Raw genomic sequence first — 57671 nt, 5'->3', positions numbered from 1 at the left:
TAAGATTAATGTTTCTCTATCAAGTCTATTAATCGCTTGAGCTTGTCCTAAGATTATTTTTGCTTCTTGGGCAATGGTTTCATCTACACTAAAAACAGCTCCATTATTTAATACATATTCTGCTGCTAGCTCATTCCCAAATATGATCGAAGCTTGCAGTTCTTCTAACTTTGTATAATGTTTAATTTTCAGCTTTTCATCTTCACTTAATAATAAAGAATCTTTTTTCAGTAATTCTTGAAAGCCACCTTCATTAAACTCTTCTAATGATTTAGTAAATAAACCTTCATTTTTAGCGTCTTCATCTAAAGTTTTTAGAGCACTCTCTCCCAAATCATCAAGCTTTTGATCAAAGTCCAATAAAACTTGATTCACGTCATCTGCAATAATAGCTTCTTCTCTTAAATTAGATGATTGATCCCAAATAAATTTATAGGGATTAAAATCAATTCTATCCAATGTCCTTTCTACTAATGATTGATTAATTTTTAATGTAAATTCTGACATAGTTTTAAATTTTAATGTTGGTTAATATTATTTATAGTGACTACTTATCTGATCAAACCATATTTGAGACTAACAAACAGGCAGACTTAGAATATGAAAAAAATATTATTAAAGATTTTATATAGAAATTACTATAATTTTAAACCGTATTATGCAGAGGTTTTGTTGAGGCAGAGATCAGTTATTCAGAACAAGTGGTAGCAATTAACATTACTTATAATTATCTATTCTGTACGCATATATTATACAAAACACATAAAACTTAGCAATTTTTATAGCAAGCATCAATATTGACTTAGTCAATATATTTCAAAGCATTGTAAATAGATTTGAATTAGTCCTAATCTACCAGCCTTGCAACTCTATCTAACTTCCCCTATATTTACTCCTATTTGCTATTACAACTTTTACAACACCCACCTTGGAAAATTTTGAACAAGTGGAGCGTAGATTGTGGTCTGCTGCAGATCAGTTGCGCTCTAACTCTAAACTGACTTCTACTGAATACTATATGCCCGTTTTGGGCCTTATCTTTTTACGCCATGCTTACAACCGCTTTCTAAAAGTTAAAGGCGAAGTGGAAGCAACGCTGCCATCGCGTGGTGGTGTACCTAGACAAATTACCAAAGAAGATTTTACCCGTAAGAGTGCGCTGTTTTTGCAGGAGAAAGCACAGTACGAGTACCTGCTGAACCTGCCATCCGAAGTAGATGTGGCCGGGGCTGTAAACCATGCCATGGAGCTGGTTGAGAATGACTATGCTCCATTGAAAGGTATACTACCGAAGGATTACCAGATCTTTGAAACCGGTGTGCTCCGTAACCTGCTGAAGACCTTTAACGACCAGGCTCTGCAGGATGCTTCCGGCGATATGTTCGGGCGCATTTATGAATATTTCCTGATGAAATTTGCCATGCAGGGTGCCCAGGATAACGGCGAATTCTTTACGCCGCCTTCGCTGGTGCAAACGCTGGTAAACGTAATTGAGCCGGACCATGGCATTGTAACCGACCCTGCTTGCGGATCGGGTGGTATGTTTGTGCAGACAAGCCACTTTCTGGAGAAGGTAGGCAAACCGGCCCACGAAGCCGTTACTTTCTTTGGGCAGGAGAAAACAGGCGCAACTATACGCCTAGCTAAAATGAATTTGGCCGTGCATGGCCTGGAAGGAAGTATAGTCGAAGGCAACAGCTTTTATGAAGACCAGCATAACTTATTAGGCCGTGCCGACTTTGTGATGGCTAACCCGCCATTTAACGTAGACGAAGTAGATGCTGAAAAGATAAAGAACGACCCGCGCCTGCCGTTTGGTTTGCCAGGCGTGAACAAGCAAAAGAAAGTTAGCAACGGTAACTACCTGTGGGTTTCGTACTTCCATAGTTACCTGAACGCGACAGGCCGTGCCGGTTTTGTGATGTCGTCGCAAGCGAGTAGTGCGGGCAATGTCGAGAAAGAAGTGCGCCGTAAGCTGGTAGAAAGTGGCGATGTGGATGCCATGATCTCTATCCGCTCTAACTTCTTTTATACCCGTACCGTGCCTTGCGAACTATGGTTCCTGGATAAAGGCAAACCTGCCGAAATGCGCGACAAAGTGCTGATGCTGGATGCCCGTAACATATTCCGGAAAGTAACACGCAAAGTATACGATTTCTCGCCGGAACAACTACAGAACCTGACAGCTATAGTTTGGCTGTACCGTGGCCAGCAGGACCGCTACCTGAAACTGGTAAACGATTACCTGAACCAGGTTTGTGAAGAGGCCGCCAAAGTACCCGAGCAACTACAGCAATTTAACACTAACTTAATTGAGCTGGAAGGTGCTATTACAGCCTTCACTAAGCTACTCCCGGAGGCAGCTGACAGACAGGAACTAACAGCAAGTTATGAAGACTGGATGCTAACCTATGGCACCTACTCGCATGACCGTGCAGGCTTAACACAGGAACTGGAAAGTTACCGCAACAACTGGTGCCCGAATGTGCTGCAAAGCAACGAGTGGCAACACCAGGCGCAACAAGCCTTTGAGCCGCTAACTATAAAAGCGAAAAGTATAGCCAAGCAACTGGATCTGCTTTACAAGGGAATTACCCGCACCCTGGATGCCGCCCTGAAACTAAGCAAAGAGCATAACCTACAGATGCCAAATACTGGCTTTGGTTCTGTTGTACAGGTGCGTAAAGCGCTGGATGCAAAACGCCACGAAGCAGCCGAACAGCTTAAACTGCTGAACTACTTCCATAAGCAGGTGGTGTGGCTGCAAACACGCTTCCCGGAGGCGAAACTGCGCGACGTGGAAGGGCTGGTAAAGCTGACAACTATAGCTGAGATAGAAGCCAACGACTGGAGCCTTACTCCTGGCCGCTATGTAGGCGTAGCCCCACAGGAAGTAGACGAAGACTTTGACTTTGAAGAAGCCCTGCGCGACATACACCTGGAACTGGCCGGCCTGAACGAAGAAGCCACTGAACTGGCACAAACTATACAGCAAAATTTTGAGGAGTTGGGAGTATGAGAAACAGAGGTTGCCTAGCAGATATTGCTTTTGAAGTTCGTGATGGATTTATACCTAATGGGGATTCAGAAGTGTTACCATATATAGGATTAGAACACATTGAGCCTAATAGTTTAAAAATAACTTCAGTTGGAGAATCTTCTGAAGTTGTTAGCAGCAAGTATAAGTTTGCAGCAAGGGATGTACTCTTTGGCAAGATGCGTCCATACTTTAGAAAAGTTGCTAAGCCCAACTTTGACGGGGTGTGTTCTACTGAAATTTCAGTTATTAGAGCGAAGGAAGATGAAGATTCTGAATTTATTTTCTATTTCGTAGCGAACCAAGATTTTATAGACCATGCTACTACAAACTCAAAAGGTGATAGGCCAAGAACGAAATGGGAGCAGTTCTCTAAGTATGAATCTTTTGTTCCAGCGCCGAATGTTAGACGCAAAATTGGCAGTTTACTTTCAGCTTACGACGACCTGATAGATAACAATCTGAAACGTATTGCCCTGCTGGAAAAATCTGCGAGACTGCTGTATGAAGAATGGTTTGTGCGCCTTCGCTTCCCCGGCTACGAACACACAACTTTAGTTGATGGCGTGCCGGAAGGTTGGAGCTTTGGTAGAGTTGGCGATTTAGCAAAAGTGCAATCTGGGTTTGCTTTCAAAAGTAAAGACTGGCAATCAGACGGTAACCCTGTTTTAAAAATAGCTAACATTGATGGTAACACTATTGACACAATTAATTGCCAATGTGTGCATGACAATGTAGCTGAAATGGCTGTAAAGTTTAGACTTAATGCGGGTGACCTTCTTATCGCAATGACAGGAGCAACGGTAGGTAAAATCGGTATAATGCCCCGCACTAGACAGAATTTTTATTTGAATCAACGCGTCGGAATTTTTAAATCTAAGAAGGTTTTAAATCCAACTTCCTTCCTATTTAGTTTTTTCAATACTGAATATGCACAAGTACAGATACTAAATTATGCTGGTGGTGCAGCTCAACCAAACATTAGTGGTGGTCAAATTGAAGGCATTGAAATGCTTATTCCTAATGACACGATACTTAAAGATTATCTAGACATCACTGCAAGCCTTTTTGAACAAAGACTTGTACTAATTGAGCAAAACCAAAAACTAAAACAAGCCCGCGACATTCTGTTACCGAAACTGATAAACGGAGAAATAACCGTATGAGCCAACTAAACGAAGACAAACTGGTACAAGCTGAAGCCGCCAAACTTTTAGAAGAACTTGGCTGGGAGAACGTGTATGCTTATGATAAGGAAGAGATAGGTCCGCAAGGAAAATTGGGCCGAATTTCTACGAAAGAAGTATACCTGGTGCGCTACCTGCGCCAGGCCCTGCTAAAGCTTAACCCCGGTTTGCCCTTCGAGGCTTACGAAGCTGCCATACGCCAGATTACCCAAACCCGTGCCGGCCATAACATTGACATCCGCCTGAACCGCGAAAAGTATAACCTGTTTAAAAACGGCGTAATAGTAGAGTACCGCACCGCATCCGGCGAACTTAAAAAGCCCCGCCTGCAGGTCTTTGATTTTACTAATCCGGAAAACAATCATTTCCTGGCCGTACGCGAACTAAAAGTTAGCGGCACCATCTACAACCGCCGCCCCGATATTATCGGCTTTGTAAACGGCATACCGCTACTCTTTATAGAGCTCAAAAACATCAACGTCCACATAAAAGACGCCTACAGTAAAAACTTTTCCGATTACAAAAACACCATTCCGCACCTTTTTGATGCCAACGCTTTTGTAGTTATCAGCAACGCCGAGCACGCCAAAATAGGCTCTGTCACTGGCAAATACGACCACTTTAATGAGTGGAAGCGCCTGATAGAAGACAAGGAAGAAACCGAAAAAGTACAGTTGAACACGCTGCTGCGCGGTGTCTGCACTAAAGCCAACTTCATGGACCTGTTTGAGAACTTTATTTTGTTTGACGACAGCAAAGGCAAGCTAGTAAAAATTGTGGCTCGTAACCACCAGTTCCTGGGCGTAAACAATGCTATAGAAGCAGTTCGTAAACGTGAGTTTAACAATGGTCAGTTAGGAGTTTTCTGGCACACGCAAGGTTCCGGAAAGTCTTACTCCATGGTGTTCTTTTCCGAAAAAGTACACCGCAAACTAAAAGGCAACTTTACCTTTTTAGTTGTTACCGACCGCACCGAACTGGACGACCAGATCTACCGCACCTACGCCGGTTGTGGCCTGGTAGATAATGACTCAAGCCAATGTATACCAAAGTCCGGCAAAGACCTGCAAGAGCTGTTTAAAGCCGATAAGCCGTACCTGTTCTCGCTCATCCACCTGTTTAATCAGGAAGTAACTAAAGAAAGCGCCTACTCTAACCGCTCCGATATTATCGTTATTTCAGACGAAGCACACCGCAGCCAGTATGGTCGCCTGGCCCTGAACATGCGAACCGCTTTGCCATACGCTAACTACCTTGGTTTTACCGGCACTCCCCTGTTTAAAGACGATGAAATTACCAGCCGCATATTCGGAGATTATGTATCTGTCTATGATTTTCAGCAGGCCATGAACGACGGCGCCACCGTGCCCCTGATCTTTGATATTCGCGGCGAAAAACTACAGATAACTACCACCGAGATAAACGAAAAGATAGCTGAAAAGCTGGAAGAGATAAGTCCAAACCTAAGCACCGATGAAAGTGCACTGTTGGAAAAAGAGCTATCCCGCGAATACCACATTGTTACCGCCGAAAAGCGTTTAGATGCCATTGCCCGCGACTTTGTAGACCACTACACCACCCAGTGGGAAAGCGGCAAAGCCATGTTTGTGTGCCTAGATAAAATTACCACCGTGCGCATGTATAACCTGGTGCAGAAATACTGGCAACTGAAGAAAGACGAACTTCAGGCAAAGCGCGAGGCTAGCAACAACCAGATAGAAATACAGGAACTAAAAGCCCTGCTGGACTGGATGCACGAAACCGATATGGCGGTGGTAGTAAGCGACGAGCAAAACGAAGTAGAGCGCTTCCGGGAGCATGGCTTGGATATTATCCCGCACCGTACCAAAATGAAGCTGGGATTTGAGACACCAGACGGCAAACGCCTAGACCTGGAAACCGCTTTCAAGAAAAATGATCATCCTTTCCGGGTAGCCTTTGTGTGCGCCATGTGGCTGACAGGTTTTGACGTACCAAGCCTATCTACGCTATACTTAGATAAGCCCCTGAAAGCCCATACGCTTATGCAGGCCATTGCCCGTGCCAACCGCGTGTACGAAGGTAAAAACAACGGTTTAATTGTAGACTACTGTGGCATCCTGAAAAGCCTGCGCGAAGCCTTGGCAGTATTTGCAGTGGGTACTTCCGGCAGAACAGCCACTACAGACCCGGTAAAGCCAAAAGAAGAGCTGCTGAAAGAACTTGCTACCAGCATCAGCATGGCGCGTGCCTACCTGATTGAGAAAGGCTTTAACTTGGATAAGATTTACGACAAGAGCGGCACCTTTAAACAGGCTGATTCTATTATTGAAGCCAAGGAAGTTATCAACTATAGCGAGGAAACCCGCAAGCATTTTGAGATCCTGGCTCGCGAAGTGTTCAAAAAATTCAAAGCTTGCTTAACGATAGATGGTGTGCTGGAATATCGCGCAGAGCACGACGCTATCAGCATCATCTACGGCAGTCTGCAAAACGACAAAGAGAAAGCCGACATCACGCAGATACTTAGAGAACTACACCAGATTGTAGACGATGCCATCTCCCCTGTCTGGCAGGTAGGCGAAGATGCTGACCACAAGCTGTACGACTTAAGTAATATAAATTTCACAAAGCTCAAAGAAGAGTTTGAGAAGTCTAAGAAGCGCAACACCACTGTACAGAACCTAAAAAACTACATTGAGCAGAAACTGGCTAAAATGATGCGTCAGAACCCGCTCCGTACAGACTTTTACAAGCGCTACCAGGACATTATAGCAGACTACAATTACGAGAAGGACCGCCATGTGATAGAGGAGACCTTTGAAAAGCTGATGGATTACCTGAAGGACCTGAGCGAAGAAGAAAAACGTGCAGCCCGCGAAGGCCTGAAAGAAGAACACTTGGTACTGTTTGACCAACTGCTGAAACCGAATCTTGAACTAGCTGACCGTGAACGCATCAAGAAAGTAGCCAAAGGCCTGCTAGATGCCCTGAAAGAGAACAAAGAGAAGTATGACAACTGGCGCGAAAAAGAAGCATCACAAGCCGACATAAGCACCTTTATCTATAACTACCTATACGACGAAAACAAAGGCCTACCAGAAGCCTTTACGCCAGAAGAAGTGGAAGAAAAATCGAAGCAGCTCTATGGGTTCATCTTTGATCATTACCCGAGTTTTGGCAGAACGGTGGCTGCATAAAGTAATAAAAAGCCCTTCTACACGAAGGGCTTTTTTGTGGTTAGTTCTGGCTTACAGTAAACTCAAAGTATTTGAAACCATCCCCAAATCCAGGAATTGACTCTTCACCGATTTTATCCAGCTTAATTGTATAGTTTTCACCGTCAACGGCAACAATATGCTGGTTTTTGTCTGTGAAGTTAAACTCCAAGGTTTGCGTGTCAGCCGTAGAAGTAGTAACCATTACTTGTCTTACTTCAATTCCAGGCTGGTCATCCTTAGCTTTGTAATCCTGTATATTCGGAAACAACTGAATAATAACACTTTCAGATGAATATTCTCCACCCACTGTCATCACAAAATTCTCTACCGCTTCAATGTTTGGCGCTGAAGGGTTAAGCGCTAGTTTTACTTTTTTCATATAATAATATTATGTTACACCCTACTAAGATCAACTTGTTTGCCAACCACATGAAAGTATGTTAATAAATACATTTAACGATGTAGAATATTCTAGAATTTAAACTCTAAAAGAGCAATGACTCTTTTCCATAATATACTTGTAGATAACATCTTAACCTTTTAAATATAGTTCTAACATCTATCGATTCACTTAAGCATAAATTATTTTATGAGATTAATAATTTTGAATTAATCTAAATTGTTTTTGTATTTTTCTGCCAAAAATTACTAACAGCTGACATATTGTAAGTAATTTCATAATCTGCCATAAATCAGCATTTCTTAAACCCATATCAATCAGCATTTTATAATTATTAAGCTTCGTTAGTGTTAAAGCCATATTGACAGTATTCACAAAACGCTTGTTAGTTAATATGAAAATATGCTAAGTACAGGTCAAAATGTTATTTAAACATAGAATATTTACTATTATATTTATACTTATCTATTCAAGCTATGTTAAACAACCAGATTTATGAAGAACAACTACCAACCTTTTCAAATAGTAATTGCTTTACTATTACTATCAACACCGGCATTTGCTAATTCTGATGAAGCAATCGAAGGCATTATTGTGATGTTACCTGCTGTTCTCGTTGGAGGTGGGATTTTGTTTGTTGCCTATCTGTTAACGAGAATTGGTTTAGCCGGCTTAGGAAAGATAGTTGGCTTTATCGGAGCGATAATAGGTGGTCTTGCACTTGTTGGTATAGTATGCTGGATAGCTTATATAATACTATCTTTTGTTGCAGCTTTATTAAGTGCTGCATTCACATTAGCATTTTATGTAGGCATCTTCTTATTAGGTTGCTTCATTGTTTACTCAATTTTCAACTGGCTGTTTTCATCTAAAACCAGATAAACTATGGCAACGCTCTTCAAAGAAGTAAACTATAACTTGGCCACACTTATCCAGCAAATTGATTTAGGAGTGATAGGCCTGCCTGATATTCAGCGCCCGTTTGTCTGGCCTGACACAAAGGTTAGGGACCTATTTGATAGTATGTTTAAAGGCTATCCTGTTGGCTATTTCCTGTTCTGGGCAAATGCTAACGTGGAAGGTACTAAAGGCATTGGTACAGCACAGAAACAAAAGCATCCGAACTTACTTATTGTAGATGGTCAGCAGCGCCTTACATCACTCTATGCGGTTGTAAAGGGCCAGGAAGTTATCCGCGAAAATTACAGCACTGCAAACATTGTAATTGCTTTTAACCCACTTGAAGGTAAGTTTGAAGTTCCTGATGCTGCAATCAGAAAGAATCCCAGGTACTACCAGAACATTTCAGAAATATGGAAGCCGGATGCCGATATTTTTGAGATCACAGAAAGTTTTACAGAAAAACTGGAGCAGACAAGAGAACTTACCAGAGAAGATGTAAAACGTATCCGTCAGGCATTTAATGCTCTTAAGAACCTTGAAAACTATCCTTTCTCCGCATTAGAACTCTCCAGCAATATTGATGAAGAACAGGTAGCTGATGTTTTCGTGCGCATTAACTCACAAGGCAAAACCCTTAACCAGGCAGACTTTATCCTAACCTTGATGAGCGTGTTCTGGGAAGAAGGCCGTAAAGATTTGGAAGAGTTCTGCAGGCTTTGCCGTATTCCTACCAAAAGTGCCGCATCTCCTTTTAATTACCTGATCGATCCTAACCCAGACCAGATGCTACGTGTATCCGTTGGTTTGGCCTTTAGAAGAGCACGTTTGCAGTACGTTTACAGCATTTTACGTGGTAAAGACCTAGATACGGGCGAGTTCAGCACTGAACGAAGAGATACACAATTCAGAAGACTGCAAGAAGCACAAGCCAAAGCTTTAGATATACAAAACTGGCATGAGTTCATAAAAGCCATAAAAATTGCAGGCTTCGCTCGTCAGGATTACATCAGTTCTAAAAACAACCTGCTCTATGCATATATCTACTTCCTAATAGGGCGTGAAGACTATGGCATGGACTTGTATGAGCTAAAAAAACTCATCGCGAAGTGGTTCTTTATGTCATCTATTACAGGTCGTTATACCGGCTCTCCTGAAACTGTAATGGAAATGGACCTTGCCCGCCTGAGAACTGTTACAGACGCTGCTGGCTTTCAGGCTGTATTGGAAGAGATCATAGATTCACAACTGACGAATGATTTCTGGGAGATGACTTTACCGCTTGCCATGGCAACATCATCATCTACCAGCCCTTCCCTATATGCTTACTATGCTTCTAAATATGTGCTGGATGCTTATGGTTTATTCTCCAAGTTAAAAGTATCTGACCTACTACAAGAAGGCTTAAGAAGCAAGAAGTCGGCTTTAGAACGCCATCATCTTTTCCCGAAAGCTTGGTTACACCGTAACGGAATTACAGAACAACGAGAAGTAAACCAGATTGCTAACTTTGCCTTAGTTGAATGGAGTGATAATATTGCTATTTCTGACAAGCATCCTTCCGAATACCTCCCTTACTACTTAGAGCGGTTAGATGAGCAGGAACGGTTAGATATGTACCACTGGCACGCATTACCAGACAATTGGGAAATTATGACTTATGCTGATTTCTTAGTTGAAAGAAGAAAGATGATCGCAGCTGTCATCAAACGTGCTTATGAAAAGATAAGCCGTTAAGCTCTAAGTATAAATCATGAAGACCTTTATCTCCGACATAATACCAAAAATCCAGCGCTACTCTCAGAAGTTAGACAACTTAACACTACTTACTAATCAACATTGGGTTATTATAGACGATAGTACAAATAGTAAGCACGTATATATTTTCCGTACAAATAACGAGTTACTTATATCCCAAAATGGACGCATCGAGAAAGCTAAGTGGGAATATTTAAGCCAAGATAGTTTGCTAATAGATAGAAAAGAAGAAAGTTACCTTTTTAGGCACGGTTTCTTTGACGAGAATATCCTTGCATTAAAAGTTGATGGCAGACCAGAGTACGCCTTTATGGTGAATGAGTCAAGGTATGATGGTGAACTAAACACTGCAGACAAAGTAATTGACTTTTTGCGTAATCGCTATTTTCTGAATTTATCACAACCAGCAGTACATAATGCATTAGAAGCCATTGTAGGAGGTGGCGTACAAACTTGGTCAAAGCACATCATTAACACTTTTAGTACTAAAGATGGTAAGATAGAAATACTTAAAGCGAGTTCTAGTAATATAGAAGCCCCTGGTAATCCAGTGCTATTAAATGGACATACTGCACCCGATGGAAAATATAAACTAGAGTTTATGTTCTACATCTATGTAAAAGATGGAGTATTGGTTAAGAGCACTATATTTGGATAATAAGTTAATTTATATTCTACTAAACTATAAAGGTCGAAATTACTTCGAGCTTTATAGTTTAGTAGAATATTTAATGCTTCATAAATCAATGATACCAATTAAGGATTAGAAGCTAATTAACATGTTTGTCATTCCTCTTAGGTTTAGTTTCTTTATTGGTCATAGACTTATAAATGATCCACGTAAGCACTGCTGCAACCACTAAGAATATGATCACATTCCAGCGATTGTTGCTCTTGGCATTTACTACATAAGCCATACCGATGCTGTATGCGGCCAGTTCCGAAAGTTGCCCTACTTCAAAATGCTTTTCCATACCTATTTCCTGCTGATCTTAAGTTTATTGTCTTGTAGTGGTGTCAGTGCGAACTCATACACGCACCAGTAAGACGCTTTTTCATTCTCTGCAATCTGGGTATAAGCTGTTAGGTTGTAGCCCGCTCCCATCAGATAGTCCCGACTAAACATTACGCTTTTCGCTTCACCTAGTAGTCGTTTTAAGATAGTGCGGTTCGTGTCTAGTGCACGATCTAGCGGACGTTTGGCATCCCGCTTTTGCTGGGCCAGCAAGTTGTTGTAGCGCACTTGATTTGCGCGGCTGGCAAAGCGTTGGTTACGGCGCAAAGGAATAAACTCCTCCCCTGTCAATAAATCCTGTCTTGTTTCCATAAATTAAGGTTAAAAGGTTCAAAATGTGATTACTATGCAAAGTTACACTTTCGCCTACGCCGGATCAGTTAGCCGATTAGCTACTTGCGTGCCAATTCGATTTGCATGGATTTGATTTGGTTTGAATAGATACAGAGTACCTGTAGAAGAAAGGCAAATCAATCTAAACAGAAGCGTTTTTAATTTACATCTATTCAGGTTAACCTGTCTTACAATTACATTAAAAGTAAATTTGTCTACATTACCGTGCATTTTAATGGAAAAATCATTTCCTAGCTGCACTTTACAATAGCTTAGAGCGATTGAATAATAAGTTAGTTTAGCACTACACTTGCTGCACTTACTACACTTCACGGCTAATTCCGGGTGCAGCAAATGCAGCTAGTGCAGCCACAAACAAACATTAATTTAAGAAGGACTGTGTTTCCAGGAACACCACCCAGCCACAACTGCGCCGAGTGATAGGCATTCCTGCGCCTTCCAGTCTTTTGCGGAAGTTGGTGCAGTTCAACGGCGTGTTTCCGTAGTCGTAGCAGAAGGCACGGTAGCTTTGGTAGAGCTCTTTTAAGGCACTGAACTTTCCCAGGCTTTTAATGTAATTGTTTTCCTCTAAAAACATCAGCACGCTATCCGTCTCCTTTTTATACTGCTCCACCTTGGCTTTAGAGGCCTCGCAGTCGCTGAAGCGTCCCTGTGCCATCAGCCGTTTAAGGCCCTGCAGTATCCAGTTGAACACACCCGACAGTTCACTTGCAATAACCTTGCTGGCCAGTTGCTTATCCTGCTCTTGTTCGGGGATGGTGCGGTCAAACTCCACGATCAACAGTCTCCTGAAAAAGGCGTCGGTGTGTTCTATGTCCCTGGGCAACTCGTTGCAGTTGAAGAGTAACTTGGCATAGCTGGTTAGCATCGAGGGATCCCTATAGGGCAGCCGCACTTCGATCGGTTCCCCGGACGTCAGCTGCTTGAAGAAGTTGGGGTCCAGTTTTGTAGAGAGTTCGCTGGCGTAGTTGAGCAGCTTGTCGCCGAGCATATACCTGCTGTAACCACTTTTGTCCGTCAGGCTCTGCATGGAGTAGCTGCACACGTTACTGGGTCCCAGCAGCGCATTGATGATGTCGAACAAGACGGACTTTCCGTTGCCGCCAGATCCAAAAAGCAGCAGCGCTTTCTCTAGCTTGAGTACACTCGGGTCCACAAACACATAGCCCAGGTACTCGGAGACGACCGCCTGCTTTTCCACATCCGGTAACACCTGTTCCAGATAGGCATTAAAAAGCAATGCTTGTGCTGCCTCCTCGAAGCTAAAGGGAAGCTGATAGGTGAGAAAGTCTCCACGTTTAAACTCCCGCAATTGCATACCCGCTGGGCTGATCTCAAAGGTGCCGTTCTGCAGGTTGATGAGCACAGTTCCCTTGCGTTTTACTGCCTTTTGGAGCCTTGCGGAGGCCAGGAACTGCCTGTAGAGCTGTTCTTTAAACAGGTGATAGCGGGCATCGAAGCGATCAATGCCCATCTTTTCCGCCGCTCTACCAAGAAAGTCTTTTAGAACAGCCTCCTCTACCTGCTGCCAAAAGCAGCCATTGAACAGGTAGATACAGCCGTTGTTACGGCACATACCCCAATGCATCTTTTCTGCTGTCCGGAGGATGTTCTCTACGGCAATGACGTAATAGTGCTTTTGCTTTAGGTTTTGTCCTTCCTTGAGCTCTGCAAACTCCTTAAAATCCGTTGCAGTGATGTTTGTAAGCAACTGGTCTAGCAATTTATCGTGCGCTATAGAGTTAGTTGGTAAATCAGTTATGTTATTCATAAATTAGTTGATCATTAAGGTTGTGAAAAAATTTATGGCACAGCAATCCCCTCGGCAGGCATTAGAGTGCCTGTCGTAAAGCTGCTACCATACTTGATTTGAAATTAATTTACCGGTGTGGTGGGGGTATTGAGCTTAGATTTAAAGTGCTCGATGTAAAAGCCAAGCATCTCTACGTCGAGCTTTTTGCTCTTAATGAAGTCCTGGATAATGCTCTGATCCAACTTCGCTGCCATAGCCTGGGCAACCAGCTGTAGTTTGAGTGCATTGATATGGTCCAGAAGCCGGTCCACCTCCCGCTGTGACTCGCAGTAAAAGCTGAGGTCCGCGTCTAGCTCCTGGGCAAGCTGGTTGGCATAGGTCTTATTATAGTTCTGTTTGGACTTGTAAGTTTCCAGGCGCTTGTCACGGTTGGCATTTACTTCCAAAAATAAGCTCTGTGCGGTTAGGTATTTTGGGCTTGGCAGCCGGGTGCTATAGTTCTGCATAACTCCTTATCCGTTTACGTTATCAGCCACTATTCCTTTGCCATCGCCGCTTGAAGGCATTGCCTTACGATCAGATTCCAGGTACTCCATCAGATCGGCACGCCTGAAGTACGTCTTGCGACCCTTCTTAATTCCCTTCAGTTTGTTTTTAGAGAAAAGCGTGTTTACTGTCCCATGCTTTAGCTTTAGAAAGGCTGCCGCACCTTGTGCATCCATCAGTTCCTCATGCAACCCTATGGCCTTCAAGACACCTGTTTCAGACAGGACCCGGCGGACCTCATCCCGTATAAGCTGCCGTAACTCGTTGTTCAGCAGCTGTAGTATGATAATGCCGCTCATCGTCCTGCACCCCCTTTCATAAAAGTAGCCACAGGCATTAGCGAGGCTTCCCAATAGGTAGAGAGCAAATGAGGATTATGATGCCTGTTCCAGGGTATGCGCACCGCCGGCCGCTCCAGGAGCCCGGATAGGTCACCGGTCCACCTAACACCTGGAAATTTAAGCAAAAGAGGTGCTAACTTTGATCGAAGATAAAGAAAAGAGTCCTTGCAGTTTTGCCGCATCCGGAAAGTGCAGGAAGGCCAGGCAGCCTTACTGGGCTGCCTGCTGGTTGGGGAGAAGACCAGGTCCTTGCAAGCAATAAGAATAAGAAGAGTACCTACCATGAGCGACCTCCTTTCTTTATTCTCTGTGCAGCCTCCTGGTTGATCTCTTCGATCGTACGTATGGTGTTCTGGCGCACGTAACGGTCGCACTCGGCACGCTGGATGTAGGCCACCTTGCCGTTTGGTTTTGAGTGTTCCAGCTTGCGGGAGGACATCAGTTTGTAAACGGCGTCTTCCGAGAGGTTAAGGTATCCGGCCGTCTCCGGAACGCTGAAGAAGGTTTTGGTGTACATCATCTGTGTCACCAGTAGGCTCTTAATTGCTAAGAGCTCTTGGGTAATTGCATTCATGTTTTGTTTTTTAATATGTTATAAAATGATTTATAACACATAGGTAAGGAGCTTTTTTCGCGCTCTAAAGTCCCCCAAAGCAAGTTGACTCAACACCCTATACTTTGACTCATTACCCCCTACTTTGACTCACATGTTGACTCAGAAGTTAGCTCAGTATTGATAGGGCAGTTGTGTTTCTTGTTTTCATAGTATGCCTGCTTAAAACAAAAAAGACCGCTCAGGGCGGCCTTTTAAGCTATTTACTTTTAATTTGTTTTTCAGGATTAATGGCAACTATTAATCGCTCAACTAAATCCTTGTACCACTCACTTTGCTCCAATTCCTCAAAGGGTATGCGGTTGGCAGCATTTGAAATCTGCTTTGCAGTGAAGGTGGCTCCATTGACATCTTTAAATGTACCTATCATTCTAGGGGTAAGCCAGTGACTAAACCGCCTCAACTCACCCTGAGAGAAGTCTTCTATGGAAGGCCTTTTATGAGCATCACTTAGTATATTACTAGCCAGCCACCTCATGATAATAACCAGTTTACCAATATCACCTGTAATTTGAATAGGCTCCTGTGGACCATCTTTACTAAACAAAGCAGTAATATCTGCCACCTTTACCGCAATGGGTTCGATTATATCCTCATCTAGTAAAATCTGGTATATTAATTTAATGGATTCTAGCTCAGGGGTTATAAACCAAGGGAATCCATGCGGCTTGATCATTAAAACTTGGCGGTTAGACTTTTTGCCTATACCTTCTACCTGCGAATCCGCATCACTTTTTTCATTGTCGTCCTCGTTATTGTCATTCTTGATAGTCAAACTGCTATACCCTGATTTACTACACGCTTGTAGCTCTCGTTTAACTTCCATCAAGTAGATAGCCGTAATCAGCAGGCGCACGCGCTCATTTGATTCGTCAAGGCTAGTAAGCCATTCTAACGCATTTTCAGGTTTAGTTCCAGTTAGATTAGCCAAGGCAAAACGTTCTGCCATATATGCAGGCCTGTAATCCCCATTAAGATTCATAAAGGGGTTTAGCAACTGTTTATTAGCAATTATACCTACATGCTCTTGCAGCACTTTTCCTAACGCTTGTTGAAAGCTGGACTCATCGTAAGAAACCATTTGAAGCTGTTCCTCTATTAGCTCCATAGCAGCGGCAGCACTTCTGCCCGCTTCATCATAGGCCAATGTTACAACCCGTAACAGCGCATTCTTTATTTGTTGACTCCCCTCCTGCCAATGGTTGCGATAATAAGATAGGGCTTCCCAGTCTACATCGTTGTATGTTTCTTCCACGTACTAATATTAATTAAAAAACTATCACTGGAAGGTTATCTACTGCTTTTTCTTTTAGGGACTCTACCAGCCGGACATACTTCTGCGTTTCAACCAAACTAGAGTGTCCCAATAATCCGGATACGGAGCGCACATCCGCTCCCGTAATTAGCAGGTTGGTACCAAACGAGTGGCGTGCGCAATGCCAGGTGACTTTCTTATGGATCTCGGCTTTGTCTGCCCAGTTTTGTAAATGCTTACCACATGTGTTGCTTGACGGAAGGTTAAAGATTTTCTGGTTAACCGGACTAGTTTCTTTCACAGTATCTTTACTAGCTTTTTTACCAGTTGCCTTCGCTGCTAGTTTGGGCCGCTCGCCCAGCAGCTTCATGGCTGTAGTGTTCAGGTTCACCACCACATCTTTGCTTGTCTTCTGCTGCTTTACTCGCATCACATTGCCCGAGATAGACTTCCATTCCAGCTCGTTCACATCGCAAAACCTAAGGCCTGTGACGCAGCTAAACAAAAAGGCTCGCTTTACTTCTGGAAGGTAACAATCTACGCTCGCCATTTTCTGTATTTCCTGTGTGGTAAGCACCGCTTTCTCGATTCCTTCTACATACCGATTTTCCACGTCTTCAGCTGGGTTCTGCCCGATAATGCCGTCTTTCATGGCTTGCTTTAAGACTTTTCGAAATTTTTTAAAGTAGTTGTAGGGAGTAGAGCCTGAGCACGTTTGGTCCAGGTGCATGCGAAAACGCTGACACAAGCCTACGGTCACATCCGAGAAAGGCAACATCTCCGGTTCGCCAACAAACTTCTTGAACTTGGCGGCCATCGCTTTGATTACGCGGGCATCTTTTTTCGGATAGGCGTCTGTGTACTCGTCTAGGTACAAGAGGAAGTTGGCTTTGCGTTGCACTGAGGCTTTGACAATCTGCGTGTTCTTTGAAAGCTGCAGTTCACGTTCGGAGCGGATGCGTTCGGCCAGCAGCTGGCTGTCTTTGTTGGCAGTGCGCTCTTGGGATGTTTTAGGATTGGCTATGAGATGAAGTCCTAAAAAGTCGTATTTTCGCTTGCCGTTATACTTGTAGTCAAGGTAAAACGATTCGCCTCCGGAAGATAAGAGGCGGGCACGCAGTTTTACCAGTTTGCCTTTGACTACCACACGGGTAGCAGATACCTTTTCCAGGGCAGATTTAGTAGAGGGCTTAGCCATAAAGCTGAGGATGTTATAGAGGAATATTTTACGTTCTAATTGCAATGCCTCAAACGTACCAAAAGCAAGCTAAAGTAACAAAAAAGTAACAAAATATATTTTAACATTTACTTATATGAACTACTATCACCTAACATAATATGCATTTAAAGGCTGAAAATTAGGTTTTCAAAGTTAATAGTAGGCAATATTAGTATATACAGTTGCCGTACGGACTACTGAAAGGGGAAAGTGATTATTTTGATCGCTTTTCCCTTTTTCTTTTTGCTCCAAAGTCTGCTAGAGTGCGGAAAACACATTCACCCGTAGGTTCGATAAAACTATGCTCACTATTTAAATTCTGCTTATCTCCAATAGCTCTGCTATTAGCTCCTAACTGAATTTAACGCAGAATTACTTTTCTATAGTGTGAAACCCATAACGTTTCTCGAGTGCATCTGTTACCTTATAAGTTTAGTTAGTGGGCGTTTTATCACTTTTACTACCCTGATTTCTTTTACTGGCTTGTAGCAAATCTTTCCATGATCTAAGTCTACTTTAATAGGTATTTTGAATACACCTTGTGCTGAAAAAAGTCAAGTACCCCCATACAAGATTTGCTCAGCCCTAAACTAAATGTAAGACAAACTATACAACTTCTGCTTCTTCCTTAGCTATGAGCGTGTGGGTAGTTACACTAAATGCCATACCCAGCATAGTTTCCAGCGAAAAGCCGCCGCCCATGCCGGGCGTCGCGTCCAGCAGCAGCTGGGAGTGATCATAGTATTGGTTTTGTTCTTCCGACAGGTAGAATTCACAGCCTTCCACCTCGCCGATCAGCTCGTCGCGGGTGCCCGGTTTATACTCGCCTTTCTCATAGCACATAGGCTGCGAGCCTTCGCAGCAGCCGCCACTCATGTAGAACATCAGTTCGCCATAGCGCTCCTTCAGTTGGCTAATCACTTCTTTTGCTTTTTCTGTTGCTAGTATCTTTTCAATTCTTCTACTTATTAAAAAATCACCTGAGGAAGCCCCAGGTGATTTCAGGTTAATGATAAAATTTAGATTAAAAGAAACCCTGCTTTTTCTTGTCGTAGGAAATAAGCATGTTCTTGGTCTGGCGGTAATGATCCAGCATCATCTTGTGGTTCTCCCGACCGTAACCAGACTGTTTGTAGCCCCCAAACGGAGCGTGGGCCGGATAAGTGTGATACTGGTTCACCCAGACACGGCCGGCCTGTATGGCTCTCGGCACCTGGTACATCTCGTGCGCATCACGGGTCCAGACGCCGGCGCCCAGCCCGTAAATGGTGTCGTTCGCGATCTCAATGGCCTCCTCGGTCGTTTTAAAAGTGGTCAGAGACACAACCGGTCCAAAGATCTCTTCCTGGAACACGCGCATTTTGTTGTGTCCTTTCAGGATAGTAGGCTGGATATAATATCCATCGGCTAGTTCGCCATCTAACTTCTGCGGTTCACCACCTACCAGTACTTCGGCTCCTTCTTCTTTACCAATCTTAATATAGTTCAGGATCTTGTCGTACTGTGGCTTCGATACCTGCGCCCCGATCATCGTTTCACCATCCAGCGGGTTACCGGCTTTAATGTCTTTCACGCGTTCAATCACACGGGCCGTAAAGGCGTCGGCTATACTTTCGTGCACTAGTAGTCGGGTTGGTGCGGAACAAATCTCACCTTGGTTCAGGGCAAAGAACGCTGCGCCTTCCAGGGCTTTGTCGAAGAACTCATCGTCGGCATCCATCACAGACGGGAAGAATATGTTGGGAGATTTACCGCCTAGTTCCATCGTAGACGGAATGATGTTTTCGGAAGCGTATTGCATAATCAGTTTACCTGTTGCCGTGGAGCCGGTAAACGCAAGCTTACTGATTCTTGGGGAAGTACCCAGCGCTTTTCCAACCTCAGTTCCGAAACCGTTCACCACGTTCAGCACGCCTTCTGGTAAAATATCGCCGATCAGCTCCATCAGGGCCAGGATACTTGTCGGGGTTTGCTCTGCCGGTTTTAAGACAATCGTGTTACCGGCAGCAAGGGCCGGGGCAATTTTCCAGGCAGCCATCAGCAGCGGGAAGTTCCAGGGAATAATCTGCCCTACTACCCCAATCGGCTCGTGCAATACGATACTCACCGTATTTTCATCATGCTCTGAAACGCCACCTTCTTCTGAACGGATCACGCCGGCAAAATAACGGAAGTGGTCTACTACAAGCGGAAGGTCTGCCGCGCGTGTCTCACGAATCGGCTTACCGTTGTCGATGGTATCTACTGTAGCCAGGTACTCCAGGTTATCTTCAATGGTCTGGGCTACCCGAAGCAGCGTGTTACTCCGCTCTTGTGCGGATGTCTTACTCCATACCGGAAAGGCCTTATGCGCCGCGTCCAGCGCCAGTTCAACGTCCTCTTTCGTGGACCGTGCCGCCTGCGCAAAAACTTTCCCGTTGATAGGCGAAATGTTATCGAAGTATTCGCCCTTAACCGGTGGGATAAATTGCCCACCAATAAAGTTATCTCGCGGTATTTCTTTGCCTTTCAATTGCGGAAATGCGTATAATTTCTTCGTCGCTTTTCCGTTTTCAATAATTGGTTCTAATACTGTGCTCATAATTTTATATCTTTAAAATGTGTCTGAATATATTTTAATGCAGCATGCTACTGTCTTTGCAACTGTTACAAATTTACAACAATACCAGGCGCAAGGGGTAGTACAGAACATCCATAAGGTAGGACAGAAGGGAAATAGTATGATAACTATAGTTTATAGTTAAGGAAGCTGATAAGGAGGGAAAGCTGTTGGATCCGGCTCTAAAGTTTTAAATCTGTTAACATCTTATATTTTATGAATCCGGAGAAAGACCTGTTTTTTATAAGCCCCCTACATACCGTACCGCAGTCTTTTTTCGAAAGCACTTATCGGGAAGATTATTTTGAAATTGCCTGGCTAAAGAATGAGGAGCCCATTCATTTCATAAAGGATAAGGCACATTATATAAAAGGAGACTGGATGTACCTTATTCCGGCGAACCGCTCTCCCCGCCCCAAAAATTCAGGTAAAAAAGGTATACTCATTGCCTTTCATAAATCAGTACTCGACTATGAGGTAAAAGAATTTACACTGGATGTGATCAGGCTATTTCTTGGCAAAGGCGTAGGTAGTTTCTCCACTATACTGCTGGAAGAGGACATGGTGATTACACTGGGGAGCCTCCTGCGGGTGTTACACAACGAATACGAGCAACAACCAAAGAATTTACTGGTACTCAAGACGCTACTAAAGGCATTTCTGTTGAAGCTGATGCAATATAAAACACAGACATTTACAAGCCAGGGCCTGAATGAGAAACGCGTCTATCATTTCCTTCTACTGCTGGAGAATCATTTCAGAGAAGAAAAGTCGGTGGCATTCTATGCTGATAAACTGAACATCACTCCCAAAAGACTCAACCAAATCCTGAAGCAGAAAACCGGAAAAACCATTACGCAGCTATTACAGGAGCGCACTATAGTAGAAGCTAAACAAGAGCTTATCTTAAGTGCACAAACTATAAAGGAAATTGGGTACAGCCTGGGTTTTGAAGACAGGTCTTACTTCAGTAGGTTCTTCAAAAAGATGATCGGACTAACTCCGGAGCAATTCCAGAAACAGGCAAAAGCGAGAATCTTTCCTGCTTAGCATTTGGCTATTACTGTCGAGTCACTTTTACTTTTTTCGCCGCAATTTTCAGGGACTCTTGGTGCTTTTCCCTTTTTATTTTTTTTGATGCTGCTTCTTTTGTTAGTTTCTCGATTAGGCACTCGTTTTTAACTTAAGTTATCTGAAACGAATTTCCGGACCTTACTCAACTATAGTATCCAAAGCAATCTATTTGTTGGAAGCAGAGACATCATGCTGCTTACTATAACATCTCTTCCTACTTACCGGGAGGTAACGCATCGAAAACCAGTGTGTTCCAATCCTGTATCGGGCGAAGATTTCATGCGGGCGGATGTCCGGTACCCTTTGCAGTAGGAGTCGCTACATAGAAAGGAACCGCCCCGCATCACCTTTTTTGGAACAGAAGCCTCTGTTGGGTCATTGCTGCTGGCTGGCCCCTTTGGATTATATGTTACTCCTTCTCCCAGGCTGCTGTAATAGTCTGTATCATACCAGTCAGCACACCATTCCCATACATTGCCTGCCATATCGTACAAGCCATAAGCGTTCGGGGCATAGGAGCAGACCGAGGCTACGCCGGTATGCTTATCCCAACTACTGTTGTAGTTGGGAAACTGTCCCTGCCAGGTATTAGCTTTTGGCTTACCTTTCTCTATTGGCTCCGTTCCCCAAGGGTATGGCTGATTTTCAGCTCCTCCCCGTGCGGCAAACTCCCATTCAGCCTCAGTGGGCAGCCGCTTACCGGCCCAGGTGGCATAAGCCGCTGCATCGTCCCACGATACATGCACTACCGGGTATTGCTCTTTGTCCTCAAGATTGCTGCCGGGCCCTTGGGGGTGCCGCCAACTGGCCCCTTTTGTCCAGGACCACCATTGTCTTGCATCCTGAAGTGATTCGGTATATACCGTTGGTGTAAATACAAGCGAAGCTGCTACAAGTAAGCTATCGGCAGGCTTTGGTGTGCCGGGTGGCAACTGCTTCCTTAGTTCTTCCCAATCCGGCACACGTTCGGCCGTGGTTATATAGCCGGTAGCTTCCACAAAGCTGGCAAACTGGGCATTGGTAACCTCAGTAGCATCCATCCAAAAGCCATTAACTTTCACCAGATGCAAGGGGTATTCGTCCCGCCTACCTTCATTATCAGCTGCGCCCATATAAAATGTACGTCCTTCGATCCACACCATTCCTTGGTGCGATAATTCACCACTTCTCACTAATTCGGGCTCACCTGTACCTGTAAACCTAGAAGGCAAACTTTCATGGCATGAAGTAGGTGGCCCTTCCCCTAAAACAGTTTTCTCTTCCGGCGCGCTTCCCTGCTTGCAAGAAATAGCCAGGCAGAGCAAACTGTAAAAAATAAGTGAAGTTTGTGTCGCAGATTTCACCATTCAAGATGTTTAATTTTAATCTAATTATTTAACATAGAGCCGTGGCGGAAGCAGATTATACAATTTTATGCAAACAGGAAGTAATGTCTTTGTTGCCTTTCGTCGGCACTGCACTTCTATCTTTGGTCAGTACTATAGAGGACGAGATAACAACACTGAACCTTACTCTCCACCGCGTTGAAGTTCCAGAGAAGCTTTTTCTATGAGGGCCTTGTTCGTGGAATCCAGCTTCGCTTTAAAAAAGTTTTCTGGTCCCAGCACAGTATAGGCTCTGCCACCGTGATAGGGTATATAACCTACTTTCTGTGAATATTCATTCCAGCCACCCAACAACTCCTGGAGCTTTTCCGGTTTTTGCCTGGCAAGGTCTTGCTTCTCCCTGGGGTCCTCTTTCACATTAAACAATTGCCAGTCTCGTCCTTTCCCAAAGGGTGGCATCAGGAACCGAATCTTCCAGTCTCCTTTGTAGTAGGCTTTATTTTCCAGGCTTTCTATTCCGTAGCCGGCGTTCTCATCCCGAACAGTATTCCCTTTATCACTCAACAATCTGTTAAATGAAGTACCAGTCATAGCGGCTAACTTGTTTTTCTTGTATGTATCAGGCCGCTTGGCGCCGGCAATCTCGAGTAGCGTAGGCATAATATCAGTCCCCAGAATTTTATTGGTAGCTTCTACCCCTTTTATAGTTACACCCTGCCCGGAGATGATGAGCGGCACCCGGACGCCTCCCTCTCCTGTGGTGGTTTTGAAATAAGAATAGGGAGTAGCGGTTACTTCAGCCCACGCCCCCTGCAACGATACAAAGGAGTTAGGTTTACCCATATTATCCAGGCTATTGTCGAACGGCTTCATGTCTGTTTTATAGAACGACGGGTCTTTGGGGTTGGCACCGTTGTCACCGATTAGGATGATCATGGTATTTTCCAGTTTGCCTTCCTTTTGAAGGGCCTCCAGCACGCGGCCTATATCTAGGTCCATAATTTCAAGCATAGCAGCGTAGAGTTCCATTCGGCGGGCCTCTACCCTTTTCTCCTGCGCTGATAGCTCATTCCACTTTTTATATTCACCTGAACCTGGATTTATCGGAAGGTCTTTCGGTATGAGGCCAAGCTTTTTCATGTTGTCCATCCGTACCTGCCGGATATGGTCGTAGCCCTTGTCATATGCGCCCTTGTATTTGTCCATCCATTCGTCTGGTACATGCAGCGGGTCGTGGGGTGCCGTAAAAGCCAGGTAACCGAAGAAAGGTCGATCATCCTTTTGCTCGGTGATGTACTGGATCATCTTGTCGGCGTAGTAGTTGGAGGAATAAAAATCATCCGGGAGCTTTTTCACCTGCACGCTATCATCATAGTATACAGTGTGAATTACTTCTTCAGGCCCTAAGGCAAAGCTATTACTAAAATGACTTGCCCCTCCTCCCAGGAAGGAGAAGCTGCGTTCGAAACCTTCTTCGAAAGGGCGCCTGCCTTCTTCGTGCCCCAAATGCCATTTGCCACTCATGTAGGTATGATAGCCGTTTTCCCGTAATACTTCCGGAAGCGTCATGACACGGTCGTTCAGATACCCTTCATAGCCGGGCTGCATGTACTGGTTGGCTGCCTGAAAAGGAGGCATGGCACCAATTCCGCTGATGTGGTTATCCATACCCGACATGAACATAGCCCGGGAAGGAGCGCAGAGCGGTGTGGTATAGCACTGCTGCACAATCAACCCATTGTCGGCCAGCCGCTGGATGTTGGGAGTGCGGATCTCCCCGCCGAAGGGTGACAAGTCCGAGTATCCCAGGTCATCCACCACGATCAGCAGTACGTTTGGTTTTGACTGTTTGGCAGAGGTATCCGTGTTTGTCTTAGCCTCCTTTTTCTCCTGCGTCTTACGGTTTTCGCACGAAGAAATGGTGAAGAGAAATCCTATACTATACAGGCAGAGCAGAAAGGTTACTTTTTTCATACCCTTCGTTAATTTTACTTACAAGTAAATAGTCCGGCATCAGAACACGAAACAAAATGACCATCAGCTATAGTTGACGAGTACTTTGCTTTCCAGGAATAGCAAAAAGGATAATATAACACAGTAACATCGTAAAGCAGATGCTATTGAAGAATAGGGTGTTTCTATCTGCTAAAAGCAGATAATGCGAGGAAGCTCGAGAGTGCGGATCAGGATTCTAAATACGCACCATAACAGGCGTAACTGATTTATTTACGATATTAAATTAACTCCGACTATCAGTATCAAAAAAAAGATACTCCAATTCCTCTGCCACAGCAAAACTCTACTTATATCATTACGAACATTAGAATTTGGGCCATAGTTTTTAAATCCTTGTGGAAATAAATTGCTAATTACTCCCAGCACATTGGGCCTAGTCATAAAAGGAAATGTTAAGAAAAAAGTTAAGCATCATATAAGGGAACATTTTTAAACTTAATTTTGCTTCCTATAAAATATTGTAACTTACTGCATCTTAATCAATCATTAGGGATCACGTAGAGCCCTGAATTTACCCTGAGCCGGCTCATGCAAGAATTCCACCCAATATGCTAGAACTCCAGAAGCTATTAAGCACCGCAAAGGAAAATCGGCGCTTATTTACCGGAATTATATCAGGGTTGTTCATATTCTTTTCTCTCATTTTTGGCATATCCTATAACCTGAAGAGAGAATCCGAAATATCGCGTTGGGTACTTCAATCTCAGGAAGAAATTTATCAGATCGAGAAAACCATCTCGCTGATGAAAGACTATGAAACAAGTTCACGTGGGTATCTTTTAACTGGTAAGGATTCTTATGTAAAACCATTGAAAGATGCTGCCAAGAGCCTGGACGTTGTTATCAGCCGGTTAAAAACGATGGCCAGTAATAATGAAATCCAGAAAAGGAACCTTGATTCTTTAACTTTTTACCTGGAGAAAAAGGCTGATTTCTCGGCAAAGATCATCCGCCTAAAAAGACAGCAGGGGCACGAAGCAGCCATGCAGCTTTTTAGAACCAATATTGGCATGAAGTATATGGATATGATCAGGCAACATGCTGATATCATGCACGCACATGCCAGAGCAGAGTTAGCTCAGCAAAAAAAGGAGAGCAAAGTAGCAGTGCTGATTACTAACCGTTTTTTAACAGTAGGCGTCTTCTTTTTTGGTGTTTTACTGCTATACGCCATCTGGAAAAGCCTGCAGCAGGAAAAAGAAAAGCGAGTTGCTGCTACTCAACGTAAAGCTGCAGAGCTAAGGTTGAAAGAGTCGGAGAAAAATATGCAGGCCATCCTGAGCAGTTCGCAGGAAGCTATCTATTTACTGGATCTGAACTATAGATTGGTACTACTGAATGATCACAACCATACAATTTTAAAAGAAGCCTACGGTACTGACAGCAAACCCGGAGATGACTTCCGCAATTATATAGATGCTAAAGATAGAGACAAAACCCTTGCTCTTTTCGATCAGGTACTTAACGGCCAGAAGATAGAACTGGAAAGAACCTTCCGGTTAGCAGATGGGGACGCCTACTACCTTTCTACCTACTTCCCGGTAAAGGATACCGACGGCACCATTATTGGTATATGTTGCGCATCTAAAAATATTACCCAACGCAAACTGAGCGAAGAAGCAGTAAGAATTGCAAATGCCGAGAAAGAAGAATATCAGTCGCGCTTTAAGGCCATACTTGACTACTCGCCGCAGGCCGTTCTGATAAAGGATACACAGGGCGAGCATATCTTCTCCAATAAAGCTTTCCATCAGCTTTTTGCACTGGAAGATAACCAGCAACCAAACTATAGTTTAAAACCCGTTTTAGATGATGCACCTGTTTTAGCAGAGTTTTTAGCGACCTATGAACCGGATGGTGTAAGCAACCTGAACTCAAAAGAATGGCAGCAGCAGGTAGTGTTACAAAACGGCCAGGTGCTTGAAATGGAGATCATCAAGTTCCCACTCTATGACCGCAAGAAGCAGTTGTTCGGTGTTTGTACCCTGTTTAAAGATATTACCGAGCAGATAAAGCACCAGCAACAGTTGGTGGAAGCACGTGAAAATGCCGAACAGGCAGAGCGGTTACAGGAACAGTTCCTGGCTAACATGAGTCACGAGCTACGCACTCCGATGAACGGCATCATAGGCATGGTAAACCTGCTGTTAACATCTTCATCGTTACAACCCGACCAGAAAGGACGCCTCCAGGTTATCAAGCATTCATCCGACACTTTACTTAATTTGATTAACGACATTCTGGATCTTTCTAAAATAAAAGCAGGCATGCTGACGATAGAAAAACTGACATTTGATTTTAATGACACCATCGCGGCCACCGCTATGTTGTTTCGTGAAAAAGCTAGGGAGAAAGGCATTAAATTGGCTGTATCGGCTGACCCGTTTATTCCAAGATTCCTGACCGGCGATCCGCACCGTTTAAACCAGATCCTGAATAACCTGCTGAGCAACGCGGTAAAATTTACGGAGAAAGGATTTGTGCGCCTGGAAGCCTCACTTCTTAGCGAAACCGAAGATCAGGCAGTAGTTGAATTTATAGTTAGCGACTCGGGGATCGGTATCGATACCGATAAGCTGGACACGATCTTCGACAACTTTACCCAGGAATCGACTGATATTTCGAGCAAATACGGCGGCACGGGACTTGGCTTGGCAATTACCAAAAGGCTTATTGAGTTACAGGGCGGTGAAATAACAGTAGAAAGTGTAAAAGATAAAGGCACAGCCTTTACGTTTACGATAAACTATGACATCGCCCACGACACCAGCAATGTAGTGGTTACGTCCAGCCAGGTTGATACCGAGCCAGTAAAAAAGTACTACAGCGGAAAGCGCGCGCTTATTGTAGAGGACAACGAGATTAACCAGACTGTACTTACTTCGTCCCTGAATCAATACAAAATGGACTCGGTTGTTGCGAATAACGGCCAGGAAGCGGTGGACATGCTGCAAGCCGGCGAGCAGTTCGACATCATTTTCATGGACCTGCGCATGCCGGTCATGAATGGGTTTCAGGCAACGGCTTATATCCGCCAAACGCTGCAAAACCACACACCTATAGTTGTATTGACAGCCAGCGTATTGCGTAACGAGCGCGAGCGCTGCCTGGAAATAGGCGCATCGGACTACATGGCAAAACCGTTCTCGATCAACGACCTGGCCAAGACCCTGGAGCGCTTTATAGCTGTTTCGGCCGATTCTCCAACTATAGCTACGCCTGCAACTCCAACTACAAGTAACCCAGCAGAAAAGCCATACAGTATCAGCAACCTGACGGAACTGAAGAACCCGGATTATATAAAACGTATTCTGGCCCTCTTCACGAATAATGTGCCCCTGTATCTACAGGAGCTCAAAGACCTCGCAAATTCCAACAACCGGATTGAGTTTCTAGAGAAAGCGCATAAAATAAAAGGCAGTCTTTCAGCTATCCAGATAAAGGAACTATACCAGCTCATTCTTTTAATGGAAGAAGAAGCTCCCAACCAGGCTAACCTGAACGTATTCGAACCACAAATCGACAAGAGCCTCGCCCTTTGTGCCGCGCTGATGCCTGCCATCACCTCAGATGTAGAAGCCTATCTTTCACTTTCAGAAGCAAACTAATAGCTACTATGAAAATTTTAATTGCAGAAGATGAGCCGATTACACTGGCCACCATGGAGTTTAGACTGGTAAAAGACGGGCACGAGGTTATCAGTGCAGACAATGGCCAGGATGCGCTCGCCAAACTATCAGAAATTACGCCGGACCTGGTGATTACCGATATTATGATGCCTTTTGCATCGGGGCTGGAAGTGCTGAGCGCTGTAAAAAAGCTAAATGCTACTATACCAGTTATCGTGCTATCGGCGATGGGCCAGGAAAATGTGGTGCTCGAAGCCTTTACCTTAGGCGCAGATGACTACATTACTAAACCCTTCAGTCCGAACGAACTGGCATTGCGTGTCAAGCGCTTCTCGCTGCGAACGTCTTAAACTATAGTTTGTAAAACAAGTGACTTCAACTCTCTCTACAGTACTTTATCAGTTAGCACGCTTTACCAGTATCGAGCTGTTTTTTATCGCTATCGGCACGCTGACAACTATAATAATTGCTTTGATAGGTGCCATACTGTATATCATGCTGGCAAAACGAAATATTGCAAAGCAGCAGGCACAGCTTCAGCAGCAATTTAAATACTGGCTGGTAAGTATCATTTTGCAGGAGCCTGATCAGCAGCTGCAACGTTTTGAAGTACCTGATGACATTAAACCTCTGTTATACCGCCGCTTTGCCCGAAAAGCCTTGCTTGCAGAGCTGATCCGACTGAAAAATGACCTGAGCGGGCAATCGGGCAACAACCTGATAAAGCTGTACAACGAACTGCAGTTAGACAGACTTTCTGCTTACGACATGCGCAACGGCAGGTGGTACGATAAGGCGAAAGGTATACAGGAACTCGCCGTTATGGAACAGAAAGCCTACATCGACGAGATCTATCCATTAGCCAATCATCGTCATCCGATGGTCCGCATGGAAGCACAAATCGCCCTTGTTTGTTTGCAGCAGTATGAAGGTCTCTCCTTCTTCGAGAACCTAAAGTACCCGCTTACGGAATGGCATCACATAAAACTGCTTCAGTTGCTGGCAAACCATCCTATTCCATCTGAAACTATAGTTAACAGCTGGCTCAACTCCTCCAACCCAAGTGTGGTGCAATTCGCACTTAAGCTGATTGCTGAACAACATGCCACGCAGTTCCAGAATGAAGTAATTGCCCGTTTAAGCCATCCCAGTGATGCGGTGCGCAACCAGGCCATCGCATGTTTAGGAGAAATTCCTTCAGCTCCAGCCGCTACTGCCTTGCGCACGCACTATTCCAGCGAAAGCAGCAAAGTATTACAGCTAACGATACTTTCTGGCTTGGTGAAAACAGGCACCGCAGGCGAGTTGCCTTTTTTGCAGGAACTACAGTTAGCACCCGATGAGAGCGTACGACTGGCTGCCCTGAAAACCATACAGCACCTGCAACAACAGGCCTAATACAAACTATAGTTCAGACATTTAGCTAACCCAAATACCAACTTACTACATGGCGTTTTTATACAATCTATTTCACTATGGACTGCTGGTGTATGCCGTTTCTATGTTGAGCTGTTATATTTTTCTGGGTACGCTTGCCATCGTTGAAGCAGTTAAATATCTCCGCCGCAGTCGCCTCACCAACTATAATCTGCTGGCATCCTCCCCTTTTGCCCCTTCAGTCAGCATCCTGGCTCCTGCCTACAACGAAGGTGCTAATATTATCGAAAACGTGCGCTCGCTGCTCAGCATTTACTACAACAACCTGGAGCTGATCGTTATAAATGATGGCAGTAAAGACGACTCGATGGCGAAACTGATTCATGCCTATCAACTGGAGCCGGTTCAGCTAAATTACCATCAACAGCTGGCTACCAAAAAAGTAAAGAGCGTTTATAAAAGTACCAACCCGGTTTACAGTAAACTTTTAGTTATTGATAAGGAAAATGGCGGCAAGGCCGATGCGCTTAACTCGGGCATTAACCTAGCCAGTAATCAGTATTTAGTTTGCATTGATGTGGATTGTATCCTGGAGCAGGATGCCTTGCTGAAGCTTTTGAAGCCGTTTATGGATCAAACGGATAATAAGGTTATTGCGACTGGTGGTGTAGTCCGTATCGCTAATTCCTGCGTGTTTAAAAACGGGAAACTGATCGATGTTAATTTGCCAAAGGATTTTCTGCCACGGGTGCAAGCACTGGAATATATCCGGGCGTTTTTGCTAGGACGTATGGCCTGGAGTAACCTAAATGGCTTATTGTTGATTTCGGGCGCTTTTGGCGCGTTTGACAGGCAGGTTGCGATAGATGCAGGTGGTTACGACCATAACACAGTTGGCGAAGATATGGAGTTGGTAGTGCGCATGCGCCGCTACATGGCAGACCGTAAAATTCCTTACAAAGTAGCCTTCATTCCAGACCCGCTGTGCTGGACAGAAGCACCCGCCAGCTACAAGATTCTGGGCAGGCAACGTAACCGCTGGATGCGCGGAACTATAGAAACACTGAGCATGCACCGCAAGCTTTTCCTGAACCCGAAGTATGGCGTACTGGGCATGATGAGCTATCCTTACTGGCTGTTTTATGAGTTGCTCGCCCCTATTATTGAGTTTACAGGTTTTGTGATCTTCCTCATTCTGGCGTTTATGGGCTACATTAACTGGCCATTTTTCGCGGTGCTGACGGCCTTTATCCTGATCTTTGGCTGGCTGTTTTCTACGTTTGCAATTTTAATGGAAGTAGCTACCTTTAATCAGTACAAAAAGCGCGGCGAACTACGCAAACTCATACTTACGGCTATAGTTGAGCCATTCCTTTTTCACCCGTTCGTGGTATGGTCATCTATCAAAGGCATCTGGGATCTGCTGCGCAAGAAAAACTCGTGGGGCGAAATGACACGTCAGGGCTTCAACACAGCTGCTACTGAAGCGCCAAAAGCATAAGCAAACTATAGTCTGGCATCATAAAGTGGAAAACAGGAACTTGATATTACGGCCCAAAAAATCAAAGATCATTTTATTCCTGACGGGAAGCGTGGCTTTTACAGCTGCCGGGTTCTTAGTATTGGAAGAAAATGAATTTATGGGTTGGATGAGTATAATATTCTTCGGATTGTGCTCGATCACGTTTTTAATTCAGCTGATACCGGGCTCATTTCAACTCTTACTAACCAAGGAGGGGTTTACCATTACAAGTTTCTTCCGCAGCCATTTTACTTATTGGAAAGAGGTTGAATCATTTAATCTTGGATATGTAGGTCGCGATCTAACTGTTATGTTTGACTATGTTGATAGCCATAAAGACCATGCGTTCGGCAAATATATATCCAAAGAAATCTCAGACAGCCATGGAGCACTGCCTGATACCTACGGTATGCAAGCAACCGAACTTTTAGCGTTGCTGGAAGAATTCAAGCAAACATACGCCCCATTAGATCAACCTGAACTATAGCTATAGCTTAAAACCGGAACTGGTAAAGCGTAGAGATGTTCAGCTGGTTGCCTTTGGTTTCCGGCAGGTATTCTACGTTTTCGTATGTACCGTTCAGTGAGAAGATATGCCGTTTAGCAACTGCAAACCGATAGCCGCCACCAATTCGGAACGTCTGTAGTTTCTCGCTGCTGTTCAACCGCACGGCCTGCGAACGGTCATCCGGCGAAATACCCCAGCCAACTATAAGCGAAGCGTAATTATCAGCACTTTTCAGGTAATAGCGCGTTGTTAAGCTATAGGCATTCGATACGCTGTTGTTTCCCTGCGTCAGGTAGGTTCTGCCATTGATCCAGAAGTTCTGGATGTATTTGCCCACCGAGAAAGTATAGGCCCAGATAGACTCATCGAAACGGAGAAACCGTGCTCCCCCTTCCACTTCCCAAGCTTTTGGCAGGTTCGCATATAGAGACAATCCTGCTCTTACCTTTGAGAAAATTGGCAGATCGGCGGAGTAAGCAAAACTAGTATAAGCATAGACTGTTCTGGAAAGTCTCGGATAGGCATCTGCTTCAAACTGCCAGCCTTTAGAAGCAAATCTGTTCGCATAGCTTACCCGTCCGGTTACAGGGCCTATTTTTGTTTGCCTTCCGTAACTGATACCTGCCAGGTGCCAGGCATCCCCAAACTGTTTTTCGAAATAAGTATAGTCATAGGTTAGTTCTATGCGGTTCTCATAGCTGTACTCGCGTAGCTGGCTGGTTAAGGCTAGCAACTGATCATTAGAGGGGTCGCCTGCTAAAAGGCTGTCTGCCAAACTATAGGCTTGCTTATAGTTGGCCATACCCGCTAATACTGTAGCCTTTCGGGTGAGAAGCCCGCGCGATTGTGGAAGACGTGATAGTCCTGCTGCCAGGTACTGAAGTGCTTCGTCGTATTGTTTCTCAAAGTACAGCACATTCGCTAAAGCCTGCGCTGCATCTTCGTAAGCGGGCATCTGCCTGTAAGCCTTTTCAAGTTCAACTATAGCAGAGTCCGGCGAGCCATTCCAGTAATGCAATCTACCCAACAAAATACGTGCATCTATATACTGTGAGTCCTGTTGCAACACCTGCTTACATAGTTCTATGGCCTGGCTATAGTTCTTCTGTTCAAAGGCGATTTCCCGCGCTTTCTGAAAATCAGCTTCTGTGGAAGATTGTCCAAAAGTTAAAGAAGGAAACCAGGCGGCTATAGCTAAAAAAGTAAGTGTGATCAGAAGTGCTTTCAAGGTAATACAACCAGAAGATGAAGAAAAGATAAACGTATAGTCATTTCAATACATCGAAGGTAAAACATTTTCCGAATTCAAATGACATTCTGAAAGCAGTACAAGCAAACTTCTTCAGTCAGGGTTAAGGTTGGAACATGATTGATAAAAAAATGAGACGCCTGCCACCAGGACAAGCGCCTCTTCTGATTCAGGACATGATCAGAACTTAATGCTATAGTTTGCAGAAATTCACTGGAGGTATACTATAGGGATGGCTTATTTACCACCCGCTCTGTTCACTTCATCTAGGTTTATACTTTTCTTACCTGACTTAAACTCACTGCCCTTACTGAGACGGTACCGAAGATTGATCTTAAAGCTTTGTGTTCCTCTGTATTGATCTGCTGAAATTGTATTGCTGTCTATATTTATAGTTCCTACCATTCTTCTGGTCTTGAAAATATCTGTTATGCTCATACTTACGTCCAGCTTATCGTTCATAAACGAGCGCTACAGGCCTGTATCTATTCCCCAAGTATCCATAACATGATACAAACCATAGGCGACAGGACCCTGATAGGCCGTATTTACTTCAAGACGTACGTCTTTTGAAACCTATTTAGGCTGAGTCAGTCACCCGCGTTAACATAAGAGGCCGCTATGTTAGAACATGCATAGCGGCCTCTCTTAATTTCAGCACCTAAAAAAGTTAAGTTGTGTTCCGAATTATCAGGAGTCTCAACGAGCTTCTTCCAGAACTTTGGCAATCGCAGAAAATCCCATTTTACGGGCGTGCTGCAACGCTGTAACCCCATCCTTATCCGGAATGTTAATGTCACAGCCAGCATCTACCAATGTCTGTACTACCTCTGCATAAGTCTTGGAACCATCTCCCAATACAACGGCTTCCATCAGCGCGGTCCAGCCCAGGCGGTTTACATGGTCTATGGGAAAGCCCTTGGTATTAGCCAGCAGCTTCACCACCTCCAGGTGACCTCTCTCGCATGCCGGAATCAGGGCGCTGCCGTTATAGCGGTTAAAGACATCAAACCGGGCATCGTTTTCCAGGTATAGTTTCACAAGGTCCGTATAGCCTGATGCGCCGGCATATAAAAAAGGGCTATCTTTTATCGCGTCCTGTTGGTTTACATCAGCGCCGTGTTTAACAAGCAGCTGTGCCATTTCCAGGTTGTTTTGGTGCGTGGCCAGGAGCAGTAGCGACCTTTTCTGTGTATCGGTTGCGTTCACGTCCGCTCCATTTTTCAGGGCAGCTGCTACTGCATCTAACTTGTTATTATTAACGGCCTCCACCAGGGAGTTTTGTGTGGCTGGTGTCTGCATAGAAGTTTCTGTTTGGCAGGAAGTAAGCAATAAAAACGAAAATATTAACAATAGTGTGTTCATACGGTAGTTGTTTGGTACACGATTTTCCCTTTATGAATCAATGATCTCACGGGAGATACACGGGAAACGGCTTCTGCCGAGCAACTGGCGTCTACCAGTACCAGGTCGGCTTTGTCGCCTGCCTGCGGCCACTGCCTGTTTCCTTTGTCATCGAGTGGCAGGATATTGTGGGTAGCCAGTTTCAGGCATCTGGAAAGCTCGAACTCGGTGGAGTAACCATATAGTTGCGCCATCAGATTGGCTTTTTGCAGAATGCTGCCCGTACCAAAGGTATTCCAGTGGTCAATGATAGAGTCGTTGCCGGTGCGCACGTCCACGCCATACTTGTAGAGCGTCGGAATAGGCATCATTTGTTTTCCGATAGGGATGGTAGAAATGATACCTACTTCGGCAGCGGCCAGTTTCTCCGCTACTGCTTCCAGCTTTTGCTTTTCAAGCGAGGCAAGTACAAAACAGTGGCTGATGAAGGTCTTGCCTTTCAGGACAGGATTCTCGTTTACACGATCGATCAGGTATTCTATAGTTTTAAGTCCGGATACACCACTCTCGTGCAGGTGAATGTCAATACCCTTTTTATGATCCAGTGCCAGTTTCACCATAAAATCCATACTCTTCTGCATATCACCGTCAACTGCACCCGGATCTAAACCACCTATATAATCAATGCCCATCGTGGCGGCTTCTTTCATCAGTTGCTCTGAATTTGAACTTAGGATGCCATGCTGCGGAAAAGCTACCAATTCTGCATCGAAGCTATCCTTTTTATTATCAAGTGCCTGCTGCAGGTTTTTAAGGGAGTCGAGTCTGGAAGCAGGTTCGATGTTGACGTGGCTTCTGGCAAAGTTAACCCCATGCGATTGCAACAGCTCGATCAGTTTTTCCGCCCGCTCGGTAGATGTTGGCAGCATTTTCGGGAGTACCTGTTGCTCGTAGGCAATCATGTCCTGCACCGTTCTGTTCTTCTTGCGCCGCGCCTGCCACGGGCCGCCGTAAAAGGTCTTGTCCAGGTGAATGTGCATGTCTTTGAAGGCAGGAAGCAGCAGCAGACCCTGGGCATCCAGAGCATTAGCTTTGGGGTTATTGGGAAAAATAGCTTTTATCTTACCGTCCCTGATCTCAATGGTGAACAGGCCTGTTTTAGTTCCTATTACTTCCTCCCCGTCATACTCGAACCCCGTCTCCAGCCTCACATTCTTAAGCGTAAGGGCATTACCGGCAGCTATGTATCTGGCTTGCTCAGTAGCCTCTGGTTGTGTGGTAGCCAGCATACCTGTACAGGAGGCCAGGCTGGTACTGGCAAGCAACATAGCAGAACTTTTGATGAAATCTTTACGCGTTATTGGGTGTAGAGCCATAGTACAGTTTTATAAAAGTACAAAGGTAGCCCCTCCTATCCTTTAAACAGATGTGCGGTTCCTTCCAAAACTTGTAAATTTTATAACTGCTCCCGGAAGAATCGCGGTGAAGCACCCGTTTTTCTCTTGAAAAAGTTGGAAAAATGGGCCAGGTCGCTGAAACCAAGATCAAAAGCTATTTCTTTGACAGGCATTTCTGATGCATGCAGCAATCGTTTGGCTTCCAGGATGATGCGATTGTGTACCAGAAACAGCGCAGGTACCTGCAGGTGCCGTTTACAGAGTATGTTCAGGTAGTTAGACGAAATGTGTAGCTGGTCGGCATAGAAGGCTACGGTCTTCTTCACTTTAAAATGTTCATCTACCAGCTGATGATAGCGCATAAGCGCCGGCACAGCGCGGAATACTTTCAGGTAATCGTGCCTGCTCTCGGCCTCGCGGCTCACCAGCTGGGCGATCAACCGGTTTCGCAGGTTAACGATGTCCCAGTGTATGGGCGTTATACTCAGTTCCGCCTGTATCGCCTGAAACTCATACTGTAGCTTGGAGAAAGTTTCGTGGGAAAGGTCAAGGACCGGTTGCCACTGGTACAGCACAAACGTAAGCTCCAGTGAAGACGAGAACATATCCAAAACGGGACGGTCGATCATGAGCTGATAGGCCAACGTATTTTCACCTAAAGTCCAGCTGTGTGCCTGGCCTGGAAATAGCAGGTGCAACTGATGATCTCCTACCTCATACTGCTTGAAATCTATGGTATGTGTTCCGCTTCCTTTCTCAAACAAAAGAAGCATGAAGAAGTCATGTTTGTGCGGTTTTTCAATGTGCTGCTTGCCCTGTATCAGATGAAACTGCAGCTCATTCTGCTGCTGCAGGTCAGGCTGAAACTCCTGTATGCCGAGCACCGGGAAATTATCTGTAGGGTTCACAGCTTTAAGGTTAAACAAATTGTCATAATAGAAACGTACGAACTATAGTTGACCAGATCATCCTCCTTTAGGTACCTATGTAAAATCATCTTTAATTAAATCATTTGCGTCATAGTGTATGTAGCTTAAAACATAAATACCTTACTTTTTCTAGCTGGAGTCGGCTTATGTATCGAAGTTTCTCTTATACCTAGAAATAAGCTACCGTAGAACTTTCAAATTGAGTGAAGTAATTACATTATTACTACCCCTATTATAAGCAAGTATCAGTCTTCGGTTTTAGGCGGACTAGCCATTCCATCTTCGTTTCCTGCTGATTGGCGTTTCCCTTTTATTGCTGCAGCTTTAAGGGCCTGCTGATGTTCTTTTCTTTCCTTGAACTCTTTTTGGCGCTGCTTTTTTTGCTGGTCTCTTGCTCTGGTACTCATAGTTTACTTCAATTTATTTGTAAGATATTTTGGATCCTGACTTATTAAGCCCTTCCTCCCTGATAATACTTCTTATACTAGTAAACGAAATTAAATCGCTTTCTGCAATAGAGATATGGTTTCCTTTATAAAAGTGGGTGAACCAATGCTCTTCGCAAGATAAAATGCCCGACTTAAAAAGTACCTTAGTTATACTGAAACTATAGACAAGTTTTTTGAACCTAGTGATATTCATGCGCATAGAGAAAATATCATTTAACTATAACTATGCATTGCTTGCGTTTTTCCGTCGACTAATGCTTTTGTTCTATTATTTTAAAAAGCCCATTCACAGCAATGGAGCAACCTTTTTACTCGATTAACTTCACTAACTTATACTTATCTAACTTTCTGAAAACAGCTGGAAGGGTAATAAAAGCTCTATTACCTACTAACTATAGTTGTATTCATACAGCTGTTACTTGTGTGACAATCGTCACTGAACCGGTTATACCAACAAGCTACCTTTGTACTATCAAAGCAGGATAAAACTTCCGAAGTGTAGTTTAACTAAAGTAATAGATAAAGTATAAACCAAACAGATTATGAAAATACAACAGTTTGAAGACAAAGGATTAGCGCATTTTGGGTATGCTATTTTAAATGAAAAGACACATGAAGTGGTGCTTGTTGACCCTGCCCGAAACCCGCAGGCCTGTTACGATTTTGCAGCGGCAAACAATGCTAAAATTGTAGGTGTTATAGAGACGCATCCACATGCTGATTTTGTTAGTTCACACCTGGAGATACATCACAAAACCGGAGCAACCATTTACACCCATAGTTTGGTTGGTGCTGATTATCCGCACCAGGCATTTGACGATGGTGCAATATTACAGGTAGGTAAGATAACACTCAGATCGCTGCATACCCCGGGCCACTCCCCCGACAGCATCAGCATTGTGCTGGAACATGAAGGAAAAGACAAGGCTGTGTTTACGGGCGATACCCTGTTTATTGGGGATGTTGGCAGACCGGACCTGCGTGAAAATGCCGGCAATGTAACAGCCAAGCGGGAAGAACTGGCGCGCCAGATGTACAGGAGCACCAGAGAAAAGTTAATGAAGCTGGCAGATGATGTAATAGTGTATCCGGCACACGGTTCTGGCTCGCTGTGCGGTAAAGCATTGAGTGATGCTAACAGCAGCACAATTGGTGCTGAAAAGATCGGCAACTATGCGCTGCAGCCCATGAGCGAAGATGAGTTTGTGAAGATACTGACAGAAGACCAGCCTTTCATTCCGAAATACTTTGGTTACGATGTGAGCCTGAATAAACAAGGTGCTCCGGACTATAACCCAAGTATAAACAGTGTTAAAAGACTGGAGAAGAACTTTACGCCGGAAGAAGGTGCGCTTGTAGTAGATGCCCGTAATGAAAAGCTGTTTAAGAAAGGACATTACAAAGGCGCGATCAACATACAGAATGGTGGCAAATTTGAAACATGGCTGGGAAGTATAGTTGGCCCTGAAGAACAGTTTTACCTGGTAGCAGAAAATGATACACAGTTGGATGACCTGATCTCCAAAGCAGCAAAAACAGGGTATGAACTACTGGTAAAAGGGGCTTTTGTACTTGACAGCGAAGCAGCCTATAGTTCATCTTTGATTGATGTAGATGCCTTCCGCCAACACCAGGATGACTATACGATTGTAGACATCCGCAACGCTTCGGAAGTAAAGACCGGAAAATTCTTTGAGAAAGCGATCAACATTCCCTTGCCGGAGTTGCGCGAGCGTGCAGGAGAGATACCTACAGCAAAACCTATAGTTGTACATTGTGCAGGCGGTTATCGCTCGGCTGCTGGTAGCAGTATTTTGGAAGCTGCCTTGCCTGATGCCAACGTAATGGATTTAAGCGAAGCTGTGAATGATTTCAAAAACAAGTAGTAATAAAACTTAACTTACAAAAGCCGGTGCACCAAAGAGTGCACCGGCTTTTTGCTGATACCCTATTTTGCGCAGGTCGTATAGTTAAACAAACTCCTGTGATAACGAATTAACCAATATATCAGATTGAAATAGAAAGTATTCTTAACGCGCAACTAACCAGAAAATTCAATAAATTAAAGCTAGTATATAGAAACCTTATGCAGACGATCCCGAAAGAGCTTGTTCTTAAAAAATTCCCTACTCTGGAAGATTCCTTATTAGATGAACTATTAGCAGAAAGCACCCTGAAAGAAGTAGGTGAAGGGGAAGAAGTGATGCGGTCGGGTCAGTACATTACATCCACTATTTTGCTGCTGCGCGGCCTGCTTAAAGTATACCGCGAAGACGATGAAGGAAATGAGTTTATGATGTATTACCTGGAAGCCGGGAATGCCTGTGCCATGTCCATGATGTGTACAGCCCGCAACGAGAAAAGTCAGATCATGGTAAAAGCCGTTACAGATGCAGAAGTGCTGCTGGTCCCTTCTCATTTGTCTGAGCTATGGTTAGGCAAGTATAAAACCTGGCATAACTTTGTCATAGCCTCCTACCGCCAACGCTTCGAAGAGCTATTGCAAACCCTTGACAGTATTGCTTTTAAAGGCTTGGATGAACGCCTGCTATTTTACCTGAAAAGTCATGTAAAAGTAAGCGGCAATGAAGTTAAACTCTCTCACCAACAGATCGCCAACGAACTCAACTCGTCCCGTGAAGTGATCTCCCGCCTGCTCAAAAAACTGGAACAGACCGGCGCCATAACCCTACACCGTAACTACATCGAAGTCCACGACCTGACTATAGTTTAGGAGTTAGAGAGTTTGTGAGTTTATGAGTTAAAGGGTTAGTGAAGTATGAGTGTGGAAATAAAATTGTTAAATTCTTAGTGCAATATTTGGGCATCAGACTTTAACAGGAAGTGTGGTTTAAACTATACCAAAGTAAAACTCTACTTTCTAACTTATTCCTTATTAACTTTCTAACTCCTAAACTCTTTAACTCACAAACTCTCTAACTATAAATCCCTCTGTGATAAGAGTCACTGAAGTTAATTGCGGTCTTGTATACCTTTGTATTGTTCATTAAACAAAATACGATGGAAATACTCGGATACATTGCTGCCATGTTAATTGGCTTATCACTCGGTTTGATTGGTGGTGGCGGCTCCATACTTACTGTACCTGTCTTGGTTTATTTGCTGGGACTGAGTCCGGTAATCTCTACAGCTTACTCTTTATTTATAGTTGGCTTAACCAGTTTGGTAGGTTCTTATAAGTTCTACCAGAAAGGCCTGGTGAGTTTAAAAACAGCCATCGTATTTGGGTTGCCTTCTATTGTGGCTGTTTACATAACGCGTCGTTACCTGGTACCAGCCATTCCTGAGAACCTGTTTACAGTTGGCGATCTGGCCGTAACAAAAGGTGTGCTGCTAATGCTCCTGTTTGCCAGCCTGATGGTATTTGCTTCTATCTCTATGATCAAAAAGAAAAAAGAAGCGCCAGCAGAACCAATAGATGCTGTAGACGAGAATATCGACACTAAACTGGATGTGGAGCACACTGATCTGAAAGAAACACATCCTAAACCTAAGTTTAACTATGGCGGCATTCTGGCAGAAGGCCTGGTGGTAGGTACATTAACGGGCTTAGTAGGTGCAGGCGGTGGCTTTCTTATCATTCCTGCGCTGGTACTTTTCAGCAAGCTGGATATGAAAATGGCCGTGGGCACATCCCTGCTTATTATTGCTGTAAAATCATTGTTTGGTTTTATGGGCGATGTGTTCAACTATGAGATCGACTGGATGTTACTGGGTATATTCTCGACCATCTCCATTGCCGGTATCTTTATAGGTACCTACCTGTCTGCTAAGGTACATGCCGACAAACTAAAGACTTCATTTGGCTGGTTTGTACTGGTTATGGGTATCTATATTATCATCAAAGAGCTCTTTTTCGCTTAAGGTTAACTGCGTGACCAAAGTCACTGAACAAGGAAACATATCTTCCGAAATTTGCAGTGTAATCAATCATAAACTGAAAATAAACATCAAATATCATGTTCAATTTCTTTCAATCAACACCAAAGAATTACGAAAACCTGGACGGCAATACGTTTAAATTAAAGTACGAAAATGCACCAAAAGCAACATTGCTGGATGTGCGCACTGCAGCAGAATTTGCATCCGGCACCCTACCTACGGCCACCAATTTAGACGTTACCTCCAGTCAGTTTCAGCAGGCTTTAGCTACTTTAGACAAGGATACCGAATACTTTGTGTTCTGCCGTAGTGGCAACCGAAGTGGCTCTGCCTGCGACCTGATGACAGCTCACGGGTTTAAAGCTTATAACCTGGCAGGTGGAATTGGTGCCTGGCCAAGATAAAGGTTATTTCAAATTCATAAAGTATAGATATGTCCCTTGAACAGAATTTATACTTACACTAAAAACAACTATAAAATCAACTTAACCTTATGTTAGAATTTATAAGTCAGCCATGGCCCTGGTATGTGTCGGGTACAGTAATAGCGTTGATAATGGCACTGCTTTTATACTTCGGAAAGTCGTTTGGTTTTTCATCTAACCTGCGCGTGATTTGTGCCGCCTGTGGCGCTGGTAAAAAAGTAAGCTTTTTTGACTTTGACTGGCGCGCTCAAACCTGGAACCTGCTGTTTTTAGTAGGCGCAGTCATTGGTGGATTCATCGCTTCCGAATTCTTATCGACAGGTGAAGCTGTACAAATCTCCCAGGCTACCATTCAGGACTTAAGCCAGTTAGGCATTTCTGCTCCAGATGCATTACAGCCAGGAGAGATTTTCAGCCTGGAATCCCTATTTACAGTTAAAGGTTTTCTGATTCTGTTGCTGGGTGGTTTTATGATCGGCTTCGGCTCGCGTTACGCTGGTGGTTGTACATCGGGTCACGCCATCAGTGGCTTGTCTAACCTACAGTTACCGTCCCTTATCGCTGTTATAGGCTTCTTTATAGGCGGACTGATCACCACATTCGTATTGCTTCCGCTTATTTTTTAAGAATGAATAGAGAGTGATGAATAATTCAACTTCAATGTATCTGTTCATCCCCTTTATACTAAATCATTCGTCATTAATCATTAAAATTATCTTCCCGTGAAAGGATTAAAATTTATACTTGCCGGCATTTTATTTGGCATCGTGATGAGCAAGTCAGAAGCTATTTCGTGGTTCCGTATCCAGGAGATGTTCCGCTTTCAGTCATTCCACATGTATGGCATTATTGGCACAGCTGTGGTGTTGGGGGTTATCATTACCTACGTGATAAAAAAATATAAGCTGAGAGATTTTCAGGGTAACCCGATCATCTTTAAACCTAAAGAAAAGTCTGTGTCGCGTTACCTGATCGGGGGCACCATCTTCGGGTTAGGCTGGGCACTTACTGGCGCCTGTCCGGGGCCGCTGTTTGTAAACCTGGGTCATGGCTTCTGGGCTATACTTCTGGCAATTGGAGGGGCTATTGCAGGCACCTATACCTATGGCGTTGTCAAAGACAGATTACCGCACTAAAGAATTGGCTAAAAGTGAAATGTGTTGTGAAAGTCGCCGGTACATGATCTGTGGCCTTCCAGCATATTAAATCCGTTACCGACTCAAAAAGTAGAGAAGCAACATGATGCAACCATCCGAAACAAAGCTTGGCTTACAGGAGAATGCAGGGCAGTTCTGGCTGCTGGTGCTTGTAAACGGCTTTGTGGGTGCCATGGTAGGCCTGGAGCGTTCTGTCATTCCGGAGTTTGCTGAAACAGTTTTCGGTATAAACGGGCACACAGCGCTACTTTCGTTTATAGTTGCATTTGGCCTGGCAAAATCCGGCGCTAACCTGGCCATGGGCAGGCTGGCTTCCAGGTATACCCGCCGGCAGCTGCTTATGATAGGCTGGTTATTCGCCCTCCCCGTTCCCTGGCTGCTGTTGTATGCAGAAAGCTGGTGGTGGGTCATTTTTGCAAACCTCCTATTGGGTATTAACCAGGGGTTGGCGTGGTCGGCAACGGTTGTGATGAAGATAGACCTGGTGGGTGAAAAGAACCGTGGCCTGGCCATGGGCATTAACGAGTTTGCCGGCTACCTGGCAGTTGGGTTGGTGGCATTTCTGGCAGGTTATATCGCGTCGGCCACTGGCAAAGTCACTTATGCCTTTATTCCTGGTATCGCTTTCTCGCTAATAGGGTTACTACTGACGGTGTTTCTGGTGCGTGACACGCATAGCCATGTACAAACAGAAATAAAACAGACCAACATACCGCTGCTCCGAAATATCTGGAAAGATACCACCTGGCGACATGGCAACTTAGGTTCTGTTACCCTGAACGGATTTGTAAATAATTTGAACGATGGCATACTCTGGGGATTACTACCAGTGCTGCTAAGTACTAAAGGCTATAGTTTAACGCAAACAGGTTTGCTGGCCGGCATTTACCCGGTTGTGTGGGGATTAGGACAGCTGGTGACCGGCAAGTTTGGTGATATGCTCTGCAAAAAGCAGTTGTTAAGTTTGGGCATGATGCTACAGGGTGTGGCAATAGCTTTACTTTTATTTGCAGGCTCCTATCTTATTCTGATAACTGCGCTCGCTCTACTTGGTGTGGGCACAGCCTTGGTTTACCCGAATTTCCTGTCGGTGGTGGCAGAGAACACGCACCCGAGTCAACGACCACAAAGCCTGGGCATTTTCCGTTTCTGGCGCGACTTTGGGTATGTAGCCGGTGCTATAGTTGCCGGTGTGTTTGGAGACCTGTTTGGGTTGGAAGCCGTTATTCTAGGCACTGCCCTACTAACCATAGCTGCGGGACTATTATCAGAGTATAGAATGTGCTGCACCAAAAAGCTACTCTGGCACAGTAAGGAATGTAGTACCGGTTTGCTTCGGCAAGCTTAAATGTTTACTTTTAGGTGTTGCTATCAAAGCAGATGAAACAATTTATAGTTTAGGTTCTGTTAGATACACAAACTGCAGTTTTACGATAACCGAAGTAGCTGCTTTAAGAATAAAATGAAGACCTACCTGCTTTTATTTTTCAGCATCATCCTCCTGCTTTTCGGCATACAGAAGAGCGGCAGCCTGCCTGGTGCTGCTGATCTTAAGCAGCATATCGTTTCAAAAAGCTGTAACTATAGCAACAACGGCATTAAAAAACCTTGCGCTAAAAAGTGTCTGAAACACCAGACCCATTCTGAATCTAAAAGCGCTGCCAATATGGTTACTGACTGCGGACAGCAAATTTATGCTATAGTTTCGTCGCAGCAACTTCATGCTTTTTATACTATAGCTATAGTTCAACCAGCTATAGTTACCAGTAGTAATCAACATCTTTCCCCGTACCTCGAAACAGAACACGCTCCTCCCCGGCTGGCTTAAAATGATTTTACTTTAGATGCTATGGCAGACTATTCTTTTAGTCCTTGCATAGCTATACTTCTACATTTCTCGCTGAGAGTAGAAGGAAAATATCTGTATCATTCATTTTAAGATCAAACAAATGGAATTTACTCCTTTGCAAAGAATTGCATTCCTGGTGCTCCGCATCTTGGGCAGCCTTATTTTCATTACAGCCGGTATCAATCATATTTTTAAAACTGCCGGTGCCACTGCCAAACTTCAGAAATCTGCATTCGGACACCTGGCAACGACCATCGCACCAGCCGAGTCGCTGATCATACTTTCAGGTATTGGTTTACTGGTAGGTGGTATCCTGCTGCTTGCCGGATTTAAAACAAAACTGGCTGCGCTGGGGCTGCTGGCTATACTTGTGCCTATTACCTTAACCGTACAGATTACCAACCCCGATGGTGCCGGTCCGCTGTTCAAGAACATTGCCCTGATCGGTATGTTGTTATTCTTTATTTTGAGCGGCGCTGTGTACTATGGCCTTGACCAGGTACTTTCCTTAAAAAAGAAAGCCGCCTACCAGACCATAGGCAACAAGCACTATATTAACGTGTTAGCTCTTGGTGCATTACTTACGCTTGGCTCCTGTACTACTACAGGCACAATCGCACAATCCAGTACCCAACAGTCCGCTTCCAAACAGAAATATGCCGTACTGATAAGCCAGCCGAGTCACCTGAAAGCTGCTGTAAATACTGCAGAAAGCATTACAAAAGACAGCAACTATAACAGCGAAGCTTTTGTGATCATGGCTTGCGGAAAGTCAGTGGAAGCGTTTCAGAAAGGAAGTGAAATGGCGCCGTTTATTGAGCAAGGCAGCGCATTGGGGGTTACTTTTAAAATATGTGGCATGTCGCTAAAGCAGTTCAAAGTAGACCAAAGCACCTTAGTTGATGGCCTGGAAGTAGAACCCAATGGCCTGACCTATATGTTTGACCTGCAGCAGCAGGGCTATAAAACTGTTGAATTATAAACTATATTTAAGAAATCAAAAGACGCTCTCTACAGAGAGTTTCATCAGAATAAAAAATCATGAATAAGAAGAAATTTTCTATAAAGAATATACCTGGCTGGGCAGTAATGCTTGGCATCTTTGGGATCCTGTATTTAACGGGTTTGCACACTGAAGCTATCGGGCAGGTGCAGCGCATACTGCTGGCCACAGGCATCAAAAATGCGGATGTGCCGGAAACTTTGCAGAACCCGGATGCAAATGCTGTAGTTGATGCGGCTGCTGTGGCTAATTCAAATATGGCCGGCGCGGGTTTTAAGATGGTGGACCTGCAGGGTAAACAGGTGGCTTTTGAAAGCCTGAAAGGGAAAGTGGTATTCCTGAATATCTGGGCTACCTGGTGCCCGCCCTGTATTGCCGAAATGCCGAACATCCAGAAACTATACGACAAGGTAGGCTCCGATAAAATTGCCTTTGTGATGCTTTCCGTGGATGAAGCAGGCATGGAGAAAGTAAAGAAGTTTATAGATAAGAAAAATTATACTTTCCCGGTGTACCTGCCTTCCAGCAATTTCCCGCAGGAGTTTTATTCCAATGCAATTCCTACAACGTTCATCATTTCACCGGAAGGGAAAATTGTAGCCAAGCAGGAAGGTATGGCCGATTACGATACACCCGAAGTTGTAGCGTTTTTACAGAATATGGTTAAAAATTAAAGAACTACATAAAGCTACCTGTATCAACCGGGCAGCTTTGTTTTTAAACAGGAATCCAGTTGTGTTTTGCTTACATATACTAACATATTGAGCTTTATTATTTTGAATTAGCTTCTACCTGAAAAGCCCATTTAAATCAGAAAGTACACTGTAAATCCTGTTTGATAAATATATTCGTTGGCCTACAACTATAAAAGCCGCTTCCTTTTAAATGGAGCGGCTCTTATGTCTGATAATCTATTCCCTATAGTTACCATACGGGCATCCTCACTACAGAAATAGGTGCATTTTACCTTTCTATCAAAATTCGGGCATCTACTGCTACTAAGCTCTCCATGCTTCCCAATAGCGGATTTATGTCCATTTCACTGATCTCAGGAGCAGCTTCCAGCAGGGCGCTAAGCTTCAAAATAGTTTCAACTAACAACTCTTCACTAACACCGGGCTTGCCTCTTATACCCTGGATGATCGGGTAAGAGCGTAGGCGGCGTATCATGCGGGCAGCTTCCTCGCTGTGCACCGGTGACAAGGCAGCAGATACATCTTTGAAAACCTCTACAAAAATGCCACCTAGGCCACAAAGTATAAGTTTGCCAAACGGTGGCTCAGCCTTGGCTCCCATGTATACTTCAATCCCGCTGCGCTGTTGCTGTAGCAGTACGGCTTCAGCACCAACTATAGCCATCAACCGGTTATAGTTGGCAGCTATTTCCTGTTCATTTTGTATATCTATCACCACACCGCCTACATCCGATTTATGAACAGGACCAACCACCTTCATTACCAGCGGGAAGCCCAGTTCTTTTGCTGCAACTATAGCTTCCGCCTCTGATCTTACTGTGGCCTGCGCTGCTGTAACTATACCTGCTGCCTGGAGCAAGGCGTTTACATCCTCTGGTGGCAGATAGCCTGAAGTATTGTTTTCAATTACCTCTCTGATGCGAGGCACATCAACTATAGGTAATTGGACTTCCGGGTAAGGTGGCTGTAACTTATTAACCCTGGAGAGCACGTAGCCAAAACTTACTTCATCTGTAAAATTTACGTGACCCATAGTATGGAAATGACTTACCTCTTCGGCCGCCTGTATAGCGGAAGGCAGTATCGGGAAAATAGGTTTACGGCAGGTCTTTATTTTTTCGTGAAGTACCTGGTACACATCATCCACACGCCACATACCCGTTGTACCGAACACCACGACTGCACCATCAATCTCATCAAATTCGTTGTCTACATAGTCCAGTATCTCACCCAACTGCAGCGCATTGCCGGTTGCCAGAAAATCGATAGGATTCGATACTGACGAACCTGGGTGGAGTTTTGCCAGCAATTCATCTGCTTTGGCACCTTCTATGTGGGGTACTTCCATTCCACCTTTTACCAGGATGTCAGTCAGCATTACGCCCGGTCCACCGGCATGTGTGATCACGGCGATCCGGTTTCCCTTCAAAGGTTTTATCGTAAAAATAGCGGCAACATAAACCAGCTCAATCCGGCTATAGCACCGGATAATGCCCGCCTTCCTGAACAGCGCACTCACAGCAGCATCAGAGCCGGCCAGTGCCCCTGTATGTGAGGAGACGGCTCTTGAACCGGCCTCTGTGTTTCCTGCCTTAATGGCCGCAATACGACAGCCTTTGTTAACAAGCGAACGGGCATGTTTCAGGAAGCGCATGGGGTCTGCAATCTGCTCCATATACAATAGCTTGATGCTGGAACTATGCGCAGGATCGTAGGTTTCGTCCCAGTATTCCAGCACATCCTCCACCCCAATCTGGGCGCTGTTTCCAACAGAAAAAATATCCCTGAATTTCAAACCTCTCGGAATAGCAGACTCCAGCAGATAAACCATCGTTGCCCCGGAAGCGGAAACGCAGTCGCAGCCCATCGGATCATATGTGGGCACCGGGCCTGCAAATACACCTTTATAGTTGCCAGTGATGACGCCAATGCAGTTCGGACCGATCAGCGTACCGCCCACTTCCTCCACTATCTGCACGCACCGTTGCTCCAGCGCTTTACCTGAATCCCCTGCCTCACTGAAACCTGCCGAGAAAAGTATAAACGCTTTGCAATTCTTATGAAAGGCAAGTGAGCGCAAAGCGGCTTCTACCTGGTGCGCAGCAATAGCAATAATAGCCAGGTCCACGTCTGGCAGGTCATCGCAGGAGGAGTAACAAAGTACTCCCTGCACCTGTTGTTCTTTGGGGTTCACGCCAAACACTTTTCCGGCGAAACCATGTTTTAGTATATTGAAGAGCACTTTTCCTCCTGGTTTAGAGGTATCATTTGAAGCGCCCACGATGGCTATACTGGAAGGCTGTAGGAGTTGCGGTGTGATCATGAAGGTTATAGTTTACCGAGAGCCCAAAGTAAACCTCTGCGTCGTTCTTAAACTATGATACAAGTCATTTTCAGGTTACCTAAAGCGGTCTTATTTCCTTTTCACTCAAATTCACTGCTATAGTTTGCACCTAAATATTTACCAGCCAACTGTTCAAAAATGCTCTATAAAAGTTATTATTCCGGATGATAGAATAGGAGCAAGACTTACCAGAAGTGCACTTGACTATGAAGCTTACCGTATTCTGAATCAGACTCACAAAGAGTTTTCTCAGTCGTATCTCCCGCCCCGTACCTGAATTTTTAAACTATAGCCTATGTGCATCTGCCGTTCAAGCTAGAGTATAGCTTATTATCGAAAAGATGCGGAAGCTATAGTTAGCTCCGTACTTACACTTAGTTTTCATCATCTGCTACTAATTCTGGCAGCATTATTACGAATTTATCACATCCTATTTTACTGCTACACACCAGCCTACGTATAGCTTAAGAAACGCTTAGCACTTTTCTTCGAACTGCTATACCCTAATAATTAAGACAACTATAGCATCCGTGTAAAAGAGTCAATTTTTAAATCTTTATGAAGATCCTCGAACTGAAAATAATGCGTGGGCCAAATTACTGGTCCATCAAGCATCCCAAGATAATTGTGCTCAAACTGGACCTGGAAGATCTGCAACATGTACAGACAAATGAGATACCAAACCTGTCACATAAAGTACAGAAGTTATTTCCTCAAATATATAAACACAGATCGTCGGCAGGCACAGAAGGTGGCTTTATAAAGTTGCTGGACGAAGGAACAGTGTTGAGCAAGGTTGTACTGCACATAGCCTTAGAACTACAAACTATGGCCGGCATGAACAGTGGTTACGGCAGGCGCTATGCTAATGGCATGCCCGGAGTAGAAACTATAGTTTTCTCGTACCAGCAGGAGCGCGCCGGGGAGTATGCTGCCGAAGCAGCAGTGCGCATTACGGAGGCCCTGGCCAGGGGCGGAAAAGTTAGTATCATACAGGATGTGGCCAGGCTGCACCAGATACGGGAAGATGAATACTTTGGGCCAACTACGGAAGCCATTTTACAGGAAGCCGTAAACCGCAATATCCCCTACATTCAGAACAAGCCAAGTGGGCAGATACATCTTGGCTATGGCATCTACCAGAAGCGCATTCAGGCTGCCATGAGCAACAACACTTCCTTTTTTGCAGTGGAGAGTGCCGGTAATAAAAACATGACCAAAGACATACTGGAAGAGGCAGGCATACCGGTACCGAAAGGGAGAACAGTGTATTCGCTACGGGAACTGGAGGAAGCGATAGATGAGCTGGACTACCCTATTGTAACCAAACCGCTGGACGGCAACCAGGGCAAAGGAGCCAGCATTAACATACAAAACTGGAAAGATGCTGCCAGGGGTTTTGCCGAAGCGCAGCGCTTTTCCCAGGCGGTAATGGTAGAGCAATTCATTCAGGGATTTGACTACAGGGTACTCGTAATAAACGGCAAGTTTGTAGCTGCTGCCAAACGTACCCCGGCTATGGTTGTAGGCAATGGTGTCTCCACAATCAGGCAACTGATCAACCAGGTAAACAAAGACCCCCGACGTGGAGTAGGTCACGAAAAGGAACTGACGCACATAAAAGTTGACCGCATTACCCGGGGTATTTTACGTGAGAAAGGCATCAGCCTACAAACAATACTTGCCGATGGCGAAGAACTGCACTTAAAGAAAACCGCCAACCTGAGCACAGGCGGCACGGCTACCGATGTTACGGATATAGTGGATCCCTACAATGTATTAATGGCCGAGCGTATTGCCGGTATCATAGGGCTCGATATCTGCGGTATTGATGTCATGACCTCAGATATTGCAATTCCATTACCTGATACAAGAGGTGCCGTAATTGAAGTAAATGCAGCCCCAGGTCTCAGAATGCATATCTCCCCTACCGAAGGTTTGCCCCGCAACGTAGCCGAGCCTATCATTGATATGTTGTTTCCTCATGGTTGCCCTTCCCGTATCCCGATCGTGGCTGTGACGGGCACAAATGGCAAAACCACCACATCTCGTCTCATTTCGCATATACTTAACTTTAAAGGCCAGAAAGTGGGCTTTACCACGACTGATGGCATTTACATACAAGGCAAGAAGATCATAAAAGGTGATACAACGGGTTCTTACAGCAGTGAATTTGTATTGAAGGATCCTACTGTAAATCAAGCTGTTCTGGAGGTTGCCCGCGGAGGCATGCTGCGTTCCGGACTGGCATTCCGGCAATGTGATGTTGGTATTGTGATGAATGTTTCGGAAGACCACCTGGGCCTTGGCGATATTCATACTGTAGAAGAAATGGCCAAGGTAAAGGCAGTTGTACCTAAAACGGTCTGCACGGAAGGATATGCTGTTTTGAACGCAGATGATGACCTGGTTTATGAAATGGCTACCGGATTACGCTGCAAGATTGCCTTTTTCAGTTTAGATGAAAACAATCCCCGCATAACAGAACACATTTCAAAAGGAGGCTTGGCTGCAGTTTTCGAAGACGGCTACATTTCCATCTTCAAAAACACTTATAAGATAAGGGTAGACCGCGTGGCCGATGTACCACTGACCTTCGGAGGCAAGGCCCGGTTTAATATTTATAACGTATTGGCAGCTACCCTGGCAGCCTATATCTCACACATGGAGATCAACGAAATAAGAACAGCGCTGCGCACGTTTATACCTTCCCCCGAAACTACGCCGGGCCGCATGAACCTGTTTAAACTGCCAAAAGCAGAAGTGCTGATAGATTATGCGCATAACATGGCTAGCATGCAGGCTATCGGCGATTTTATCAAAAACACAGATGCCTATCCGAAGATCGGAATTATAGCAGGAGTTGGTGACCGTCGTGACCAGGACATGCGGGAAGTAGGTAAGATCGCCGCTGAGATCTTTGATGAGATCATTATTCGGCAGGATAAAGACCTGCGCGGCCGCAGTGGAGAGGAAATAAATAACCTGCTGAAGGAAGGCATCTTCTCGGTAAAACCGGAACTTGAACCGGTGGAAATAAAACAGGAAGCCAGCGCACTGGCCTATGCCCTGGAATATGCTCCCCAAAACGCCTTTATTGCCTTGTTTTCCGAAGATATAAGTGAGGCAGTTAAGCTGGTCGAAAATTTCAGAATTATTCAGCACCGTGAGCAAAATGCCGATAAATAAGTTTAAAGATCAAGGATAGTAAATGTGAGGTTTTTGGACTGGTTCTACACCTATACTCTTTAAGGTAAGCCCAAAGGAACATTCTGTTTTTTTGGTTTCGATAACTCCGTCCTCTGGTTTCTACTATAACAAAAGCCGCTCTGCATCGTGTAGAGCGGCTTTTTAATTTAATAAACTTCTCCTATGGTTATTTACAATAGTCAATTCTGAGGCTAATGATCAAACATACACTATACCATCAGGTATTGTGTACATTTACATTCTTATACTACGTGATAAAGGTATTGCTTCCTGCGTCAGGATAAATGGCTGTTTAAAATTTTATTGTTATGATATTGTATATCAAATACATGGTAAGCCTGCGCTGCAAAATGATGGTGAAGGAAGAGTTGACCAAACTGGGTTTACAGTTTGTAGTCGTAGACCTGGGTACAGTTGAAATACTCGAAGACATTACACCGGAGCAGCGCACACAACTCAAAACCAACCTGTTGCAGTCTGGTTTGGAATTGCTGGATGACAAGAAAAGTATCCTGATCGAGAAGATAAAGAACGTTATCATCGAGATGATCCATTATTCAGATGAATTCCCGAAGGCGAACTATTCAGACTTTATCAGCGAAAAACTAAACCACGACTATACTTACCTGGCTAACATTTTCTCTGAAGTGAAAGGCATTACCATTCAGCAGTTCATCATATTTCATAAAATAGAAAGAGTAAAAGAGTTGCTGCTGTACAAAGAGCTTAACCTGACCGAGATCGCTCATAGACTCCATTACAGTAGCGTGGCCCATTTATCGAACCAGTTTAAGAAGGTAACCGGCCTCTCTCCTTCTTTTTACAAGCAACTAAAGCAAAAAAGGATGGCCAACCTGGAAAACATGTGATTTATGTAACAAACTTTTTTTACTGTGTAACATAAGGCAGTTTGTATAGCCCCACCTTTGTAACATCAAAAACAGCTGAACTATAGAAAGACCAGCTTCCGCCAGTAACGGATTTTAAAAGCCCCCTTATCTGATTCTAAACTACAAAGTACCAGCAACACCAAAAGCATTAATAACTGCTTGCCAGCAAGGCAGCAAAAAAGATGTTAACCGCTAATACAGATTTCATAATTCAGTTCCAAGATCAGCATCCTGATCGACAGCTCGCATACCAATTCCTTTTCCGTCAGTTCTTATAAGCAAAACTGCATTTCAGATTAAAATGAAAAGCTGGAGCTATAGTTCTGCACTTCAAAATCAAACCTTATACTTTTCTGGGTTCGCTTTTATTAACCCAACAGGTATAGCACTACCCTTATCAGAAATTTAAAAAACATAATATGAAGAGATTATTTACAATCACATTAACCATCCTGTTTATCAGCTTTTTCCAGCTGAATGCAACTGCCCAGGAAAAACACGGCAGCACACTAAACTTGGGTGTAGGTATTGGCGGCTACGGCGGCTACTATAAATATGCAAACAGAACTTTACCGGTTATCAATGTTAACTATGAGTTTGATGTGGCTAAGAGATTTACGCTTGCACCTTTTATAAGCTTCTCTACTTTTTCGAACGACTACCGCGCTGATAATAACAACTACACATACCGCGAAACGGTGGTACCGATTGGTGCAAAAGGAACATATTATTTTGATGACTTACTGCAGGCAAATTCTAAATGGGATTTTTACCTGGCTGGCTCACTTGGCTTTGCGATAATCAACTCGCGCTGGGAAGATAACTATGACGGCGATAAGAACTATTACCGCAGAGGTAATCCCTTGTTCCTGGACCTGCACATCGGCACAGAATATCACTTTAACAACAGAGTAGGCGCTTTCCTTGACCTGTCAACAGGTGTATCAACTATAGGCATCGCCATCCATTAACCTCCTCTAATTTCTGCTGCCTGTAAATGCTTTAGGCAAATCAGGTTCCATAGGACAAACTTACTTTCATTACCCAAATGTGACTTTGCTGTTTTATCAGCCCACTTTTGTAACACTAAATACTGCCGTGCTTAATAAAGATGCACGCACCCGCCAGTAACGGAAAATTAACAAACACAGATTGAATTTAAGAAAACTAGTGACTACCCTTGCGTTTGCATCGGTTGTCGTAATTGCCGGATGTAAAGAAGATACATTCATAGAAAATTTTGGGGTTTGCCCCGTTGTTTTAAGTACCACTCCTGAAGACGGAGCCACCCTGGTTCCTCTCTCCTCTCATGTTACAGTTACCTTTAATGAGGAAATGAACCCTGAGACCATCAACCAGACATCCTTCACCTTAACAGGACCGGAAAAAGTATCAGGCGAGATATCCTACGATACAAAAACCAACACCCTGACCTTTGTACCTGAAAAAAACCTGAAATTTGCTACTACTTATACAGGCAGAGTTGCTACATCTGTAAAAGATGTGCTAGGTAATGCGCTTCAGACAGATTATGTATGGACCTTTACAACAGTACCTCCTTCAATTCCCCGCATCATTATAACTGACCCGGACAACCAGGCTACCGGTGTTGCTCTTAACAAAGTGATCAGTGCCAGTTTCAGCGAAAAAATGGATCCTGCAACGCTCACAGCAACTTCGTTCACTTTAAAGAACGGCACAACAACTGTAGTTGGTACCATTAACTATACCAACATAACGGCTACTTTTACACCTGCCAACAACCTGGCTACTAATACAACTTATACTGCAACTATAACGACAGCAGCCAAAAGCAAAAACGGTGTAGCTTTAGCGAACAACTATGAGTGGTCGTTTACAACAGGAGACAATAACCAGCCAGGTACGCCAGCAATGGGTGTAGATCTTAAATCTGTGGGCCGCTTCGGCATCTTTGCAGGTGTAGGCATCAGTAACAATGCAGGCTTTAGTGAGATCAGAAACCTGGATGTAGGTATAACACCGGGTGTTCGCTCTTCGGTAACCGGTTTTCCTCCGGCTTTAGTTGTGAACGGCGCCATTTACGCATCAGATGACAGTGCACCGGCAGGAACATCAGCCATGTTGTTACAAGCGAAGCAGGACCTTTTGGAAGCATATCTTTTTGCTGAAGGCGCATCATCTCCGGCACCAGCTACTGTAGCCGGCGACCAGGGTGGTAAAACACTGGCACCAGGTATATACAAATCTACTTCTACATTATTAGTACAGGCCGGTGACTTAACACTGGATGCACAAGGCGACCCGAATGCAGTATGGATCTTCCAGATAGCGTCGGACTTTACAACAGTTGGTGGCGCAGGCGGTAACATTATACTTAAAGGCGGTGCACAGGCTAAAAACATCTTCTGGCAGACAGGCAGCTCAGCTACTATCGGCGACGGTACTTCCTTTAAAGGAAATGTACTTGCCCTTACCTCTATCACCATGAACTCAGGTGCTACAGCAACAGGTAGAATGCTTGCCAGAAATGGCTCGGTTGTAATGACCAACACGAACATCATCACGAAGCCTTAATCAACACGAACATGACAATCAAAAATAATAATACCGGATCGCGCACAGCGTGGTCTACCTCTAAGCTTGCGCTCAAAAGTATAGTTCTTAGCACCATTATCTTCACTGGCATACAGGCCCCGGCCCAGGCCCAGGAAGCTCCGTTCACGAAACCATCGTGGTGGTTTGGTGCAGCAGCCGGTGCAAACTTTAACTTCTATAACGGCTCTACACACAAGCTTAACTCACAACTTACGCCGCCAGTAACCTTCCATGAAGGTAATGGTGTGGGTCTGTTCGCAGCACCGCTTATAGAGTATCGTCGCCCGGAATCAAGATGGGGATTGATGCTGCAAACGGGTTACGACAGCCGTAGAGGCGAATTTGACCAACAAACCACTGCCTGCGACTGCCCTGCTGATCTGAGCACTAAACTAAGCTACATTACCGTAGAACCGAGCTTGCGCTTCGCCCCTTTCAAAGAATCAGGTTTTTATCTGATGGGTGGCCCGAGACTGGCTTTTAATGTGAAGAAAGAATTTACCTACGAGCAAGGCGTTAACCCGGCTTACCCGGATCAGGAAAAGAACCCTATAGTTAAAGGTGACCTGAGCGATGTGAAAGAAAGACTACTTTCAATGCAGGTGGGTGCCGGTTATGACATTCCGCTTGCTTCGCAGAACAATCGCACACAGGTGATACTTACTCCGTTTGTAACGTACCAGCCATACTTTGGCCAGTCGCCACGCAGCATTGAGACGATGACCGTAAACACGCTCAGAGTTGGTGCTGCCCTTAAATTCGGACGCGGAAAACCAAACGCAACTATTGTTGCCAACGATGTAACGTTCTCGGTTAACTCGCCTACAAACATTGCAACAGACCGCAGGGTAAGAGAGACCTTCCCACTTCGTAACTATGTATTCTTTAACCAGGGTTCTACTGCCATACCAAACCGTTATGTGCTGCTGGAGAAAAACCAGGTAAAAGATTTCAAAGAAGACCAGTTGGAAGTGTTCACGCCTAAAACATTATCTGGCCGCTCTGATCGTGAGATGACAGTATACTATAACGTACTGAACATATTGGGAGACCGCTTAGGCAAGAATCCATCGGCAACTATAACCTTGGTTGGTTCATCAGAAAATGGTCCGCAGGAAGGCAAAGTAATGGCTGAAACCGTGAAAAACTACTTGGTTAATACGTTTGGCATCAATGCTTCGCGCATTGCAATCGAAGGTCGTAACAAACCTAAGTTACCTTCAGAGCAGCCGGGTGGTACCAAAGAACTGGAACTGCTTCGTGAAGGCGACCGTCGTGTATCAATCGAAAGTAACGCCCCTGCTTTGCTAATGGAATTCCAGAGTGGTCCGGAAGCTGCCCTTAAACCGGTAGAAATAGCTGCCATACAGGAAGCTCCACTTGATAGTTATGTAACGTTTACAGCAGCCGGTTCTGATAAAGCCTATACCTCGTGGTCGATGGAGCTAACAGATGATAAAGGTATGGTGCAGAAGTTCGGACCGTATATGCAGGAAACAGTAAGTATACCCGGCAAATCGATTTTAGGAACCCGACCGAAAGGAACTTACCTGGTAACGATGCTGGGTACAAAAGAAAATGGTACCATAGAGAAGAAAGAAGCGACCGTAAATATGGTACTCTGGACTCCTGCCAAAGACGAAGAAGGCCAGCGCTATAGTGTGCTTTATGAGTTTAACGACTCCAAAGCGATCACAACGTACGAAAAGTACCTGACCGAAATTGTAACTCCAAAAATACCAACCGGTGGCAAAGTTATCATCCATGGTTATACCGACATTATCGGAGACGAAACCAATAACAGAAACCTATCCTTGGCGCGTGCTAATGATGTAAAAAGAATCATCGAAAACAGCCTGGCGAAAGCCGGCAGAAAAGACGTGACCTTTGAAGTTAAAGGCTTCGGTGAAGATAAGTCGCTTGCACCATTCAACAACAAATACCCCGAAGAGCGTTTTTATAACCGTACGGTTATCATCGACATCATCCCCGGGAAGTAAGATTCCGTTTATTCAACTGTTGAAAAGCTGCCTGATCGTAAATCGGGTAGCTTTTCGCTTTTAAAGTAATTACAAATACATATCTCCCTTTTCAGGAAGCTCAGTTAGTAAAGTTTTATCAGAATAGAGGTATAAATAGATCAGTGACCAACCGGAGAACTTTGCACATGCTTCAGGCCTTGTAGATGAGGTTAGAGAAAACGATGAAGTGGCCACAGGACGTGCAAAAGTAGACGAACTGCGGTTATCAAATGCTAAGGACTAGAAGAAGGATACCAAAGCAGATGCTCAAGTTGCAGAGGCAAATGCTACAGAGGTTAAACGATTAGACAAGGAAGCAACGTATTCAGCCAAGCAGGCCAAACGGGCTGCCAAAATGGAAGCCAAAACTCAGCGTACCCGCAAAAGCAGACATACAGACTAAGAAAACAGCTAAGGTAAATAAAGATTAATGGTAGGTTCATTGTAAAATCCATAAGGGCCGCCGAATCTGCAAAGGTGGCCTCTATCCATAGTTTGAAAACTGCTTTCCTTGGTCAACTAAGGCATAAAAAAAGCCGCTTCCCGTTAGATGAAGCGGCTTTTTGCTAACTGATTTCCCAGGACAGGATGTCCAGGAAGG

At 44.5% G+C, this 57671-nt stretch carries 48 protein-coding genes (1 of these 48 running past the window's edge); 27 read left to right on the top strand and 21 right to left on the bottom strand.

The features are described from left to right. Positions 1-507, bottom strand: partial view of a hypothetical protein gene (locus KYK27_RS15625; RefSeq protein ID WP_199111234.1) — the start only. The gene continues 699 nt to the left of window position 1, outside the view; only the first 507 of its 1206 coding nucleotides appear in the window; the start codon lies at positions 505-507; its stop codon lies beyond the left edge, outside the window. A 421-nt stretch (positions 508-928) separates the two neighbouring features. Here KYK27_RS15625 and KYK27_RS15620 point away from each other — a divergent pair, with 421 nt between their 5' ends. The 3 genes from KYK27_RS15620 to KYK27_RS15610 are packed head-to-tail and all read left to right on the top strand — an operon-like array spanning position 929 to position 7403. After that, positions 929-3019, top strand: a complete 2091-nt coding sequence (locus KYK27_RS15620) for a type I restriction-modification system subunit M (protein ID WP_233150479.1) — start codon at positions 929-931, stop codon at positions 3017-3019. Then, positions 3016-4203: a restriction endonuclease subunit S gene (locus tag KYK27_RS15615; RefSeq protein WP_199111233.1), complete on the top strand. Its 1188-nt coding sequence runs from the start codon at positions 3016-3018 to the stop codon at positions 4201-4203. The genes KYK27_RS15620 and KYK27_RS15615 overlap by 4 nt, the downstream gene beginning before the upstream one ends. Continuing rightward, positions 4200-7403 carry a type I restriction endonuclease subunit R gene (locus KYK27_RS15610; RefSeq protein ID WP_199111231.1) on the top strand — a complete coding sequence of 1068 codons (3204 nt, stop codon included), beginning with the start codon at positions 4200-4202 and terminating at the stop codon, positions 7401-7403. Before KYK27_RS15615 ends, KYK27_RS15610 begins: the two co-directional genes overlap by 4 nt. Before the next feature lie 40 nt (positions 7404-7443). Here the strand turns inward: KYK27_RS15610 and KYK27_RS15605 are convergent, their stop codons facing one another. Beyond that, positions 7444-7803, bottom strand: a complete 360-nt coding sequence (locus KYK27_RS15605; protein WP_199111229.1) for a hypothetical protein — start codon at positions 7801-7803, stop codon at positions 7444-7446. A 516-nt stretch (positions 7804-8319) separates the two neighbouring features. On the opposite strand from KYK27_RS15605, the gene KYK27_RS15600 reads away from it, so the two are divergent. From KYK27_RS15600 to KYK27_RS15590, 3 genes are read left to right on the top strand one after another with little or no spacing between them, the layout of a single operon-like run. Continuing rightward, a complete protein-coding gene (locus KYK27_RS15600; RefSeq protein ID WP_199111227.1) occupies positions 8320-8706 on the top strand; it encodes a hypothetical protein in 387 nt (128 codons plus the stop codon). A gap of 3 nt (positions 8707-8709) precedes the next feature. Further along, positions 8710-10461 carry a DUF262 domain-containing protein gene (locus tag KYK27_RS15595; protein WP_199111225.1) on the top strand — a complete coding sequence of 584 codons (1752 nt, stop codon included), beginning with the start codon at positions 8710-8712 and terminating at the stop codon, positions 10459-10461. 16 nt (positions 10462-10477) lie between these two features. Further along, positions 10478-11140, top strand: a complete 663-nt coding sequence (locus KYK27_RS15590; RefSeq protein WP_199111223.1) for a hypothetical protein — start codon at positions 10478-10480, stop codon at positions 11138-11140. Between the two features lie 112 nt (positions 11141-11252). Here KYK27_RS15590 and KYK27_RS15585 read toward each other — a convergent pair whose 3' ends face one another. The 10 genes from KYK27_RS15585 to KYK27_RS15540 all read right to left on the bottom strand — a co-directional run bounded on the left by KYK27_RS15585 (position 11253) and on the right by KYK27_RS15540 (position 20159). Continuing rightward, positions 11253-11456 (bottom strand): FeoB-associated Cys-rich membrane protein, encoded by a 204-nt coding sequence (locus KYK27_RS15585; RefSeq protein ID WP_199111222.1) that lies wholly within the window; start codon positions 11454-11456, stop codon positions 11253-11255. 2 nt (positions 11457-11458) lie between these two features. Then, entirely contained in the window at positions 11459-11809 is a 351-nt protein-coding gene (locus KYK27_RS15580) for a hypothetical protein (protein WP_199111220.1), read from the bottom strand. A 403-nt stretch (positions 11810-12212) separates the two neighbouring features. Beyond that, a complete protein-coding gene (locus tag KYK27_RS15575) occupies positions 12213-13622 on the bottom strand; it encodes a phage/plasmid primase, P4 family (protein ID WP_199111218.1) in 1410 nt (469 codons plus the stop codon). Between the two features lie 104 nt (positions 13623-13726). Then, a complete protein-coding gene (locus KYK27_RS15570) occupies positions 13727-14110 on the bottom strand; it encodes a hypothetical protein (protein ID WP_199111216.1) in 384 nt (127 codons plus the stop codon). A gap of 6 nt (positions 14111-14116) precedes the next feature. Next, the gene (locus KYK27_RS15565; RefSeq protein ID WP_199111214.1) at positions 14117-14449 is read right to left on the bottom strand and encodes a helix-turn-helix domain-containing protein; all 333 of its coding nucleotides are present in this window, start codon (positions 14447-14449) and stop codon (positions 14117-14119) included. A gap of 319 nt (positions 14450-14768) precedes the next feature. Next, positions 14769-15008 carry a helix-turn-helix domain-containing protein gene (locus tag KYK27_RS15560; protein WP_370583651.1) on the bottom strand — a complete coding sequence of 80 codons (240 nt, stop codon included), beginning with the start codon at positions 15006-15008 and terminating at the stop codon, positions 14769-14771. A gap of 295 nt (positions 15009-15303) precedes the next feature. Further along, positions 15304-16359, bottom strand: a complete 1056-nt coding sequence (locus tag KYK27_RS15555; RefSeq protein ID WP_199111210.1) for a hypothetical protein — start codon at positions 16357-16359, stop codon at positions 15304-15306. Positions 16360-16372: 13 nt separating this feature from the next. After that, the gene (locus KYK27_RS15550) at positions 16373-17557 is read right to left on the bottom strand and encodes a site-specific integrase (RefSeq protein ID WP_199111208.1); all 1185 of its coding nucleotides are present in this window, start codon (positions 17555-17557) and stop codon (positions 16373-16375) included. 627 nt (positions 17558-18184) lie between these two features. After that, complete coding sequence (locus tag KYK27_RS15545; protein ID WP_317195945.1) at positions 18185-18499, bottom strand: DUF779 domain-containing protein; 315 nt, start codon at positions 18497-18499, stop codon at positions 18185-18187. A 103-nt stretch (positions 18500-18602) separates the two neighbouring features. Beyond that, entirely contained in the window at positions 18603-20159 is a 1557-nt protein-coding gene (locus KYK27_RS15540) for an aldehyde dehydrogenase family protein (protein WP_199111206.1), read from the bottom strand. Positions 20160-20393: 234 nt separating this feature from the next. Here KYK27_RS15540 and KYK27_RS15535 point away from each other — a divergent pair, with 234 nt between their 5' ends. Continuing rightward, a complete protein-coding gene (locus tag KYK27_RS15535; RefSeq protein ID WP_199111204.1) occupies positions 20394-21227 on the top strand; it encodes a helix-turn-helix domain-containing protein in 834 nt (277 codons plus the stop codon). 242 nt (positions 21228-21469) lie between these two features. On the opposite strand, the gene KYK27_RS15530 is transcribed toward KYK27_RS15535, so the two are convergent. Beyond that, positions 21470-22597 carry a formylglycine-generating enzyme family protein gene (locus KYK27_RS15530; RefSeq protein ID WP_199111202.1) on the bottom strand — a complete coding sequence of 376 codons (1128 nt, stop codon included), beginning with the start codon at positions 22595-22597 and terminating at the stop codon, positions 21470-21472. A gap of 162 nt (positions 22598-22759) precedes the next feature. After that, positions 22760-24550, bottom strand: a complete 1791-nt coding sequence (locus KYK27_RS15525) for an arylsulfatase (RefSeq protein WP_199111201.1) — start codon at positions 24548-24550, stop codon at positions 22760-22762. Positions 24551-25140: 590 nt separating this feature from the next. On the opposite strand from KYK27_RS15525, the gene KYK27_RS15520 reads away from it, so the two are divergent. The 5 genes from KYK27_RS15520 to KYK27_RS15500 are packed head-to-tail and all read left to right on the top strand — an operon-like array spanning position 25141 to position 31607. Beyond that, a complete protein-coding gene (locus KYK27_RS15520) occupies positions 25141-28200 on the top strand; it encodes a CHASE3 domain-containing protein (protein ID WP_199111199.1) in 3060 nt (1019 codons plus the stop codon). 8 nt (positions 28201-28208) lie between these two features. Beyond that, the gene (locus KYK27_RS15515; RefSeq protein ID WP_199111189.1) at positions 28209-28571 is read left to right on the top strand and encodes a response regulator transcription factor; all 363 of its coding nucleotides are present in this window, start codon (positions 28209-28211) and stop codon (positions 28569-28571) included. A 19-nt stretch (positions 28572-28590) separates the two neighbouring features. Further along, the gene (locus tag KYK27_RS18530) at positions 28591-29619 is read left to right on the top strand and encodes a HEAT repeat domain-containing protein (protein ID WP_199111187.1); all 1029 of its coding nucleotides are present in this window, start codon (positions 28591-28593) and stop codon (positions 29617-29619) included. Between the two features lie 49 nt (positions 29620-29668). Then, complete coding sequence (locus tag KYK27_RS15505; RefSeq protein WP_199111185.1) at positions 29669-31099, top strand: glycosyltransferase family 2 protein; 1431 nt, start codon at positions 29669-29671, stop codon at positions 31097-31099. A 25-nt stretch (positions 31100-31124) separates the two neighbouring features. Then, a complete protein-coding gene (locus KYK27_RS15500; protein WP_199111183.1) occupies positions 31125-31607 on the top strand; it encodes an STM3941 family protein in 483 nt (160 codons plus the stop codon). A gap of 7 nt (positions 31608-31614) precedes the next feature. Here KYK27_RS15500 and KYK27_RS15495 read toward each other — a convergent pair whose 3' ends face one another. The 6 genes from KYK27_RS15495 to KYK27_RS15470 all read right to left on the bottom strand — a co-directional run bounded on the left by KYK27_RS15495 (position 31615) and on the right by KYK27_RS15470 (position 36954). Next, positions 31615-32856 (bottom strand): YaiO family outer membrane beta-barrel protein, encoded by a 1242-nt coding sequence (locus KYK27_RS15495; protein WP_199111181.1) that lies wholly within the window; start codon positions 32854-32856, stop codon positions 31615-31617. A gap of 258 nt (positions 32857-33114) precedes the next feature. After that, positions 33115-33339: an outer membrane beta-barrel protein gene (locus KYK27_RS15490; RefSeq protein WP_199111179.1), complete on the bottom strand. Its 225-nt coding sequence runs from the start codon at positions 33337-33339 to the stop codon at positions 33115-33117. 237 nt (positions 33340-33576) lie between these two features. After that, positions 33577-34242: an ankyrin repeat domain-containing protein gene (locus KYK27_RS15485; protein WP_199111177.1), complete on the bottom strand. Its 666-nt coding sequence runs from the start codon at positions 34240-34242 to the stop codon at positions 33577-33579. Beyond that, on the bottom strand, positions 34239-35597 hold the full coding sequence (locus tag KYK27_RS15480; protein ID WP_199111175.1) for an amidohydrolase family protein: 1359 nt from the start codon (positions 35595-35597) through the stop codon (positions 34239-34241). Before KYK27_RS15480 ends, KYK27_RS15485 begins: the two co-directional genes overlap by 4 nt. An 80-nt stretch (positions 35598-35677) precedes the next feature. Further along, positions 35678-36526: an AraC family transcriptional regulator gene (locus KYK27_RS15475; protein ID WP_199111173.1), complete on the bottom strand. Its 849-nt coding sequence runs from the start codon at positions 36524-36526 to the stop codon at positions 35678-35680. 266 nt (positions 36527-36792) lie between these two features. Beyond that, positions 36793-36954, bottom strand: coding sequence for a hypothetical protein (locus KYK27_RS15470; protein WP_199111171.1), 162 nt, complete (start codon positions 36952-36954; stop codon positions 36793-36795). Positions 36955-37538: 584 nt separating this feature from the next. Here KYK27_RS15470 and KYK27_RS15465 point away from each other — a divergent pair. From KYK27_RS15465 to KYK27_RS15420, 10 genes are all read left to right on the top strand, one after another. After that, positions 37539-38882: an MBL fold metallo-hydrolase gene (locus tag KYK27_RS15465; RefSeq protein WP_199111169.1), complete on the top strand. Its 1344-nt coding sequence runs from the start codon at positions 37539-37541 to the stop codon at positions 38880-38882. A 200-nt stretch (positions 38883-39082) separates the two neighbouring features. Continuing rightward, positions 39083-39730 (top strand): Crp/Fnr family transcriptional regulator, encoded by a 648-nt coding sequence (locus tag KYK27_RS15460; protein ID WP_199111167.1) that lies wholly within the window; start codon positions 39083-39085, stop codon positions 39728-39730. Positions 39731-40017: 287 nt separating this feature from the next. Further along, entirely contained in the window at positions 40018-40881 is an 864-nt protein-coding gene (locus tag KYK27_RS15455; protein ID WP_199111165.1) for a sulfite exporter TauE/SafE family protein, read from the top strand. Between the two features lie 95 nt (positions 40882-40976). Further along, entirely contained in the window at positions 40977-41303 is a 327-nt protein-coding gene (locus tag KYK27_RS15450) for a rhodanese-like domain-containing protein (RefSeq protein WP_199111163.1), read from the top strand. 89 nt (positions 41304-41392) lie between these two features. Next, positions 41393-41950: a YeeE/YedE family protein gene (locus tag KYK27_RS15445; protein WP_199111162.1), complete on the top strand. Its 558-nt coding sequence runs from the start codon at positions 41393-41395 to the stop codon at positions 41948-41950. Positions 41951-42046: 96 nt separating this feature from the next. Beyond that, the gene (locus KYK27_RS15440) at positions 42047-42460 is read left to right on the top strand and encodes a DUF6691 family protein (protein ID WP_199111160.1); all 414 of its coding nucleotides are present in this window, start codon (positions 42047-42049) and stop codon (positions 42458-42460) included. Positions 42461-42563: 103 nt separating this feature from the next. Further along, on the top strand, positions 42564-43829 hold the full coding sequence (locus KYK27_RS15435) for an MFS transporter (protein ID WP_199111158.1): 1266 nt from the start codon (positions 42564-42566) through the stop codon (positions 43827-43829). 114 nt (positions 43830-43943) lie between these two features. Then, positions 43944-44309, top strand: a complete 366-nt coding sequence (locus tag KYK27_RS15430) for a hypothetical protein (RefSeq protein ID WP_199111156.1) — start codon at positions 43944-43946, stop codon at positions 44307-44309. 121 nt (positions 44310-44430) lie between these two features. Next, positions 44431-45312 carry a DoxX family membrane protein gene (locus tag KYK27_RS15425; RefSeq protein WP_199111154.1) on the top strand — a complete coding sequence of 294 codons (882 nt, stop codon included), beginning with the start codon at positions 44431-44433 and terminating at the stop codon, positions 45310-45312. 59 nt (positions 45313-45371) lie between these two features. Next, entirely contained in the window at positions 45372-46007 is a 636-nt protein-coding gene (locus tag KYK27_RS15420; RefSeq protein WP_199111153.1) for a TlpA family protein disulfide reductase, read from the top strand. 289 nt (positions 46008-46296) lie between these two features. Here KYK27_RS15420 and KYK27_RS15415 read toward each other — a convergent pair whose 3' ends face one another. Further along, positions 46297-48351 (bottom strand): acetate--CoA ligase family protein, encoded by a 2055-nt coding sequence (locus tag KYK27_RS15415; protein ID WP_199111151.1) that lies wholly within the window; start codon positions 48349-48351, stop codon positions 46297-46299. 579 nt (positions 48352-48930) lie between these two features. Here KYK27_RS15415 and cphA point away from each other — a divergent pair. From cphA to KYK27_RS15390, 5 genes are all read left to right on the top strand, one after another. Next, positions 48931-51561, top strand: coding sequence for a cyanophycin synthetase (cphA, locus tag KYK27_RS15410; protein WP_199111149.1), 2631 nt, complete (start codon positions 48931-48933; stop codon positions 51559-51561). A gap of 329 nt (positions 51562-51890) precedes the next feature. Next, positions 51891-52451, top strand: coding sequence for a helix-turn-helix domain-containing protein (locus tag KYK27_RS15405; RefSeq protein ID WP_199111147.1), 561 nt, complete (start codon positions 51891-51893; stop codon positions 52449-52451). Positions 52452-52891: 440 nt separating this feature from the next. Further along, positions 52892-53443, top strand: coding sequence for a hypothetical protein (locus tag KYK27_RS15400; RefSeq protein ID WP_199111146.1), 552 nt, complete (start codon positions 52892-52894; stop codon positions 53441-53443). Positions 53444-53642: 199 nt separating this feature from the next. Continuing rightward, on the top strand, positions 53643-55028 hold the full coding sequence (locus tag KYK27_RS15395) for an ice-binding family protein (RefSeq protein ID WP_199111144.1): 1386 nt from the start codon (positions 53643-53645) through the stop codon (positions 55026-55028). Positions 55029-55039: 11 nt separating this feature from the next. Further along, positions 55040-57049 carry an outer membrane beta-barrel protein gene (locus tag KYK27_RS15390; protein ID WP_199111142.1) on the top strand — a complete coding sequence of 670 codons (2010 nt, stop codon included), beginning with the start codon at positions 55040-55042 and terminating at the stop codon, positions 57047-57049. Positions 57050-57671 lie beyond the last annotated feature (622 nt).

It is taken from the genome of Pontibacter populi (genome assembly GCF_019336435.1).
GTDB classification, from domain to species: Bacteria; Bacteroidota; Bacteroidia; order Cytophagales; family Hymenobacteraceae; genus Pontibacter; species Pontibacter humidus.
Note: the sequence above shows the minus strand (reverse complement) of the source record. Positions and strands in the feature narration are given on the sequence as shown.

What these genes read in the sequence shown, in the direction of transcription:
- KYK27_RS15615 (WP_199111233.1), top strand. Translation starts at nt 3,016, where the DNA reads ATGAGAAACAGAGGTTGCCTAGCAGATATTGCTTTTGAAGTTCGTGAT.
- KYK27_RS15610 (WP_199111231.1), top strand. Translation starts at nt 4,200, where the DNA reads ATGAGCCAACTAAACGAAGACAAACTGGTACAAGCTGAAGCCGCCAAA.
- KYK27_RS15605 (WP_199111229.1), bottom strand. Translation starts at nt 7,803, where the DNA reads ATGAAAAAAGTAAAACTAGCGCTTAACCCTTCAGCGCCAAACATTGAA.
- KYK27_RS15600 (WP_199111227.1), top strand. Translation starts at nt 8,320, where the DNA reads ATGAAGAACAACTACCAACCTTTTCAAATAGTAATTGCTTTACTATTA.
- KYK27_RS15595 (WP_199111225.1), top strand. Translation starts at nt 8,710, where the DNA reads ATGGCAACGCTCTTCAAAGAAGTAAACTATAACTTGGCCACACTTATC.
- KYK27_RS15590 (WP_199111223.1), top strand. Translation starts at nt 10,478, where the DNA reads ATGAAGACCTTTATCTCCGACATAATACCAAAAATCCAGCGCTACTCT.
- KYK27_RS15585 (WP_199111222.1), bottom strand. Translation starts at nt 11,456, where the DNA reads ATGGAAAAGCATTTTGAAGTAGGGCAACTTTCGGAACTGGCCGCATAC.
- KYK27_RS15580 (WP_199111220.1), bottom strand. Translation starts at nt 11,809, where the DNA reads ATGGAAACAAGACAGGATTTATTGACAGGGGAGGAGTTTATTCCTTTG.
- KYK27_RS15575 (WP_199111218.1), bottom strand. Translation starts at nt 13,622, where the DNA reads ATGAATAACATAACTGATTTACCAACTAACTCTATAGCGCACGATAAA.
- KYK27_RS15570 (WP_199111216.1), bottom strand. Translation starts at nt 14,110, where the DNA reads ATGCAGAACTATAGCACCCGGCTGCCAAGCCCAAAATACCTAACCGCA.
- KYK27_RS15565 (WP_199111214.1), bottom strand. Translation starts at nt 14,449, where the DNA reads ATGAGCGGCATTATCATACTACAGCTGCTGAACAACGAGTTACGGCAG.
- KYK27_RS15560 (WP_370583651.1), bottom strand. Translation starts at nt 15,008, where the DNA reads ATGTACACCAAAACCTTCTTCAGCGTTCCGGAGACGGCCGGATACCTT.
- KYK27_RS15550 (WP_199111208.1), bottom strand. Translation starts at nt 17,557, where the DNA reads ATGGCTAAGCCCTCTACTAAATCTGCCCTGGAAAAGGTATCTGCTACC.
- KYK27_RS15540 (WP_199111206.1), bottom strand. Translation starts at nt 20,159, where the DNA reads ATGAGCACAGTATTAGAACCAATTATTGAAAACGGAAAAGCGACGAAG.
- KYK27_RS15535 (WP_199111204.1), top strand. Translation starts at nt 20,394, where the DNA reads ATGAATCCGGAGAAAGACCTGTTTTTTATAAGCCCCCTACATACCGTA.
- KYK27_RS15530 (WP_199111202.1), bottom strand. Translation starts at nt 22,597, where the DNA reads ATGGTGAAATCTGCGACACAAACTTCACTTATTTTTTACAGTTTGCTC.
- KYK27_RS15525 (WP_199111201.1), bottom strand. Translation starts at nt 24,550, where the DNA reads ATGAAAAAAGTAACCTTTCTGCTCTGCCTGTATAGTATAGGATTTCTC.
- KYK27_RS15520 (WP_199111199.1), top strand. Translation starts at nt 25,141, where the DNA reads ATGCTAGAACTCCAGAAGCTATTAAGCACCGCAAAGGAAAATCGGCGC.
- KYK27_RS15515 (WP_199111189.1), top strand. Translation starts at nt 28,209, where the DNA reads ATGAAAATTTTAATTGCAGAAGATGAGCCGATTACACTGGCCACCATG.
- KYK27_RS15505 (WP_199111185.1), top strand. Translation starts at nt 29,669, where the DNA reads ATGGCGTTTTTATACAATCTATTTCACTATGGACTGCTGGTGTATGCC.
- KYK27_RS15490 (WP_199111179.1), bottom strand. Translation starts at nt 33,339, where the DNA reads ATGAACGATAAGCTGGACGTAAGTATGAGCATAACAGATATTTTCAAG.
- KYK27_RS15485 (WP_199111177.1), bottom strand. Translation starts at nt 34,242, where the DNA reads ATGAACACACTATTGTTAATATTTTCGTTTTTATTGCTTACTTCCTGC.
- KYK27_RS15480 (WP_199111175.1), bottom strand. Translation starts at nt 35,597, where the DNA reads ATGGCTCTACACCCAATAACGCGTAAAGATTTCATCAAAAGTTCTGCT.
- KYK27_RS15470 (WP_199111171.1), bottom strand. Translation starts at nt 36,954, where the DNA reads ATGAGTACCAGAGCAAGAGACCAGCAAAAAAAGCAGCGCCAAAAAGAG.
- KYK27_RS15465 (WP_199111169.1), top strand. Translation starts at nt 37,539, where the DNA reads ATGAAAATACAACAGTTTGAAGACAAAGGATTAGCGCATTTTGGGTAT.
- KYK27_RS15460 (WP_199111167.1), top strand. Translation starts at nt 39,083, where the DNA reads ATGCAGACGATCCCGAAAGAGCTTGTTCTTAAAAAATTCCCTACTCTG.
- KYK27_RS15455 (WP_199111165.1), top strand. Translation starts at nt 40,018, where the DNA reads ATGGAAATACTCGGATACATTGCTGCCATGTTAATTGGCTTATCACTC.
- KYK27_RS15450 (WP_199111163.1), top strand. Translation starts at nt 40,977, where the DNA reads ATGTTCAATTTCTTTCAATCAACACCAAAGAATTACGAAAACCTGGAC.
- KYK27_RS15445 (WP_199111162.1), top strand. Translation starts at nt 41,393, where the DNA reads ATGTTAGAATTTATAAGTCAGCCATGGCCCTGGTATGTGTCGGGTACA.
- KYK27_RS15435 (WP_199111158.1), top strand. Translation starts at nt 42,564, where the DNA reads ATGATGCAACCATCCGAAACAAAGCTTGGCTTACAGGAGAATGCAGGG.
- KYK27_RS15430 (WP_199111156.1), top strand. Translation starts at nt 43,944, where the DNA reads ATGAAGACCTACCTGCTTTTATTTTTCAGCATCATCCTCCTGCTTTTC.
- KYK27_RS15425 (WP_199111154.1), top strand. Translation starts at nt 44,431, where the DNA reads ATGGAATTTACTCCTTTGCAAAGAATTGCATTCCTGGTGCTCCGCATC.
- KYK27_RS15420 (WP_199111153.1), top strand. Translation starts at nt 45,372, where the DNA reads ATGAATAAGAAGAAATTTTCTATAAAGAATATACCTGGCTGGGCAGTA.
- KYK27_RS15415 (WP_199111151.1), bottom strand. Translation starts at nt 48,351, where the DNA reads ATGATCACACCGCAACTCCTACAGCCTTCCAGTATAGCCATCGTGGGC.
- cphA (WP_199111149.1), top strand. Translation starts at nt 48,931, where the DNA reads ATGAAGATCCTCGAACTGAAAATAATGCGTGGGCCAAATTACTGGTCC.
- KYK27_RS15405 (WP_199111147.1), top strand. Translation starts at nt 51,891, where the DNA reads ATGATATTGTATATCAAATACATGGTAAGCCTGCGCTGCAAAATGATG.
- KYK27_RS15400 (WP_199111146.1), top strand. Translation starts at nt 52,892, where the DNA reads ATGAAGAGATTATTTACAATCACATTAACCATCCTGTTTATCAGCTTT.
- KYK27_RS15390 (WP_199111142.1), top strand. Translation starts at nt 55,040, where the DNA reads ATGACAATCAAAAATAATAATACCGGATCGCGCACAGCGTGGTCTACC.